This window comes from Edaphocola flava (assembly GCF_004118155.1).
Classification (GTDB): domain Bacteria; phylum Bacteroidota; class Bacteroidia; order Chitinophagales; family Chitinophagaceae; genus Edaphocola; species Edaphocola flava.
Genome location: NZ_SAIQ01000001.1, coordinates 345,257 through 402,927 on the forward strand (window position 1 = coordinate 345,257; position 57,671 = coordinate 402,927).

At 44.0% G+C, this 57,671-nt stretch carries 56 protein-coding genes and 2 tRNA genes (2 of these 58 running past the window's edge); 23 read left to right on the plus strand and 35 right to left on the minus strand.

Features of this window, described 5'->3' with window-relative positions; genetic code table 11:
- From rho to EMP01_RS01635, 6 genes are all read left to right on the plus strand, one after another.
- Nucleotides 1-774, plus strand: the 3' end of a protein-coding gene (gene rho / locus EMP01_RS01610; protein WP_237559442.1) for a transcription termination factor Rho. The gene continues 924 nt to the left of window position 1, outside the view; the window shows 774 of its 1,698 coding nt (coding positions 925-1,698); its start codon lies beyond the left edge, outside the window; its stop codon occupies nucleotides 772-774.
- Nucleotides 775-894: 120 nt separating this feature from the next.
- Nucleotides 895-1,521, plus strand: a complete 627-nt coding sequence (locus EMP01_RS01615; RefSeq protein WP_129019751.1) for a hypothetical protein — start codon at nucleotides 895-897, stop codon at nucleotides 1,519-1,521.
- A gap of 46 nt (nucleotides 1,522-1,567) precedes the next feature.
- The gene (locus tag EMP01_RS01620) at nucleotides 1,568-2,119 is read left to right on the plus strand and encodes a DNA-3-methyladenine glycosylase I (protein ID WP_129019752.1); all 552 of its coding nucleotides are present in this window, start codon (nucleotides 1,568-1,570) and stop codon (nucleotides 2,117-2,119) included.
- A 19-nt stretch (nucleotides 2,120-2,138) separates the two neighbouring features.
- The gene (locus EMP01_RS01625; protein ID WP_129019753.1) at nucleotides 2,139-2,771 is read left to right on the plus strand and encodes an HD domain-containing protein; all 633 of its coding nucleotides are present in this window, start codon (nucleotides 2,139-2,141) and stop codon (nucleotides 2,769-2,771) included.
- A gap of 46 nt (nucleotides 2,772-2,817) precedes the next feature.
- Nucleotides 2,818-3,198: a cytochrome c family protein gene (locus tag EMP01_RS01630; RefSeq protein ID WP_161971188.1), complete on the plus strand. Its 381-nt coding sequence runs from the start codon at nucleotides 2,818-2,820 to the stop codon at nucleotides 3,196-3,198.
- Between the two features lie 64 nt (nucleotides 3,199-3,262).
- Nucleotides 3,263-3,994: an outer membrane beta-barrel protein gene (locus EMP01_RS01635; protein ID WP_129019755.1), complete on the plus strand. Its 732-nt coding sequence runs from the start codon at nucleotides 3,263-3,265 to the stop codon at nucleotides 3,992-3,994.
- A gap of 71 nt (nucleotides 3,995-4,065) precedes the next feature.
- On the opposite strand, the gene EMP01_RS01640 is transcribed toward EMP01_RS01635, so the two are convergent.
- The 5 genes from EMP01_RS01640 to lpxK all read right to left on the minus strand — a co-directional run bounded on the left by EMP01_RS01640 (nucleotide 4,066) and on the right by lpxK (nucleotide 8,735).
- Complete coding sequence (locus EMP01_RS01640) at nucleotides 4,066-4,959, minus strand: EamA family transporter (RefSeq protein ID WP_129019756.1); 894 nt, start codon at nucleotides 4,957-4,959, stop codon at nucleotides 4,066-4,068.
- A gap of 108 nt (nucleotides 4,960-5,067) precedes the next feature.
- Nucleotides 5,068-5,140: transfer RNA gene (locus EMP01_RS01645), tRNA-Ala, on the minus strand.
- Nucleotides 5,141-5,181: 41 nt separating this feature from the next.
- Nucleotides 5,182-7,236 (minus strand): ComEC/Rec2 family competence protein, encoded by a 2,055-nt coding sequence (locus EMP01_RS01650; RefSeq protein WP_129019757.1) that lies wholly within the window; start codon nucleotides 7,234-7,236, stop codon nucleotides 5,182-5,184.
- 87 nt (nucleotides 7,237-7,323) lie between these two features.
- On the minus strand, nucleotides 7,324-7,569 hold the full coding sequence (locus EMP01_RS01655; protein ID WP_129019758.1) for a 2TM domain-containing protein: 246 nt from the start codon (nucleotides 7,567-7,569) through the stop codon (nucleotides 7,324-7,326).
- Nucleotides 7,570-7,628: 59 nt separating this feature from the next.
- Nucleotides 7,629-8,735, minus strand: coding sequence for a tetraacyldisaccharide 4'-kinase (lpxK, locus tag EMP01_RS01660; RefSeq protein WP_129019759.1), 1,107 nt, complete (start codon nucleotides 8,733-8,735; stop codon nucleotides 7,629-7,631).
- A gap of 140 nt (nucleotides 8,736-8,875) precedes the next feature.
- Between lpxK and mgtE the strand changes: the two genes are divergently transcribed.
- Nucleotides 8,876-10,261 (plus strand): magnesium transporter, encoded by a 1,386-nt coding sequence (gene mgtE, locus EMP01_RS01665; RefSeq protein ID WP_129019760.1) that lies wholly within the window; start codon nucleotides 8,876-8,878, stop codon nucleotides 10,259-10,261.
- 24 nt (nucleotides 10,262-10,285) lie between these two features.
- On the plus strand, nucleotides 10,286-10,471 hold the full coding sequence (locus tag EMP01_RS01670; protein ID WP_129019761.1) for a hypothetical protein: 186 nt from the start codon (nucleotides 10,286-10,288) through the stop codon (nucleotides 10,469-10,471).
- 77 nt (nucleotides 10,472-10,548) lie between these two features.
- On the opposite strand, the gene EMP01_RS01675 is transcribed toward EMP01_RS01670, so the two are convergent.
- From EMP01_RS01675 to EMP01_RS01705, 7 genes are all read right to left on the minus strand, one after another.
- Nucleotides 10,549-11,145 (minus strand): hypothetical protein, encoded by a 597-nt coding sequence (locus EMP01_RS01675; protein ID WP_129019762.1) that lies wholly within the window; start codon nucleotides 11,143-11,145, stop codon nucleotides 10,549-10,551.
- A gap of 76 nt (nucleotides 11,146-11,221) precedes the next feature.
- The gene (locus EMP01_RS01680; protein ID WP_129019763.1) at nucleotides 11,222-11,548 is read right to left on the minus strand and encodes a nucleotide pyrophosphohydrolase; all 327 of its coding nucleotides are present in this window, start codon (nucleotides 11,546-11,548) and stop codon (nucleotides 11,222-11,224) included.
- A gap of 76 nt (nucleotides 11,549-11,624) precedes the next feature.
- Nucleotides 11,625-12,257, minus strand: coding sequence for a carbonic anhydrase family protein (locus EMP01_RS01685; RefSeq protein WP_129019764.1), 633 nt, complete (start codon nucleotides 12,255-12,257; stop codon nucleotides 11,625-11,627).
- 35 nt (nucleotides 12,258-12,292) lie between these two features.
- Complete coding sequence (locus tag EMP01_RS01690; protein ID WP_129019765.1) at nucleotides 12,293-13,957, minus strand: SulP family inorganic anion transporter; 1,665 nt, start codon at nucleotides 13,955-13,957, stop codon at nucleotides 12,293-12,295.
- 196 nt (nucleotides 13,958-14,153) lie between these two features.
- Nucleotides 14,154-14,456, minus strand: coding sequence for a hypothetical protein (locus tag EMP01_RS01695; protein WP_129019766.1), 303 nt, complete (start codon nucleotides 14,454-14,456; stop codon nucleotides 14,154-14,156).
- Between the two features lie 171 nt (nucleotides 14,457-14,627).
- Nucleotides 14,628-19,532, minus strand: a complete 4,905-nt coding sequence (locus EMP01_RS01700) for an Ig-like domain-containing protein (protein ID WP_129019767.1) — start codon at nucleotides 19,530-19,532, stop codon at nucleotides 14,628-14,630.
- Between the two features lie 159 nt (nucleotides 19,533-19,691).
- Entirely contained in the window at nucleotides 19,692-21,287 is a 1,596-nt protein-coding gene (locus tag EMP01_RS01705) for a DUF6029 family protein (protein WP_129019768.1), read from the minus strand.
- Nucleotides 21,288-21,444: 157 nt separating this feature from the next.
- On the opposite strand from EMP01_RS01705, the gene EMP01_RS01710 reads away from it, so the two are divergent.
- From EMP01_RS01710 to EMP01_RS01720, 3 genes are all read left to right on the plus strand, one after another.
- Nucleotides 21,445-21,945 carry a TlpA family protein disulfide reductase gene (locus EMP01_RS01710; RefSeq protein WP_129019769.1) on the plus strand — a complete coding sequence of 167 codons (501 nt, stop codon included), beginning with the start codon at nucleotides 21,445-21,447 and terminating at the stop codon, nucleotides 21,943-21,945.
- A gap of 109 nt (nucleotides 21,946-22,054) precedes the next feature.
- Entirely contained in the window at nucleotides 22,055-23,398 is a 1,344-nt protein-coding gene (locus EMP01_RS01715) for a DEAD/DEAH box helicase (RefSeq protein ID WP_129019770.1), read from the plus strand.
- A gap of 11 nt (nucleotides 23,399-23,409) precedes the next feature.
- Complete coding sequence (locus EMP01_RS01720) at nucleotides 23,410-24,171, plus strand: phosphodiester glycosidase family protein (RefSeq protein ID WP_129019771.1); 762 nt, start codon at nucleotides 23,410-23,412, stop codon at nucleotides 24,169-24,171.
- An 8-nt stretch (nucleotides 24,172-24,179) separates the two neighbouring features.
- On the opposite strand, the gene EMP01_RS01725 is transcribed toward EMP01_RS01720, so the two are convergent.
- Together EMP01_RS01725 and gcvH are read right to left on the minus strand one after the other, a co-directional pair.
- Nucleotides 24,180-24,575, minus strand: a complete 396-nt coding sequence (locus EMP01_RS01725) for a VanZ family protein (protein WP_129019772.1) — start codon at nucleotides 24,573-24,575, stop codon at nucleotides 24,180-24,182.
- 22 nt (nucleotides 24,576-24,597) lie between these two features.
- Nucleotides 24,598-24,975 carry a glycine cleavage system protein GcvH gene (gcvH, locus tag EMP01_RS01730; protein ID WP_129019773.1) on the minus strand — a complete coding sequence of 126 codons (378 nt, stop codon included), beginning with the start codon at nucleotides 24,973-24,975 and terminating at the stop codon, nucleotides 24,598-24,600.
- A 116-nt stretch (nucleotides 24,976-25,091) separates the two neighbouring features.
- Between gcvH and EMP01_RS01735 the strand changes: the two genes are divergently transcribed.
- Nucleotides 25,092-25,565 (plus strand): hypothetical protein, encoded by a 474-nt coding sequence (locus EMP01_RS01735; protein ID WP_129019774.1) that lies wholly within the window; start codon nucleotides 25,092-25,094, stop codon nucleotides 25,563-25,565.
- 10 nt (nucleotides 25,566-25,575) lie between these two features.
- Here the strand turns inward: EMP01_RS01735 and hpt are convergent, their stop codons facing one another.
- Entirely contained in the window at nucleotides 25,576-26,112 is a 537-nt protein-coding gene (gene hpt / locus EMP01_RS01740) for a hypoxanthine phosphoribosyltransferase (RefSeq protein ID WP_129019775.1), read from the minus strand.
- A gap of 39 nt (nucleotides 26,113-26,151) precedes the next feature.
- Nucleotides 26,152-27,486: a MutS-related protein gene (locus EMP01_RS01745; protein ID WP_129019776.1), complete on the minus strand. Its 1,335-nt coding sequence runs from the start codon at nucleotides 27,484-27,486 to the stop codon at nucleotides 26,152-26,154.
- A gap of 121 nt (nucleotides 27,487-27,607) precedes the next feature.
- Here EMP01_RS01745 and EMP01_RS01750 point away from each other — a divergent pair, with 121 nt between their 5' ends.
- Entirely contained in the window at nucleotides 27,608-29,068 is a 1,461-nt protein-coding gene (locus tag EMP01_RS01750) for an aminoacyl-histidine dipeptidase (RefSeq protein WP_202615970.1), read from the plus strand.
- 64 nt (nucleotides 29,069-29,132) lie between these two features.
- On the opposite strand, the gene EMP01_RS01755 is transcribed toward EMP01_RS01750, so the two are convergent.
- Nucleotides 29,133-29,645 (minus strand): hypothetical protein, encoded by a 513-nt coding sequence (locus tag EMP01_RS01755; RefSeq protein ID WP_129019777.1) that lies wholly within the window; start codon nucleotides 29,643-29,645, stop codon nucleotides 29,133-29,135.
- A gap of 43 nt (nucleotides 29,646-29,688) precedes the next feature.
- Complete coding sequence (locus EMP01_RS01760) at nucleotides 29,689-30,186, minus strand: hypothetical protein (protein WP_129019778.1); 498 nt, start codon at nucleotides 30,184-30,186, stop codon at nucleotides 29,689-29,691.
- A 242-nt stretch (nucleotides 30,187-30,428) separates the two neighbouring features.
- On the opposite strand from EMP01_RS01760, the gene EMP01_RS01765 reads away from it, so the two are divergent.
- Nucleotides 30,429-30,815, plus strand: a complete 387-nt coding sequence (locus EMP01_RS01765) for a helix-turn-helix domain-containing protein (RefSeq protein ID WP_129019779.1) — start codon at nucleotides 30,429-30,431, stop codon at nucleotides 30,813-30,815.
- Between the two features lie 58 nt (nucleotides 30,816-30,873).
- Here EMP01_RS01765 and EMP01_RS01770 read toward each other — a convergent pair whose 3' ends face one another.
- On the minus strand, nucleotides 30,874-31,815 hold the full coding sequence (locus EMP01_RS01770; protein WP_129019780.1) for an SPFH domain-containing protein: 942 nt from the start codon (nucleotides 31,813-31,815) through the stop codon (nucleotides 30,874-30,876).
- Nucleotides 31,816-31,885: 70 nt separating this feature from the next.
- Between EMP01_RS01770 and EMP01_RS01775 the strand changes: the two genes are divergently transcribed.
- Nucleotides 31,886-32,380, plus strand: coding sequence for an IPExxxVDY family protein (locus EMP01_RS01775; protein WP_161971189.1), 495 nt, complete (start codon nucleotides 31,886-31,888; stop codon nucleotides 32,378-32,380).
- Between the two features lie 60 nt (nucleotides 32,381-32,440).
- Here EMP01_RS01775 and EMP01_RS01780 read toward each other — a convergent pair whose 3' ends face one another.
- Together EMP01_RS01780 and panC are read right to left on the minus strand one after the other, a co-directional pair.
- Entirely contained in the window at nucleotides 32,441-33,226 is a 786-nt protein-coding gene (locus EMP01_RS01780) for a 3-hydroxybutyrate dehydrogenase (protein WP_129019782.1), read from the minus strand.
- Between the two features lie 5 nt (nucleotides 33,227-33,231).
- Nucleotides 33,232-34,080, minus strand: a complete 849-nt coding sequence (gene panC, locus EMP01_RS01785; protein WP_129019783.1) for a pantoate--beta-alanine ligase — start codon at nucleotides 34,078-34,080, stop codon at nucleotides 33,232-33,234.
- A gap of 235 nt (nucleotides 34,081-34,315) precedes the next feature.
- Between panC and EMP01_RS01790 the strand changes: the two genes are divergently transcribed.
- From EMP01_RS01790 to glmS, 3 genes are all read left to right on the plus strand, one after another.
- Nucleotides 34,316-35,131: a glycogen/starch synthase gene (locus tag EMP01_RS01790; RefSeq protein WP_129019784.1), complete on the plus strand. Its 816-nt coding sequence runs from the start codon at nucleotides 34,316-34,318 to the stop codon at nucleotides 35,129-35,131.
- 89 nt (nucleotides 35,132-35,220) lie between these two features.
- A complete protein-coding gene (locus tag EMP01_RS01795; protein WP_237559443.1) occupies nucleotides 35,221-36,579 on the plus strand; it encodes a DUF4270 family protein in 1,359 nt (452 codons plus the stop codon).
- A gap of 12 nt (nucleotides 36,580-36,591) precedes the next feature.
- On the plus strand, nucleotides 36,592-38,430 hold the full coding sequence (glmS, locus tag EMP01_RS01800; RefSeq protein WP_129019786.1) for a glutamine--fructose-6-phosphate transaminase (isomerizing): 1,839 nt from the start codon (nucleotides 36,592-36,594) through the stop codon (nucleotides 38,428-38,430).
- An 80-nt stretch (nucleotides 38,431-38,510) separates the two neighbouring features.
- Here glmS and EMP01_RS01805 read toward each other — a convergent pair whose 3' ends face one another.
- The 5 genes from EMP01_RS01805 to EMP01_RS01825 form a co-directional block, all read right to left on the minus strand.
- Nucleotides 38,511-39,824, minus strand: a complete 1,314-nt coding sequence (locus tag EMP01_RS01805; protein ID WP_129019787.1) for a phenylacetate--CoA ligase family protein — start codon at nucleotides 39,822-39,824, stop codon at nucleotides 38,511-38,513.
- Nucleotides 39,825-39,917: 93 nt separating this feature from the next.
- Nucleotides 39,918-40,841 (minus strand): beta-ketoacyl synthase chain length factor, encoded by a 924-nt coding sequence (locus EMP01_RS01810; RefSeq protein WP_129019788.1) that lies wholly within the window; start codon nucleotides 40,839-40,841, stop codon nucleotides 39,918-39,920.
- 71 nt (nucleotides 40,842-40,912) lie between these two features.
- On the minus strand, nucleotides 40,913-41,635 hold the full coding sequence (gene rnc, locus EMP01_RS01815) for a ribonuclease III (protein ID WP_237559444.1): 723 nt from the start codon (nucleotides 41,633-41,635) through the stop codon (nucleotides 40,913-40,915).
- Between the two features lie 12 nt (nucleotides 41,636-41,647).
- On the minus strand, nucleotides 41,648-42,907 hold the full coding sequence (fabF, locus tag EMP01_RS01820) for a beta-ketoacyl-ACP synthase II (protein WP_129019789.1): 1,260 nt from the start codon (nucleotides 42,905-42,907) through the stop codon (nucleotides 41,648-41,650).
- Nucleotides 42,908-42,964: 57 nt separating this feature from the next.
- Entirely contained in the window at nucleotides 42,965-43,201 is a 237-nt protein-coding gene (locus tag EMP01_RS01825; protein ID WP_124635397.1) for an acyl carrier protein, read from the minus strand.
- 309 nt (nucleotides 43,202-43,510) lie between these two features.
- On the opposite strand from EMP01_RS01825, the gene EMP01_RS01830 reads away from it, so the two are divergent.
- Entirely contained in the window at nucleotides 43,511-44,017 is a 507-nt protein-coding gene (locus EMP01_RS01830) for a hypothetical protein (RefSeq protein ID WP_129019790.1), read from the plus strand.
- Between the two features lie 71 nt (nucleotides 44,018-44,088).
- Here EMP01_RS01830 and fumC read toward each other — a convergent pair whose 3' ends face one another.
- From fumC to EMP01_RS01875, 9 genes are all read right to left on the minus strand, one after another.
- Nucleotides 44,089-45,510: a class II fumarate hydratase gene (gene fumC / locus EMP01_RS01835; protein ID WP_129019791.1), complete on the minus strand. Its 1,422-nt coding sequence runs from the start codon at nucleotides 45,508-45,510 to the stop codon at nucleotides 44,089-44,091.
- A gap of 44 nt (nucleotides 45,511-45,554) precedes the next feature.
- Nucleotides 45,555-45,626 (minus strand) — tRNA-Arg (locus EMP01_RS01840).
- A 47-nt stretch (nucleotides 45,627-45,673) separates the two neighbouring features.
- Nucleotides 45,674-46,273: a gliding motility lipoprotein GldD gene (gldD, locus tag EMP01_RS01845; protein WP_129019792.1), complete on the minus strand. Its 600-nt coding sequence runs from the start codon at nucleotides 46,271-46,273 to the stop codon at nucleotides 45,674-45,676.
- Nucleotides 46,274-46,912 carry a DUF4296 domain-containing protein gene (locus EMP01_RS01850; protein WP_129019793.1) on the minus strand — a complete coding sequence of 213 codons (639 nt, stop codon included), beginning with the start codon at nucleotides 46,910-46,912 and terminating at the stop codon, nucleotides 46,274-46,276. It lies immediately after the preceding gene.
- Nucleotides 46,884-47,804: a type IX secretion system protein PorD gene (gene porD / locus EMP01_RS01855; RefSeq protein ID WP_129019794.1), complete on the minus strand. Its 921-nt coding sequence runs from the start codon at nucleotides 47,802-47,804 to the stop codon at nucleotides 46,884-46,886. Before porD ends, EMP01_RS01850 begins: the two co-directional genes overlap by 29 nt.
- Nucleotides 47,801-49,003 (minus strand): bifunctional phosphopantothenoylcysteine decarboxylase/phosphopantothenate--cysteine ligase CoaBC, encoded by a 1,203-nt coding sequence (gene coaBC / locus EMP01_RS01860; RefSeq protein ID WP_129019795.1) that lies wholly within the window; start codon nucleotides 49,001-49,003, stop codon nucleotides 47,801-47,803. Before coaBC ends, porD begins: the two co-directional genes overlap by 4 nt.
- Before the next feature lie 5 nt (nucleotides 49,004-49,008).
- Nucleotides 49,009-50,331 (minus strand): DUF58 domain-containing protein, encoded by a 1,323-nt coding sequence (locus EMP01_RS01865; protein ID WP_129019796.1) that lies wholly within the window; start codon nucleotides 50,329-50,331, stop codon nucleotides 49,009-49,011.
- Between the two features lie 124 nt (nucleotides 50,332-50,455).
- Nucleotides 50,456-50,998 (minus strand): calcium-binding EGF-like domain-containing protein, encoded by a 543-nt coding sequence (locus EMP01_RS01870; protein WP_129019797.1) that lies wholly within the window; start codon nucleotides 50,996-50,998, stop codon nucleotides 50,456-50,458.
- Nucleotides 50,999-51,123: 125 nt separating this feature from the next.
- The gene (locus EMP01_RS01875; RefSeq protein WP_129019798.1) at nucleotides 51,124-51,840 is read right to left on the minus strand and encodes a DUF4290 domain-containing protein; all 717 of its coding nucleotides are present in this window, start codon (nucleotides 51,838-51,840) and stop codon (nucleotides 51,124-51,126) included.
- A 285-nt stretch (nucleotides 51,841-52,125) separates the two neighbouring features.
- Here EMP01_RS01875 and EMP01_RS01880 point away from each other — a divergent pair, with 285 nt between their 5' ends.
- The 4 genes from EMP01_RS01880 to EMP01_RS01895 form a co-directional block, all read left to right on the plus strand.
- Nucleotides 52,126-52,965 carry an alpha/beta fold hydrolase gene (locus EMP01_RS01880; RefSeq protein WP_129019799.1) on the plus strand — a complete coding sequence of 280 codons (840 nt, stop codon included), beginning with the start codon at nucleotides 52,126-52,128 and terminating at the stop codon, nucleotides 52,963-52,965.
- 6 nt (nucleotides 52,966-52,971) lie between these two features.
- Nucleotides 52,972-55,425 carry a translocation and assembly module lipoprotein TamL gene (gene tamL, locus EMP01_RS01885; protein WP_129019800.1) on the plus strand — a complete coding sequence of 818 codons (2,454 nt, stop codon included), beginning with the start codon at nucleotides 52,972-52,974 and terminating at the stop codon, nucleotides 55,423-55,425.
- 106 nt (nucleotides 55,426-55,531) lie between these two features.
- Nucleotides 55,532-57,139, plus strand: coding sequence for a sensor histidine kinase (locus EMP01_RS01890; RefSeq protein WP_129019801.1), 1,608 nt, complete (start codon nucleotides 55,532-55,534; stop codon nucleotides 57,137-57,139).
- A gap of 2 nt (nucleotides 57,140-57,141) precedes the next feature.
- Nucleotides 57,142-57,671, plus strand: partial view of a response regulator transcription factor gene (locus tag EMP01_RS01895; protein ID WP_129019802.1) — the 5' portion only. 163 nt of this gene lie beyond the right edge of the window; the window shows 530 of its 693 coding nt (coding positions 1-530); the start codon lies at nucleotides 57,142-57,144; the stop codon falls past the right edge of the window.

Below are 57,671 nucleotides of genomic sequence, written 5' to 3' on the forward strand. Positions count from 1 at the left end.
ATGGACCTGTTTACTCCGATCGGAAAAGGACAGCGTGGCCTGATCGTGGCACAGCCTAAAACAGGTAAAACCATGTTGCTGAAAGAGATTGCAAATGCTATTGCTGCGAATCATCCGGAATGTTACCTGATGATCGTACTGATCGATGAGCGTCCGGAAGAGGTGACAGATATGCAGCGCAGCGTAAATGCAGAGGTGATCGCCTCTACTTTTGACGAGCCTGCAGAGAAGCACGTTAAGGTATCGGGTATTGCTTTACAGAAGGCCAAGCGCCTGGTAGAAGTAGGTCATGATGTAGTGATCCTGCTCGACTCTATTACCCGTCTGGCCCGCGCACACAATACCGTGGCTCCGGCATCCGGTAAGGTACTGAGTGGTGGTGTGGAAGCTAATGCCATGCAGAAACCAAAACAATTCTTTGGTGCAGCACGTAAGATCGAAAACGGTGGCTCACTGACCATCCTGGCTACAGCCCTGACCGATACCGGTTCCCGTATGGATGATTACATCTTCGAGGAATTTAAAGGTACCGGTAATATGGAGCTGCAACTGGATCGTAAACTGGCCAACAAACGTATCTTCCCGGCTATCGACATTACCTCATCCTCTACCCGTCGTGACGATCTGCTGATGAGCAAGGAAGCACTGGGTAAAATGTGGGTATTGCGTAACCACCTGTCCGATATGAATACAGATGAGGCGATGAAATTCTTACTGCAGAACATGAAAGGAACCCGCAGCAATGAAGAGTTCCTGATTACAATGAACAAATAATCTGAATCATAAATTAATACAAAAGAAGCGCCGCTGAATAGCGGCGCTTCTTTTGTGTTAAGACGTTATCTTTTGCGCGCAATTCCCGTATATTTGATATTCAGCTATAAAAGCCATCTCATGAATTTCTTTCTGCGCATCAAGCACTGGCAGTTTTTCTTAATTACATTTGCCCTGCCCCTGGTATTGGAGGCTTGTTTTATCCCTTCAGTCATCTTCTCGCAAAGATTCAATCCGGATATAATAGTCATTTTCAGTATCCTGATGCTTATCGTCCTGTTCATGCAGCTGGGCTGGTCATATACGATTGGCACAAACCTGCACAAGCGCCTTCCTCCAAGTGTACCTATGCCGTTAAAGCGATTCAAATGGTTCCTGTTTATACCACTTGTATATATAGGGCTGATCCTGCTTGTATTCATGCCACTGGTCCTGAAAACTATGGATATTGAATCACCGGACAATAGTATCCCGGTTGTCATGTCTGTTGCCCTGTTACTCATCATACCGGTACACCTGTTTTCTATTTTCTGCCTCTTATACACCCTGTATTATAATGCCAAATCATTAAAAGCAGTCGAGACACAAAGACCGGTAACCTTCAGTGATTTCGCTGGTGAGTTCTTCCTGCTATGGTTCTTCCCGGTAGGTATCTGGATCATACAACCCCGGATCAATAAAATATTTTCAGAGGAGCCTTATGATCATAATTTCTCCTTTATGAACGATACGGATTATACTTCCTGATCGTTCTGCAACATTATCGCTTAAATAATTACATAATTTATATAAAATGTCCTACTGCGCTGCTATAGAAACCATGCAACCCGAGGCCCGAAAAGACCTGCACAAACGTTATCATGACCATCATTACGGCTTCCCGATTCATGATGATAATGAACTGTTCGGCCGGCTGATCATGGAGATCAACCAGGCAGGTCTGAGCTGGGAAACGATCCTCAAAAAAGAAGAATCTTTTCGCGCTGCATATAACAATTTCAACATCGCTGCCATTGCGGCTTATACAGAGGCGGACAGAGAGCGATTGCTCAACGATGCCGGCATTATCCGCAACCGCCTTAAAGTTAATGCTGCTATTGAAAATGCGAAGACCATTCAGCAGCTGCAAAAAGAATTCGGTTCTTTTGAGAAATGGCTGGAGCACCATCATCCCAAAACAAAAGAGGAGTGGGTAAAGCTGTTTAAAAAGACATTTCGCTTTACCGGTGGCGAGATCGTTGGAGAATTTCTGATGAGTATCGGCTACCTGCCCGGTGCACACACAGAAAGTTGTCTGGTGCATCAAAAAGCAGTAAAAGCAGGTGCATTGTGGGCTAAGAAATAAGACTAAAGCATAATCAGCTATGGACAACTTACAGGATTGCTTCAAAAAAATAATGCAGCGTAGCGATGATGGCCTGCATGCACAGGACCGCCTCTGGAATGATATTACCAGGGCGTATAGTGCCTGTGGTCGCCATTATCATACTTTGCAGCACCTGGATCAGATGTACAGTACTTTATCTGCTATACAGCATCAGTTACAGGACACCGAAGTAATCTGGCTGGCCCTTTGCTACCATGATATTATTTATGATGCCAGCCGTCAGGATAATGAAGAGCAAAGTGCCGCATTCGCCAAAGAAATATTGGATGCCCTGCAGCTCCCGGCTGAAAAGGTGCAACAGTGTATAGACACAATCCTGGCGACAAAAGCACATACTGTTTCTGCTGATATGGATATAAACTATTTTACCGATGCAGACCTGAGTATCCTGGGGCAGGACTGGGAGCGGTATATACAGTATGCCAAAGACATCCGTAAGGAATATACTATCTATCCCGATGAACAATATTATCCCGGAAGAGCCCGAGTCATACAGCATTTCCTGGATATGCCCCGCCTGTTCAAAACGGAGTATTTCTACGGGCAATATGAGGAGAAGGCCAGGGAAAATTTAGCAAAAGAACTACAATTTTATGAGGGCGATATATGATGATACAAACGGATCTGCTCAATGTCTGCAACCGGGTATCATCATTTTGCTGATCCCTTTATTCTATTTATTGTCCTGTAATGCAGAACAAAAGCCTTCAGCACAAATTGATGTAGCAGAGATGAAGAAGGTCAGAGCATATCAGGCATATACAAACAACTGCGTCAGTTGTCATAATCAATTCAAACCAGCCACAGGGCCAGCATTATCGGGAACCCTTATTGATTCAAGAAGTGCAGAGTGGTTGTATATATTTTTGACCAATCGGGCAGAAACCAAAAATGATCAGGGACTTAAAAAGCGGCAAAAAGAATATGCCCCTGTCAGGTGTATTACACTGGACACCATTACAACAGCGCAACAAGAAAAAATAAAATTGATCATTGCTTACTTGAAGAATTACAGCAATCCCCACGGTACTTTTTAGTCTATCATCACAGCTATACCAAAATCAAGAGTATACACGTTTATGAAATAATAACTACTATTATATGCATAAACTCCTATTACCCTGTAGCATGCTGCTCAGCGTTGCTGCCATGGCCCAGGAAGCTCCTGCAGGCCATCAATCAGCAAAGCCTTCCCGATGGCAGATCGGGCTTAATGTAAGCCCTCAGATCAATTATCGCCTGCTCCGGGCTAATCCCGGAGACCATGGTAGTGACATAATTACAGAATCCCGGAATCAGATTGAAATACCGCGGCCTCAATATACAGCCGGGGTATCTTTGGGCTATCAGCTGAATGAACATATAAGCCTGAATAGTGGCTTGCAATACAGTAATTGGGGTGGCCAAACTAATAAGCGAAGAGACCTGATTTATGCGTTCCCGAATCCCGCACTTCCCACCCAAGTCAGTATGTTGTATAATATTAATTATCTGATCCTTCCGGCAACAGTCAATGTAACCTTTGGACACAAACGACTGAAATTCACTGCAGGAGCGGGATTAAATGCTATGTATCTGCTCCGTGAACAAACCAAGCAAAGCCTCTTCTATGCAAGCGGTGAAACAGAGACAGAAACAGCAAGCGCGTCTTATTACCGAAAATTCAATCTCGCGGCACAACTCAGCGCCGGTGTTGATTATGCCTTAAATGAAAAAGTGCACCTTAAACTGGAACCCATTTTCCGGTTTGCTGTGATCAAAAGTAATGATGCTCCGGTAAAAGAAAATCTATACAATTATGGCCTTAATATAGCTGCATACTGGAAAATATAAATGAAGTATCCTGACATCAAAAGCCGCGCTTAGCGCGGCTTTTGATGTCAGGATTACTCACAGATTACGATCTAATCAATTTTTGCTTTTCGTTTGGCGAGCAGGCCGCGCACCTGTTTTTCCATCAGGTTAAAGACAAGACCCGCCATCACAAATACAGATGCCGTAATCTTCCAGGGCAGTAAATCCTCATTCAAAATCAATGCCGAACTTAGGAACCCTACAACGGGCACCAGCAAGGTAAATGGTACTACTGTTGCGGTAGGATATGATTTTAATAAATAACCCCAGGCACCATAGCCCACATGGGTAGAGACATATACAATATAGATGACTGCAGCAATTGTCTCTGCAGAAACATGCTGAAATGAATTTCCTATCATTTCAGGCCCCTCTAAAAGCAATGAAGTCACTGCCATAAAAGGGAAAGCAACCAGATTTCCCCATACGACAAGCGCCAGCGGTGATGCGGCATCTACTTTTTTGGTAAACATATTTCCGATCGACCAGGATAAAGCTGCCAGCAAGGTGAGGATAAGGCCTATCAATGAAGTACTGCCATCTGCATGACTGGCCACAATACCAATACCTATAAATGAGATCAGCGAACCAACAATCTTCCATGCGCTGGGACGATCTTTAAAAAAGAGTGCAGCAAGCCCCATAGAGAAAAACATCTGCACCTGCAATACAAGTGATGCCAGACCTGCCGACAATCCCAGATGAATACCGCTAAAGAGCAATCCGAATTGTAAGGCAAAAGTAAACACACCATAGCCCAGAATGAGTTTCAGCGGGGCTTTGGGTCTGGGCAGGAAAAATATCCAGGGAAAGGCACTAAGCCCGAAACGAATCGTACTGAGTAAAAACGGAGGAAATACTTCCAGTCCTATATGAATGGCGATAAAATTCACTCCCCAGACAAGGGCAATGAGTAGTGCTACTAAAAGATGTTTTGTTTTCATGACATGGAACAGGATGATTACTGTATTTGCGAAAGGTAGACGCAAAGATCAAAAGCAAATAACCGGAACGCTAATGAGTAGTATTCCGGTTATTTGCTTTATGTTTTGTGGAGAATACCGGAATCGAACCGGTCACCTCTTGCATGCCATGCAAGCGCTCTACCAAATGAGCTAATTCCCCATGGGATTGCAAATATAAGCGCTTTTTTCTTTTCGCCAAAACTATTCAAAAAAAATCCAGGCACCCTGTTCAGCCACTGTATAGACCTCATATCCCGCTGTAAATAACTGTGTTTTCAATCGCTGTATTCCGTTACGGGTATTACCTCCGGCCAGTATAATTTGAGCAGGATGCAGCCTGATGATCTGCTCCGGATCGGCCTTCCCGGACAGGATCAGGACATCCATTTCCGGCGCTAATTGATGCAATGCTGTAGCATCTGCCCAGGCAATCCGTTTAGCAGAAAGATTCATGGTTCCATAAGTCAAAGGGGCTGCTTGTTGCTGGCAGATCCGGTAACCCAGGTGTGCCGGCCTTAGTATATATTCCTGCGCTGAGATACTTATGGGCTGTATACTATACGTACGTACCACACGACCGGATATGTGCTCTATCAGGGTTTCTTTACCTGCGGCATAGACTACTATTCCGTTCTGGCGTGTGGCCATAAAATCCTGTACCATCAGGTTCAGCACAAACAAGAGCAACAGACCTATACCTGCTGGTAGTGCCGGATAATATCGCCTCAGGAAATAAACGGCCAAAACGATAATACTGATCATCAGCAAGACATAATCCCAGGTATCAAGCGGTAGCCAACTGGCTGCATCTGGCGTATAGCGATCCAGGAAGCCCAGCAGGGAATGAAAGGCCTGCGTACAGGCAACCAGTACATTACCACATATAAGGGCAATTACGGGCAGCTGTATAGCCGAAAATAAAATAATCACCAATGACATCATCATCAGTAGTGTACTGAATACCGCTGCCAGTACATTGGCCGGAAGAAACCATACGGGAAACTGATGAAAGTAATAGATGATCAGTGGTGCTACCAATACCTGTACTGCCAGGCTCATCGCTATGGTCTCCCACAATAGTTGTAATGGCCGGAACGAAGATGAAAACCAGTTACGAATGGGTCTATAAAATAGTATAATGGATAAAACTGCCAGCAGAGACAATTGCACACCGATATGATATAACCAGGCCGGGTTAATGCACAGTAATGCCAACGCCGTTATAGCCCAGAGTTGCAGAGGTTCTGCCCTGCGCCTGCTGCACAAGGCAAGCGTGATCACAGAGAAACTGATGGCTGCCCGGATTGCAGATGGCGGATAATCGCATAGGGCAATGTAAGACCACACGAAAGGCAGTACCAGTATATACTTGATCCATTGTCTACGTGGATCGCGCATTCGGTAAAAAGGCAGTACCAGTAGCATAAACAGCAGGTTGACATGCATGCCAGAAATGGCAATAATGTGCATGATACCGGTATGCGTATACATATCTTTCAGCACGCTCATCTCATCCGTTACTTCGTTGAGGAGGGTGGCTTGAGCCAGGGCGGAGGTCAGCGTATCGGGTATATACTGCTTCAGTGCATATAGTATAACAGATCGTGCCTGATCACTTGTCTGGGTTTCGGAGGCTTTGCTAAGAATGTGTATATCATCAGGGGCAATGAACTGCTGGTGATAAAACCCGTTACGCTGTTGTTGCCTTATAAAATCTACCGCAAAGGGATTATGATTTTGTTTCAGCAACTGCAATTCATTAGGCACACGATATATCGCTCCCCTACCCTGTAATCGGACAGTATCGTTTTTATAGACGTACAACCTTACCTTACCCGATAAGGTATGCCAGCCGGTATGATCTCTGCCGGCCATTACAGATACCGGAATATAATAGGTAGCATTCTTTTCACGGGGTGTCTCCAGCACCTGGACCTGAAATTCGCGGTAGTTCTGATAGCGTGCACCTATCCAATCGGGCGACTGCCTTGTATCCTGGTAGGCATATAATACCCAGGCAGTAAGGGTAATCACAGAGAAAGCCGTCGCATTGCTGCAGTACGAACCCCATTTGTACCTGGACCTTAAAACGAAAGCGGAAAGTGCCATGATGCAGAGCAAGGCCCAGCAGCACAGTATTAAAGTACGGGAGCAGTGTATGCCCCAAAGGTCGTAGCTGATGATACCCGCAACAAATGCAGCCAGCACATAAAGCATGGGGGCTTTGCTACCGGCAAGAGCAGCAGAATAAAACATAGTATGTAGATTATAGGTAGGGGCAAGATACAAAAATCCCCCGGACAAATGTCCGGGGGATTCAATTATATTAAACTAAAGTAAATATTAGTTTTGGAGCTGTTTTTTAAATGTATCCATACCGCGGTCTTCATAGTTAGCCCAGATGGTGCAGGCATGTCCTACAACCAACAGTCCCCATGCTGCAGTAACCCAGGCTGGCCAAGGGTATACCCATTCTGTTTTTCCCGCATATGTTATGTACCACATAGCTACATTCGCAATTGCAAAAACGACTAAGTGTAACAGGAACATTGAAACTTGCTTACCGGTATGTTTAATTCTTTTTGGCATGACTCTTGTTTTTTCGGGTACAAAGATAGTACCTTATCGTGTATTATTTAAAATATTTCTTAAAAATTTTCCATGGCTGCGTAGAAAGACATGCGTGTATCTACAATATACTCCAGTACAATCTGGTCAAACTGCTCTTTGCCTTCTATAAAATCGATTTCTATAGGCAATACCCAGACCGGTACACCCCAGGCCTGCAATGTATCGCGGTGCAGGGCCAGTCTTGTGGCATCCTTTTCTGTAGTAATGATAACCGGTTGTTTAGCCTCCCAGTTTTTACAGGTTTGTTTTATTTCCTCAAGATTAGCAGTAGTAAAATAATGATGATCGGGATAACGCAGCAAGTGTACATCGGCTACCTTTTCTCTCAGGTGATGCAGCATTGGCTCCGGGCGGGCGATACCACTGACCAGGATAATATGCTGCTCTTTCTGTAGTGATACGGGATTGCCGGTAAAGAAGTCAAAGCAGGTACCGTAACGGATATGGGTAAAAAATACTTTCTGATGCGGCAATGGATTGATGCGTGCGGTGATGGCCTTGCGCTCAGCTTCCGGCAAATCAGCAGGACATTTGGATACGATAATCACATGGGCTCTTTTAGCGGCCCTGCGCCCCTCTCTCAGGTTACCGAAGGGCAATACATAATCGGTATAGAACGGACGGGAATAATCTGTAATCAGGATATTAAGACCTGCCTTTACAGAGCGGTGCTGGTAAGCATCGTCCAGTAAGATGACTTCTGTTTCGGGACGTTCTGCCAGCAAAGCGGGTATACCGGTCATCCGTTCTTCACAGACACTTACAGACATTTCCGGAAACTTGAGTTTAAATTGCATTGGTTCATCTCCTATCTCATAGGCAGTAGTTGACTCATCGGCCAGCTTAAACCCGCGACTGCGGCGCTTATACCCGCGGCTTTGTGTAGCCACCAGGTATTCATAACGCAACAGGCGCATCAGGTATTCTATATGCGGGGTCTTGCCCGTACCACCGGTAGACAGGTTGCCTACGCTGATCACCGGTACACTAAATTGTACAGAGGAGTAAATGCCTGTATCATAAAGGCGGTTGCGCAGCCACATAATCGCACCATACAGCAGCGAAAACGGGTACAGCAGCAGCTTCAGCACCGATACAAAAATCATTAACGGATTCAGGTTCATAAGCAGCGAAATTATGATTTCTCCCCCGAATAAGGGTTAAAATTAAATTTCTGTAATTTGATCTGATCTTAAATAAAATAGCCGAATTTCGCAGCCTATCCTGAAAAATTTTTCACTAACCTTTCTAAAATTGAGGCATTATGGAACAACAGCTGCAATCCATAATTGAAAAAACGGAGCACCTGATCGAGTATGGTACCGACAGGGACCTTCTGCACTTTTTAGAGGATCAGAATATCTCTGATGTAAAGGAGCTGGTAGATGAACTACCGGACCATGCCCCGCGTTTCTTTGAAGTGCTGCCCATCGGACGCTCGGTACATGTATTCAGGATCCTGGACTTTCCTACCCAGGCCCGTATCCTTAAAAAGCTATCTGGCCATAAGATTTCCGAGCTGATCAATGAGCTGCCACCGGATGACCTTACTTCGCTCTTCAGCGAACTGAGCGGCGATGCGGTAAAAAAACTCATCATCCTGCTGCCGGAAGAGGAACGTAAAGAAGCCCTGAAACTGCTGGGATATAAAGAAGACAGCGTAGGCCGTCTGATGACCCCTGATTATGTAGCAGTTAAAAAGCACTGGAAAATAAGCCGTGTACTGGATCATATACGCAGGTATGGTGTAAACTCCGAAACGATCAATGTAATCTATGTCATTGATGAAAAAGGTGTCTTGCTGGACGACCTGCAGATCCGTAAAGTATTACTGGCCGATCCGGATACTTTTGTTGAAGACATTGTAGACAACCGCCTGGTATCACTCAATGCCAATACCAACCAGGAAGAAGCGGTACAGGTATTCCGTATGAATAATCGTGTGGCCCTGCCCGTGACAGATGATAAAAACATTCTGCTGGGTATCGTTACTGTAGATGATATCCTGTGGGTGGCCAACGAAGAGTTTACAGAAGACATTCAGAAAATCGGGGGTACCGAAGCCCTGGATGAACCTTACCTGGATACGCCTATATTCAGCTTGTTTAAAAAGCGTGTGGGATGGCTTGCTGTCCTGATGCTGGGTGAGATGCTTACGGCTACGGCTATGGGCTTCTTTGAAGACCAGATCCAGAAAGCGGTGGTACTGTCCCTGTTCATTCCGCTGATTATCTCCTGCGGGGGTAACAGTGGTTCACAGGCCTCAACCCTGATCATTCAGGCAATGGCACTCGGAGAGGTTACCCTTAAGGACTGGTGGCGTGTTATGCGCCGTGAGATTGTCTCCGGTTTATTGCTGGGTACAAGCCTTGCGGTAATCGGCTTTGCGCGTATTTATATCTGGCACCTGGTCGATCCTACAATATACGGTGATCACTGGCTGCTTTTATCTATGGCCATCAGTACCTCGCTCATATTTGTAGTACTCTGGGGTTCTTTTGCGGGGTCTATGCTCCCTATGCTGCTCAAACGTTTGGGGGCCGATCCAGCTACCTCTTCTGCGCCATTTGTCGCTACCCTGGTGGATGTTACAGGACTGATTATTTACTTCTCCTGTGCCGTATTATTCCTAAGAGGTGTATTATTGTAAGTATTATTATAAAAATTATTGATTATGCAGACTGTAGATATTTTAAAGATTGTTGTACTGGCCCTACTGGCGGTAGTTGCATCCATCCGCTGGATCCGCTTTTTCAAAGCTAAAAAGAGAGGAGATGAACACCAGTTTACCCGTTTTGAAAGCATTAGTGTACTCGTACTCATGCTCATATTCCTGTACCTGACTTTCTGGTATAAATAGCACCAGGTTTCATTATAAAATGAGTAAGGGATAAGACGGAGCGTCTTATCCCTTACTCATTTTATATTAATGCTTCATTAGAAATATTTCTTCGCAAAAGACTTTCCGGCCATTGCATAACTTTCTTCCAGGCGGGCGCCGGTATCGTAATCATAGCCTCCGAAAGTACGGCCTGGCGCATCACTCATCTGCACTTTGGCAATAACATTAGCCTGATTAGCCGTTTCCACAATCCAGAACTCGCCGTCGATAGAGGCATTTTTACGCATGACATGCACATTAAAGCCCGGTTCGGTAAAGGTTGTTTTGAATATGAGTGTATATTTTGCAGATGGAAAATTACCCACCTTGGTTTTGGCAGAATGTTTGTTGAACAGGTCTTCGAATGCCGGTTCAAAACGCTTGCTGCGATCTGCTTTCCAGGCCTTGGCCCAGGCATCTCCCCTGCCCGCTTCCTTCTCATTATAATCCGCCTTTTTCTTTCGGATATAATCGGCTTCATCATCAAATTTACCTACACCCATTTTGCTGTAATCATATACAACGTTCAGTTGGGTTTCGTTCTTAACGGCATCCATATTGCCTTCCAGTACTTTAAACTTAATGGCTATAGCCTGTACAGACAGCATACTTGCGCCTGCAACCATCATTACGGTAGCATACAACTTGTTCATAATAATTGCTTTTGTATTAGGTGATTAATCTAAGATATAACAATTATAACAAATATGCAGCTAAATACCATATGAATTATAGCTTATCATTTTCTTTATGACGCTGTGCATCCCGTTTGGTTTTCTTAGCCATATTACGCTCAAAGGCTTCAGTAAGATCCACCCCGGTCTGATTGGCCAGGCAGAGCAATACCCATAATACATCGGCCATTTCATCAGATAGGTCTTTGCCCTTATCACTTTCTTTAAAAGACTGCTCACCATAATGCCGCACCATAATGCGGGACAGCTCACCAACCTCTTCCATTAAGATGCCTAAGTTAGTCAGCTCGTTGAAATAGCGGACACCAATCGTTTTGATCCATTCGTCTACCTGTCCCTGTGCCTCTTTCAGTGTTATCATGTTGTGTTATTTTGGGTAAAAATATAAAGGGACAAAGTACGTTACTTTGTCCCTTTATAACAATATTCAATTCAGATTAGTTTTGCTCGCCCAGGAGTTCAACCGTACCTTTTGATACGTTGTACACTGCACCTACCAGGCTGATCTTACCTTCTTCTGTCAGTTTCTTGATCACCTCGCTTTGCTGCAGAATGCTGTTGATAGAGTTCTGGATATTCAGGCGGGTTACATCTTCTACGAATGCATCGTTCTTGCTGTTCTTCTCGCCATCTCCTGCATTACCCGCTGATACCGCAGGCTGGATCTTATTGAGTAGACCGGTCAGGTTACCGAATTCTACGTGATCACAAGCGCCTTTTACCGCACCACAATTGGTATGACCCATGACCATGATCAGTTTAGATCCGCTTACACCTACTGCGTATTCCAGCGATCCCAGTACATTTTCAGACACTACATTACCTGCAATACGTACACTGAATACATCGCCGATACCCTGGTCAAACAGGATCTCTACCGGAGCACGGGAATCCATACAGCTAAGGATCGCAGCAAATGGTCTCTGCTGAGTGCCGGTCTCTTCTACCTTGCTTAAAAAGTTTTTGTTCTTGCTTATTCCGTTTACGAAACGGGTATTGCCATCCATTAAGATCGTTAATGCGTCGTTCGGGGTTAATTCTTCTAAATTGTTGTTATAAGACTGTAACATGATTTTAATAATTTTTTGATTTTGATTGTGTTTGTTTACTCTTTGTCGCCATTCAGCTCCTTCAATAGTTTTTTGTGCTTACCAGACCATTTCCGTGCATGCTCATCCTGCTCCAGTTCGGTCATCAGGTAGTGCACATTGGCACCTTCCGGAATTTTATAATCATTCTTAAATCCTACCAGGGATACTGTAATACCACGACTCGGCGCCTGTACAGTATAAAACTCCCTGATCTCTTCCAGCACATCATAGTCAATATATTCAGCTTTACTTGCATCAATAATTACCGTACTGCCTTCTGCAAAACTGTTCAGGGTTGTCTTGATACTTCCCTTGTTGAGGAACGACACTTCCTGAGCCAGTTCCAGGGTGGTTACATCTTTCTCTTCAGACTGCACACGACGGTAATAATACGGGATACGCATATTGCTGCGCAGCAGGTAGAAGATGCTGATGAGCATACCCAATCCTACACCTTTTAATAATCCCAGGAATGGCAGGGCTACAGCCACAGCGGTAACCGCAAAAGGAATAAACTCTGTAGGGCCCACTTTATACATATGTATGAAGGTTGCAGGCTTGGCCAGGCGATAACCGGTAAATATAAGGATCGCTGCCAGCGCAGATTTCGGGATCATATTCAGGATAGCCGGAATCGTAGCCACACAGACCAGCAGTAACATACCGTGTATAATAGCCGACAGCTTGGACTTGGCACCGGCATTGATATTGGCACTGGAACGGACAATTACCGAAGTAATAGGCAAACCTCCGATCAGACCACTGATAATATTACCGATACCCTGTGCTTTCAGCTCGGCATTACCGGAAGTGTTGCGCTTCAGCGGATCGAGTTTATCTGTTGCTTCAATACAAAGCAGTGTCTCGATAGAGGCTACCACCGCAATCATTACTGCATATTGCCATACTTTGGGATTTTTTAAACCTGAAAAATCCGGCATTTTAAACTGCTTAAAAAATGCTTCGGCAGAATCCGGAACATTCAGCTGTACCAGGTAATCGGCCCCCAGGTGCAATGCCCCACCGGTAGAGTGGAATAAGGAGTTGAGCAAAGTGCCGACAACCACTACCACGACACCGGCCGGAATCATCTGTATTCTGCGGAACGGCTTGGTTTGCCACAGGATTAATATAGCCAGACATACCAGTGTGATGGCAACAGCACCAAAGTGAATGTTTTCGGTAATACCGGTCAGGATATCGGTATTCATCCCCCGCTCTCCGTCTCTCATACCGACCAGCTTATCCGGGCCGCTGAAACCTACGGCATCGGGCAATTGCTTAAAGATAATGGTAAGACCGATACCGGCCAGCATACCTTCAATAACGCTGGAGGGAAAGAAGTTGGCAAAAGTACCCGCTTTGGCAAAGCCGAGAGCGATCTGAAATACCCCGGACAGCAAAACCGCACAGAGGAAAATTTCGAAAACGCCCAGGTCGGCAATGGCACCCACCACCAGGGATACGAGACCTGCGGCAGGGCCACTTACACTAAAGTTACTTTTGCTCAGAGAGCCTATGACAATACCACCAACTACACCGGCTACAATACCGGAAAATAATGGTGCACCTGAAGCCTGGGCGATACCAAGGCACAGGGGTAAGGCGATCAGGAATACGATCAGCCCCGCTAAGATGTCATGCTTAGCATATGCAAATAATGATTTATTTTTTGACATGATGTTTTGTTACGCTTGTTTGTTCTGAAAGATATAGTAGGATGGCCGGTACCCAACAGGCAACATAAGCCTGTAATGATTCTGCTGAATATTACACGCATAGCCGCACAAGGATTCGCATGCAATTGCAGGAATCGGTAAGGCACCAAAAGCCAGGCTGACAGATCGAAACCGGTCAGCTAATCATAAAAGGTAACTAAACTAAATTGGGAGGTTGTGTGGGGACTTCAAGATGATGAACCTTAAACAAAGCTTCATCCATGATGATGTAAGTGATCTTCTCTCCGGAGCCGACCGCTTCCGAAAGCAGGCCATAATGCAGGTACCAGAACTTCTTTAAATCAGAATCTTTTTCTGTATCAATATAGCTATGGTTATTATGAACTTCTTCTTCCGATACAACCCTTTGTTTGGACAAAATATCGCTCACTACCTTTGCCGGTACTAATTGTACCGCCAGTAGCAGGAACAGAAATATGGCCAGAAAAGGTCTTTTCATCGTTGCGAAGATACAAAATGATGTGATACATATTTTTTACGGTTAAGTTAATGTTTTAAGAAAGATCATTTTTTGTGCATAAATATGCCTATACTCATCCTTTAAGCGCATAAAAAATAGAGGAACCTTTTCAGGCTCCTCTATTTTTTATTTAGTAACAGTATTATGCTCTTATCGGATCACTTGTATTTTACGTACAACCATTCCTTTATTGGTATGGATATGCACGATATAAGTTCCGGCTGCGAGATCATTTGTGGTAATGAATTGTTTCGTCTGGCCATCTGCGTTTACCTGCAGCATGACCTGGCCTAGCATATTGATCAGCTGGATATTTTCCATTTTCACCCCTGTAGCAGCATTTTCAATAGTCAATGTACCCTGTTGTACCGGATTAGGATACAGTTTGATATTGGCCAGTTCTGGATTTACTTTCTTAACAGAAGTCGCCAGCAGATCTACTTCAATAACCAGGCTGGTATCCATAGTACCGCAGTGATTAGAGGCGGTTAAGGTTACATTATACAAACCGGATGTTGCATACACATGAGACGGATTAGCCTGTGTAGATGGAGCAGAACCATCTCCGAAATCCCAGCTGTAGTTAGTTACAAACTGAGGATTCAATGGCTGAAACTGTATCATACCCAGTTGTTGGTTAAACATCGGAATGAAGTTAAAGCCATCTATTGTAGGATCATCGAAGAAAGAAACCAGTGCCGTATCGCGACCTTTACAGCTATAACTGTTTGTCACTTCAACAGAGTAGGTTCCGGTTGCAATCGGGTTAATGGTTTGGGTTGCCGCACCGGTATTCCAGGAATAGCTTGCTCCTGCATTACCCGCATCCAGCACATAAGTCGCATAATTACATACGATAGTATCCGGTCCGAGGTTAACCACCGGTAAAGCTCTCATGGTTACGGTAGTACCGGTAGTAGTACGGCTACAACCAATCGCATTGGTGATGGTTACACTATAAGTACCGCCGCTGTTGACATTGATTGATTGTGTCGTTGCACCGGTATTCCATAAATAAGTGGCACCGGTATTAGCTGCATTCAGCGTAGTGCTGCTGCCCTGACACAGATCAAGCGCAGCCGGCAACACATTGGTTGGTGTTGGTTTAAGGGTTACAATAATCGTATCACGTTTAACACAGGTATTGCTGCCTGTTACCACCACACGGTATGAACCAGCTGCATTGACTGTAATAGTTGGTGTAGTGGCACCGGTATTCCAGGCATAGCTTGCACCGGCATTTGTCGCATTAAGTGTCAGAGATGCTGTTGCACAAATAGAGGTATCATTACCCAGGTTTACAACCGGAGCAGGTATTGTGGTTACCACAGTACCCGGTGTAGTAATAGAACAGCCCTGGGTATTTTTAATGGTTACGCTATAAGTGCCCGCAGCAGTTACATTAAGTGTTTGTGTCGTTGCACCGCCATTCCAGATATAAGTGCTGCCTGCATTGCCTGCATTTAAGGTGATGTTACTACCCTGACACAGATTAGCAGTCGCGGGCAGTGGGTTGGTAGGATTAGTACCGGCACTGATCACGATAGTATCTCTCTTCACACAACTATTCGTTCCCGTTACGGCTACATGGTACGTACCGGTAGTAGTTACTGCAATCGTTGCGGTAGTAGCACCGGTGCTCCACAGGTAAGTAGCGCCGGTTGTCGTTGCATTCAGGTTAATGGTTGCAGACGGACACAGGAAGGTATCATTACCCAGGTTAACAGCAGGAGCGGCATTCACCGTTGCAATTACAGGTGTACGGGTCGCAGTTACACAACCTGATGCTGTTGCACCGATGGCAGCCTCTACATAGTAAGTTGTTGTTGTAGCAATAGAAGGTGTTACAAATGTACCACCGGTGCCCAGTGCAGTACCACCAGTTGACGCAGCATACCATTTAATGGTATTGCCCGGACGGGCAGTCGCACTCAGACTCACCGTACCCGTACCGCAACGGGCGGCAGGTGTGGTGCTCAGAATGGCTACTGTATCCAGTCGGATGCATTTTACCGGGCTGAAACAGTTGGTGCCGCCGGTAATAATTTTCACTCTGTAACAACGCGAAGCAGCAAGACCAGTGGCGGTATACGAAGTCGTATTTGCTGCGGTAATATCATTCCAGGTTGCACCATTATCTGCCGAAACCTGCCATTGCAGCGCATTTGCAGCATAGCCTGTTGCTGGTGATAATTGCATGGTTGCGGTACCGCTCGCACAGATTGTATCAGCAGTAGAAGAGATCGTAAAGTTTGCAGGAGTTACAGTTGCATTTAAAGTATCATTTGTCGGATCAGAATCTGTAGTACCATTAGGAACAGTAGTCCACACCACCAGACTGTTTGCACCGGCAGGGAAAGTACCGGTACCGATTACTACAGTATCTGTATTAGCACCTGTTGCAGAGGTAGCAGGAACCAGCGTTCCGGTCCATGCATATGGTGTTTGTGTTACCCCGTTTATTTTCCAGTTGATCTGTACCGAAGTGATTGCATTGGCACCAGAGTTTTTCACCACTACTTTTACGGCCTGGCTACCCGGACAGAAGTTACCTGTCGGTGTAATTAATGCTGGTAAAGAAGCGTTATTCGCACCGGTTACCACTTCAAAGGCACCGATAGTAGGCGGATTATTACGCAGGGTTCCGTTAATATCTGAAGTAACAGAAGCAGTAAGGTTTACACCGGCACCAACCAAAGCTGTATTTGCAGGGGTAAAGTTGCCGGCATTAGGAGCAACAAACTGCGGATCTACAGCAGGCGAGCCTGGCTCAAATGCAGGATATGCTGTCTGGAAGGCAGACTGCGTTGCGTAAGCTGCAGTATAGTACCCGTAGTTCTGTGTACCTGTTTGTGTAGAATTGACATAAATATTATTCTTCAAGGCAGAAGAGATACTGGCTGCAGTACTGTAGTAGAAGCCATACTTCGTACCTAAAGTACCTCCGGTAATACTTATGATATTGTTCTTCACCTCAGAGCCGGTATTGGTACCGGTCAGATAGATACCATAGTTGGCAGAAGTACCGGTCTGTATTTTACTTATGTCGATGGTATTATGGTAATACATACAATATTGCGCAGAGCTGATGTGGTAAACACCATAGATAAAACCACCCTGGTTAATGTTGTATATTACATTGTTATAGATCTGAGCAGGACTGGTGCTGGTACCTCCATATCCGGTATTATAGATGGCATATACAGAGTTTGTATTTGCCACTGTACCGCCATAAGGAGAGTGAATGCGATTGTTGCGCACGATACCACCAACAGTTGACGATCCCAGATAAATACCGTAAAAAGTACTGGTCGTGGTTTTCGTTGCCCTTTGCACCTCGTTGTTTTCAATAATATTATTCAGACCGGCGCCGGTAATATATATTCCATATAAATAAAAGTTTTCAACCTTATTACCGCGAATAATATTGTTATTGTTTACACCGGTCATGGTTAAGGTATAATAAGGACCTCCGCTACCGGTAGTACCCTTAATATAGTTACCGAAGATGAAACAGTTAGTAGCATTGGTACCGGAGGTAATTGAAGAAGTATTAGACCCCGACATAGCAATACCACTACTATTCGCTGATAAGGTGCTTGTAATTGCTGTCAGGTCAAATGTACAACGGGTTATGGAGTCAAATACGCAGTTGCTGGTCAGTAAGGCACCCCAGCCATAATCGGTAGCCAGCGCTTTAAAGGTAAGGCTGTCAATACGTGTATACTGCGTGCCCGATAGGGTCAGCAACTGACGCTGTGTAGCTGTGTTGGTAAATTGAACAGTAGCACCACCACCATTTATACGCAAGGTATTGGTAGCGCTTGATCCTGGTACATTACCCAGACTAAATATCTCGTTATAAGGACCAGATCCAGAAACAACATTAACCACTACAGGTCCGCACATACCATAGGTCATTAAGGTATTGCTTAATGCGGTAAAGCTGGCAAAGTTGCTGCCACCCGTAGGTAGTGCACTGTTGATGGTATAAGTACCCGATAAGGAAGCCTGTAGTGTTGCACCCAAAGTATCATTAGCCACAAAACCATCCGAACCACCGTTAGGCAATGTGGTCCATGATTTGAAGGTTACGGCTGCTCCGGTAAAGGTATAAGCACCCAGGGTAACCTCGCGCTCATTAAGCCCTGTACCGCCAGCGGTATCTAATGGTAAGGTAAGACTGTACGGTGTTTGTGCCACCCCATTCAGCTGCCATTGCACCTGCAGGTTATTGATTACGTTATTACCGTAGTTTTTAACTTTCACTTTTACCTGGTTGCTACCCTGGCAGAAATATAAGGGAGCAGTTAACTGAGATACTCCGGCATCATTAGTAGTCACGATTTCGGCACTTGCCGCAAACACATTGATTACTGATGTGGATGAACTCGTATTATCTTTGTTGATCTGTACGCTAGCGACCAGCTTACTCTGGTTGGCAGGTAAGACTGCAATGGTGATCTGATATAATCTCGGGTCAGAAGTATTCGCTTCCAGCGCATCTGAAGAACGGTTGATACGGCCAAAACCCAGCAAGGCAACGGGTTGTGCTGTACTACCAAACCAATCCGGAATGATGGTCGCTGTAGAGATGGGCTGATTGGTACCATCTGTAAAGTTGATCTGTCCGGTAAAGTAGCTGGTACCACTACCTGAAGTCATCAATAGAAATATATTCTTAGCCGCCACGTTATTGGAAAACACCATAGTGGCAGAAGTCCCGTTGGTCGGGATGCGCACACTGTTATTGCTGCTGTAGGAGGCCAGGTTGAAATACAGGCCTGGCGTGGCCGCAACAGTACTGTTCACTACCCCTGATGCCGGTAAGCCCCAGGCAAGGGGCGTACTGCTTGCCGTCTGCTGCCAGCCCTGCGCCACAAAAGCGTAGCTGACGCCGTCCACATCTGAAGTGGTTGTAGCCAGTCCGGTCCCCACTCCGTTGACCACAACATCCGCGTTATACCCACTGGTTAGGGTAAACGGAACATACGCTGCGTAAATACTTTGTACATACGCAATTAAAGCGAATGCAAGTAAAAGTCTCTTCCTCATAGTTAATCAAATTATACTTTTGTTCATATAGTTGCGGTGTAAATATATAAATGCAAATGCACAATTTTTAACATTTACTACAGAAAAAATATATTAATAAAAAAAGGTTGGCTTGCGCCAACCTTTCGATTTTCTATGATGTCTTTTATTACTTTTTTACTAAAAACTGGAGGTAATCATCAGTTTAAAACCGTTGAATGCCGGTTCATAACGACATACCCCGCCGGTACAGTTAATACCCTCTACCTGTTTTACCCAGGCTGCAGAGAAACGGTGTGCTCCTTTTGTATAAGCCACAAACGCATTGTAATAATGCTCTTTTTTCGCTGTTGCAGTTGATGGTTTGATGTTGTACATATCGGAGAGTGCAAAAGACCATTTTGGAGCTAAAGCATACTCTACCTGCAGGAAAGCCCAGCTACCAAAATCCTGCTTTGTATCCATGTACTGCGCCTGCACAGTGATCGATCTTTTAGGAGACAGCTTGTACGCAAATTCGGCAAACGGTGTAAGCGCTTTTACCATCGGATGTCCAGGTTTGAACTGGTAGTATTCCTGATTGTAATTCATGTAGTGCAAACCTAATTGCAAACGTACATTTTTAATACTGCGTATATTGGTCTCGAAATAGGCCTCACGGTACAATTTCAGTTTCTCTATTGTATTGATATGAGTATAGCTTACGTTGAAATCATATTCATCATTAGGAGAATACAGGATATTACCACCCAGTGCAAGCTCGCTCCAGTCAAGCGATTGCGGTGTATAACGCGCAATAAGACGCTGCGGACGGATCTGCGCTACAATCGGCTGCCAGTTAACCATACCGAAGTTTGCAGATTCAGAAGGTGAGGTACGCATTACAAAGTTCTGCGTTCTCTTTGCGGTAACATTCGCTGCAAGCCCTTTAACGGCATAGCTCATATTGGTATAGAACAGACTACCGTCATTTACCTGGATACCGCCATTATAATCATTAAATGCTTCCTGGCTCTTATACGCTCCTTCTACATACCAGGAGAAGTTGCCGGCAGACAGCATATTGTATGCCGTAAGCGCATACATATTGTATTTAGGTTCTTTACGCTCTTCTAAAGGCAAGGCATTAATACGGGTAATAACCGCATCCATACTGCTTTTATCCATAGTACGGTTCACTGCACCAATACCAGGGTTGAAAAATACTTTATCTTTTATGGAGAAGCTACCTTCAAAGTTGATCCCTTTTATGATCGGTGCATAACGGTCAAACAGGTTCTTCTGTTGTCCGGTAAAGGCTTTAACGGAGATATTATCGGTCAGATCATACTTTAATCTTAAGCCCACCAGTGCATTATCGATCAGCAGACCACGATCTTCGTACGCACGGAAGATAATACCGCTACCAATCTGGTCGTAGATATAACCGCCGGTGATGCTCAACTTCTGAAATTCTTTACTGATGCTCCATGCACCAATACCAAAACCGGTTGTCGGCTGGGTAGGGAAACGCAGGTTAGAGTTATGGAAGGCATCCATTCTCAGGTAACCGGTAAACCCATAATTAGAATAACGAAGGCTCAGCCAGCTTTCTCCACCACTCAGCAGGTTGTCATACAAAGGGTTGCCCGAAGCGTTGATCGCAGTGTCTCTGTTAAAGAAGTTGACATTGGTCATCAGATCACCGGAAAAAACACCACTGTTCTGATTCTGTGCAGTAGCTGCGGTACCCGCCAGGAGCAGCGAGCTTAAAAGTATAGGTAATTTCTGACCCATTGCTTGGTACTTATTTTTTAAATTAGGTTAAACTTTATCGCTTTTAATCCATCTTATAATAGTTAATAAAATGAAAAAACGAAAACGATAGGCTAAAGTAGTGCATTTTTACTATATTTGAAATCCTAAATTAAATAACCATTAATTATTCTTTTAAATGAAAAAGATACTTGCGCTTGTAGCGGCTATTACACTTGCTTTTCAGGTAAATGCTCAGGAAGGTTCTTCCCTGCCTGACACGAAAGTTAAAGACATGAACGGCAAAGCAGTAGCGTTCAACACTACAGTAGAAAAAGGAAAAGTTACCCTGATCAGCTTCTGGGCTACCTGGTGTATTCCTTGTAAAAAGGAAATCAAAAACATCAGAGGTAAAATGGCTGGCTGGAAGACAGAAACTCCTGACTTCAACTATATGACCGTTTCGGTTGATGATGCCCGTGCAATGGCTCAGGTACGCAGTTACGCAAAATCTCAGGGCTGGGACTTCCCGGTATACCTGGATCCTAACTCTGATCTGAAACGTTCTTTAAACTTCCAGAATGTACCATTCTCTGTTATCGTTGATAAAGACGGTAAAGTTGCCTATATGCAGACTGGATTTGAAGAAGGTGGTGAAGATGTACTGTACGAAAAGGTAAAAGAAATCGCAGGAAAATAAGCGATGCAATAATATTAAAAAAGAGGCTTTCCATACCGGGAAGCCTCTTTTTTAGCTTATCCGGGCTGAATCAGTTAGTTTTGCAACAATTAATTGAATTCAGACATTTATGGCACAATATACTTTCAATCTCGCAGACGTCCTCACAGCAATGGAATTTGATAACCTGAATCCTATGCAGGAAGCAGCTATTGCTGCCACTCAGGAGAAGGATCATGTAGTACTGCTTTCCGCAACCGGTTCCGGCAAGACCCTTGCCTTCCTGTTGCCGATCCTGCAAAGACTGGATACTTCGGTACAGCAAACACAAGCGCTGATCGTAGTACCGTCCCGTGAACTGGCTATGCAGATCGAGAAGGTATTTAAACAAATGCGTACCGGTCTGAAAATTACCTGTTGCTATGGCGGGCACAAAAGAGAAATCGAAGAGAATAACCTGATCGAAGCACCTTATCTTATTGTAGGTACACCGGGCAGACTCTGCGACCACATCCGTCGTGGTAATTTCAAAACAGAAAACATTAAGCACCTGGTGCTGGATGAATTTGACAAAACACTGGAACTAGGCTTCCAGGAAGAAGTAGAGTTTATCATCGACAGCCTGCCTAATGTACAGCATAAAATGCTCACCTCCGCAACCAGCTCTATGGAGATTCCTGAATATGCAGGCCTGGTTGATCCGCAGGAATTAAACTTCCTCAGCGAGGATAATAAACCGGAGGCCCTGGCGATCAAACAGGTACTCAGTACGGACAGAGATAAGCTGAATACTATTTTCGATCTGATCTGCCATCTTGGTAACAGACCGACCATCATCTTCTGTAATCACCGCGAATCGGTTGAACGCACCAGTCAGCTGTTATGGCAGAAAGGTATCATCAATGAGTTTTACCATGGTGCTATGGAGCAGAGAGACCGCGATGCGGCCCTGTGCAAATTCCGTAATGGCAGTACCAGCCTGCTGGTAACAACTGACCTTGCTGCACGTGGACTGGATATCCCGTTCATCCGTTATATCATCCACTACCATCTACCGCTTACAGAAGACAGCTACACACACCGTAATGGCCGTACAGCACGTATGGAAGCCAGTGGTACCGCTATTTTAGTCCTGAGCCAGGATGAGAAATTACCGGCATACATTACCGAAGAGGTTGAAACGATTGAATTAAACCCTCCTTACGAACTGCCTGAAAAACCAAAATGGGTAACCGTTTATGTTCCCCTGGGCAAGAAAGATAAAGTCAATAAAATAGATATTGTTGGCTTCCTTTCTAATGTAGGTCAGTTGAAAAAAGAAGATATCGGTCTGATAGAAGTGAAAGATTTCAGTGCTTTTGTGGCCATCCGTAAAAGCAAGGCTGCCCATACCTATACGCTGATCAAAGATGCGCGTATCAAAGGCAAAAAAGCCAAACCAGAGATCATTAAGCAACAGTTCCTGAACCGCTAATACCGACTGCTATGAGGTCTTACATCTGCATTATCTCCAGCCTGCTGTTACTCTTTACCTCCTGCGGACAGGTAACGGAACAGGATGTAAAAGAACTGAAGAAAACGGTTAAGAAAAAGATTGCTGAATCTACAGCAGACGAGTCTTTTATCCTGGACTTTACGACCGAACCGAAAATGGTACAGATGTATTGGAGAGATGAGCAGAAGCATACCTTCAAAAGCTTCGATAGCCTGGACCAATGGTTGCAGGGCGATGGTAAATCCCTGCGCTTTGCAATGAACGGCGGTATGTACATGGAGGACAATAGTCCGCTGGGACTTTATATAGAAAACGGAAAGACTTTAAGAAAATTAAACACCCGCAGCGGTAAGGGCAATTTCTATCTGAAACCGAATGGTGTGTTTTATACCACCCGTTCGGGGAAAGCCGGGATCGTGCTTACCGAAAAATTTAAAGCATCGGCCGACATACGCTTTGCAACGCAATCCGGGCCTATGCTGGTCATTGATGGTAAGATTCACCCTGCATTTGACCAGGCCTCGCAGAATGTCAATATCCGTAACGGAGTGGGCATTCTGCCGGATGGCAAGGTACTGTTTGCCATGTCCAAATCGCTCATTACGTTTTACGATTTTGCACGCTATTTTCAGGAAAAAGGATGTAAGTATGCTTTATACCTGGATGGTGGCATCAGCAAAACATATCTGCCCGAGCAGGAATATAAAGATAAAACGGGAGACTTCGGAGTGATTATAGGAGTTACTAAATAAAAAGTAGCTTACTTTTCTGCGCACAGTTTCCGGAACAAATGGAATACCAATATACCGATCAGCGCACCTATACTATCTGCCAGCGCATCATACAGATCACAGCTGCGACCCTCAACCAGCCCGCTTCCCTGCAGTAATTCTACCGCATAACCATAAGCCGTACAGATCAGCAATACTTTAAGGCTATTCTTTACAGTGCCGGGGTGTTTATACACCGCAACGCACAGAAAGGCCAGGACGGCAAATATGCCGAAGTGTACCAGCTTATCATATTGGAAAATAGTCAGGCTGGGTACATCTTTGCCGGGCAGCAAACAGCCTGCAAATATAAAAGCAGCCCATCCGACACTCAGACAGGCTGCTCTTATTTTATTCCGTACCAACCAATGAAATACAGGACGCATTCTGGTGGTCGTATTTATGTTATTAACCGATCAGGTTTTGGTAAGCTTCAGCATCTAACAGTGCCTCAACATCAGCAATGCTATCTACTTTTACTTTTACCATCCATCCGTTACCGTATGGATCGCTGTTTACCGCTTCAGGCTCAGCAGCCAGGTCAGCGTTTAATTCCAGTATGGTACCTGCAACCGGCAAGTACAGATCAGATACGGTTTTTACCGCTTCTACAGTACCGAAAACTTCTTGAGCGCCTAATTGCTGTCCTACAGTTTCAACTTCTACGAATACGATATCACCTAATTCTTTCTGAGCGAAGTCAGTAATACCGATAGTAGCGATATCCCCATCTAAAGAAATCCATTCGTGTTCTTTAGTGTACTTTAAATTAGCAGGAATGTTCATACCTATTTATGTTTTTAATATTTGCTGCGAAAATACAATTTTTAAATTTCCTTGGAAACAAATTTATAAATATATAATTTCATTATTAAACTCTTGGATTATATAACCCCCACCCCATGATCCGATACCTGTTCTATAGTATCATTTTGTGCATTGCCCATTGCGCTGTAGCACAGCAATCCGTACCTGTCCGGATATTCCGGGACTCTGTACTGCTGCCGGACAATATCATCATCCTGGGGCCCGAACTCCGGGATACAGCACAGTTTACCATCACATTAGAAGCACACCTGCCTGCAGCGGCCAAAAATGCGAACCAATACACCATTCCCTTGCAGTTTTATTGCAGCAATCAAACCGGAAAATCGCTGCTGTACTACACTGAAGCGGTTTTCTACCATGACTCCAGGCTGACGTATGATCGTAGGGAGGTAATACGCTTACAGGCGAAAGAACAAAAAGTAATGCAACTCATCTTATACAGGGCATCCTCTCCCTCGTTCTCCAAGACAGACTTGCTGCAATGGCAGGTAGTGGGAGGAGGCATGTTGTATATTCCTGTCGCCTTCCGGCTGGTCTATGAGCAATAAAAAAGCCGGCTTATTCTGCCAGCTGATAAATACTTGGTATGTTACGGCCTAAACCATCATAATCTAGTCCGTAGCCCACTACAAACTTATCCGGGATCTCAAAGCCCAGGTAATCGGGTTGTATATCGAACTGGCGGGCAGATGGCTTGGTCAGCAGGGTTGCGATCTTCAGTGATGCGGGACCTTGCTGTTGCAGTTCCGGCATAAAATTAAATAAGGTACGACCAGTATCCAGTATATCCTCCAGCAGGATGATATGGCGGTCTTTCAGGCGCTCATCAAGACCTATAGCAGTAATAACTTTGCCAGTAGAGGTAGTGCCTTTATAAGAGGCCAGTTTGATGAAAGAAATCTCCGCTTCAATATTCAATTTACGAAACAGATCGGCTGCAAATAAAAACGAACCGTTGAGAATAGCAATAAACAAAGGTTTTTTGCCGGCATAATCGGCACTGATCTGTGCTGCGATCTGTGCACAGGCTGCATCAATCTCCGCAGCAGAAATATAGGGTACGAACTGTTTATCGTGTACTGTAATCTTATCCATTATTGATGAACTATATATGCCTGCAAAGGTACAGCCTTTTTATACAGAGCCTGCGTTATCTTTTTTATAAGTCAACAGATCCAGCACCCCTTCATTCTTCAATACAATAAAGCCGATCTTGTCGTTGGAGACTCCCTCTTTCAAAGCATAAGTAAAACGGTAATTGCCTGTTGGATCAATAACGGTTTCACAATAACGGAACAATATACCCGGCTCATGCTTCAGCTCCTCATACAATTCGTACAGATGGGTAGACAAAGCCAACAGGTTACTTTTGTGCAGGAGCAGGTGTTGAATTACTGCCTTACTGCATTCATAGGCATCATGTACATTGGTGCCTTTAAACAACTCATCCATCAGCACCAGGTGGCGGTTGCTCTGCTGTATTTTCTGTGCAGTCAGTTTCATACGCTGTACTTCGGCAAAGAAGTAACTTTCGCCAAGAAAGATATTATCTTCTACCTGCATATTAGTGATGATGCCATCCAGGAAGCTGATAGCATATGCTTTTGCGGGCACACCCATACCGATATGTGCCAGCAGTGCACTCAGCCCCAGACTGCGCAGCAGCGTGCTCTTCCCCGACATATTAGCCCCGGTCAGGAATAACATATACTGCTCCTGCCCCAGCCCGATATCATAGCTTACCGGTTGCTGCAACAATGGATGAAACAGTTGTCTGGCCTGAAGTTTAATATCCTGTTCATTACTGATCTCCGGCATTACAAAGCCCAGATCAAGTGTAGCCTTAGCCATACCAAACCAGGCATCCATATGGGCAAACTGGTCAAATACCGTAGTCATATATTTTTTCAACCCACGGCGGGCGTTATAACCGGCGTGCATCAGTTTACGCAAAGCGGTATGCTCATTCATATCCAGCATTTCGCGGCATATAGGTTCTCTCAGCAAATGAGCAAATGTCTCCTGCGCCTGCAGGACCAGTGCAGGTGTATGCTCATCTTCAATCGCATTAAAAGCAGCCAGCCCCTTGACCAGGTCTATCAGGTGCATTACCGAAAACTGCAATAGAGAATAGGCATTTTTATTGAAGATTTTCTGGATCGTAGCATCTAATGAAAACAGCCATGAGCTTGGCTTATAATGCAAACCATCATTCGATTCAAAAAATTCGCGCAGCATCACCATAGTACCATTAGAAATAACCTCCGGCCACACATCCTGGTGCCTCATCCAGTATTGCACCGCCTCCTGCTGCTGTATAAGTACTTCATACTGCCTGGTGGGATGTGTGAGAAAGTGACGCAACTGCCGTGTACCCAAATGGGTAGTACTGCGGTTAATCAGGTCAAAAACATTGACCTGTCCGGTAAATACAGAGAGATCTTTTAAGGTTATATTATCAATGTGCACTTAGGATATGATTTGGTCTGCTACAAAGACGAAAATACTTGATTTTTTCCCAAAAATTCCTGAAGGCCGCCAGAGACCACAATTTCTTCATCCGGTGTATACTCCAAACCTTTACCTTTGTATGCAATCATTAATCATAACTGTCATGCCATTAAGCAATATTGAACCACAGATTATCTGGAAGAATTTTTCCAAGCTGAATGCTATTCCCCGTCCTTCTAAAAAAGAGGCACGTGTTATTGAATTTATCAAACAATTCGGTACTGATTTAGGTTTGCCGACATCAGTAGATGAGGTAGGTAATGTGATCATCAAAAAGCCGGCAACAGCGGGCATGGAAGACCGCAAAGCGGTGATCCTGCAATCGCACCTGGATATGGTATGCCAGAAAAATAATGATACCGTTTTTGACTTTGACAATGAGGGTATCCGCATGAAAGTGGATGGTGACTGGGTAAAAGCGGAAGGTACCACTTTAGGGGCCGATAACGGATTGGGCGTTGCTTCCATCATGAGCATACTGGAATCAAACGACATTCCGCATCCCGCACTGGAAGCGCTGTTTACGATAGATGAAGAAACGGGTATGACCGGTGCACTGGGCTTGCAGCCTGGTCAGCTGGAAGGCGACATTTTACTGAACCTGGATACGGAAGAAGATGATGCTTTCAGCATTGGCTGCGCCGGTGGTGTAGATGTTACAGCTACGCAACATTACGACCTTACAGAAGGTGATGGCGATGCGGTAAGCATAACTATTTCAGGTCTGCAAGGAGGTCACTCTGGCATGGATATTCATAAAGGTCTGGGTAATGCCAATGTATTACTGGGCCGTTTTCTGCACCTTGAGATCGACGATATTCAACTGATCGGTATTGATGGCGGAGGGCTGCGTAACGCGATTCCGCGCGAAGCTAATGCCAGCTTTTATTGTGGCGATTTCGCCGATTACAGTGCTGCGTTTGAAGCCTTAAAGGCAGAGGTGATGGAAGAGTTCCAGTCGCTGGAGCCAGGCTTAACCATTAGCCTGAAACAAATTGACGGTGATGCAGAAGCCTTATCCAAAGAGGATTCCAACACGATCGTGTATGTACTGAAATCATTACATAATGGCGTATACCGCATGAGCCCTGATATTGCAGGACTGGTAGAAGCGTCTAACAATATTGCCCGCGTAGAACTGAAAGAAGGTGCTTTGTCTATCCAATGCCTGACACGCTCTTCCGTTACGTCGACCAAAGTACAGGTAGCAGAGCAGTTACAATCGGTATTCGAACTGGCTGAGATGAGTGTATCTACCTCTGGTGATTATCCGGGCTGGAAACCAAACCCGGACTCTTCTATTCTGAAAGTAATGGAGCAGCGTTATGAAGCATTATTCAGCAGCAAGCCTCATGTAGAAGCCTGTCACGCCGGACTGGAATGTGGTATCATCGGAGCGCATTATCCTAACATGGAAATGATCTCTTTCGGTCCTACCATTAAAGGAGCACACTCTCCTGAAGAGCGCGCCAACATAAGCTCTACACAGAAATTCTGGTCTTTCCTGAAAGATGTACTGAGCAATATTCCAAAGAAATAAAAACCCTTTTAATAAAGTAAAAAGGCGGCCATTGGCCGCCTTTTTACATCTATAAAATATAAGACTACTTCATTTTAAATGCTTTCAGAAAAGCCTTTAGCTGATCCTGTTCTTCATCACTGTAGAATACGGAAACAGTTTTAGTACAGTCGGGGCCACATTCTTTGGCGCAAATCCATTGTCCATCCATCATTCCGGGTATAGTACACACCCGGGGCTTGCCCTGACAAATGACCATTCCTTTTTCCAGGGAGGCACTGGTAAACTGTATTTTCTTCCCTGAAACAAATAGCTGTATCGCCATCCTGAGATGCCCGTCTTTACTCACCCCAAGCAATATCCAAAAGGGTTTACCGGTTTGCTCATCTTTCTGCTCCAGTACCCGATACTCCTCTATGGTGTATTCCAGGTGCTGATCTTTACAGACAGATTTCCAGAATTGTTTTATGGGTTCAATATTGCGTATGTCTTGCAACTGCTCTGTTGAAGAGATTGTAACGGCCTTTTTTTGTTTTGCAAAGGAACTATTACAGGCAAAAGCCAGCACAATAATCCAGAATAGTACGAACTTGCTCACGAAAGTAAAATTAAGATTAATCATTCTTGCTTAAACAGCATGATTAATAGTGATCAATAAATGATTGAACAGGATCTGGTTGGCTAGGCCCCTCCGTAAACATTGGCACTGTTTCTGTCTTCGAACAAGATGTGCAAGGATATTCACATGCCCATAAACTTTTCGTTTTTCTGGGAGTACAGCCAACAGTACAGCCGGAACAAGTTACGGTTCCTCCTGATAAGGATGCTGAAGTTAAATAAATAATCCCACCTTCATTGAAAACCTGGAATGCAATTTTAAAATCATTGTTTTTACTAGCTCCAATGAGCAAGTAATTTACAGAGCCGGATTCATTTTCCTTTACTATATTAATAGAATAAGAGGTTAATTCATAATTGAATCTATTTTCTCGCATATATTCTTTCCAATAGTTTTTCACTTTAGAAATGTCCGATAATTGAAATTGTTGTTCGATTAAGACTCCGACTTTAAGTTTTGTCTGAGCTAAAATTGGCAAACTAAACAAAGCCAAAAGGATTGTAATAATTGATTTTCTCATTTTACAAAACTTTTAATAAATAAAAAATAAAATCCCGATCATCATTATGGCCACTTATGATAAATCAAGATTATTTAGTCAAAAATGCGCAATTAAAATTTATACCTCTAATCCTTTTCTGCTTAAAAAGTTTCCAAATTTGCCACCTCCGAGATATGTTAACGAATTGAAATTCTCAGACCAAATAGAATGTGAAAATTGTTTTAATATTATAATTGCACTACTAAATCTACCCTGTGTTTATGAATATTTCATCCTTGCATACCAACTTGAAGAAATTCAGGCTGGAACGTCGTTTTACTCAAATAGAGATGGGAGAATTGCTGAATATTTCAGCCAGTCAATATTCCAAAATAGAGAATGGAAGATGCCATATTAATCTTTATCATATTGAGGCACTTGCCCATAACCTAAGCATAGAGTTTTCAGTTTTATACTACAAATTAAAAGAGACTGAAATACCCTTTTCTCTTATAAATGATGATGCTGAATCTATTAGCTCCTCTCATAAAATACGTACAAATTCATTTGAAAGCGCCATTAATACATTAAGAGAATATTGCATTCGAAATGGTCATATAATTACTGTTGATTTTAATGGAGACGTCGCTATAAAATACAACAAATAAAAATGCTATCCTTAAACTAAGGATAGCATTTTTAATCTATAATTGCTTGTGATTACATCTACCCTTTAGGCTTAGCCTGAGACAGGATAGAAGAGCCCTGTGCAATAGACATCATTTCTTTCAGTGTACGCTGCATATTATCGGCATTACCATCCAGGAAGATGGTATTGCCTTTACCGTTTTCTGCAAAATGTTTGATCGCATCAGTCCACATAGAGAACAGGATAAATGAGGCATCCAGATTGGCCTGCTCCATTTCTTTCGCAGCTGCTGCCATACCATGTGCTACCTCTTCGCGGAACAATGCCACACCCTGACCTCTTAACTGTGCTGCCTGGCGCTCTGCTTCTGCCTGAATCTTGATGGCATTACCTTCTGCTTCTGCACCTTTCGTTTTGGTGATGAGCAAGGCCTGGCCTTCATTTTCGGCGGCGGCTTTCAGGTTATTAGATGCTACTACCTGCGCCATAGATTTCATGATCACTTCATCGAATGTAATGTCATTGATCTGCAGATCGATCAGGTGATACCCCCAGTCTTCCAGAGATTTGTCCAGTTGCTCTTTTACGTGCAGGATGATCTCTGTACGCAATGCCAGGATCTCACTTTGTTTTTTGGTGGCTACGAATGCTCTTACCGAACCTTCTACAGAACGCACCAGGGCCTGCATCAGGCTGCGCTCATCCATAAATTTGAAGGCCACGCTTTTTACCGTTTCTTCTTCCTGGTTGAACACGGCATACAGCAGCATGGCAGAGAAGTTTACATTAGCCTGATCCTGTGTAATGGCCTGGAATTTCAGTTCGATCGATCTGTTCTGAATGGAAATACGTTTAAAAATCTGCTCGATGAGGGGAATACGAAAGTTAAGCCCCGGGCGTAATACGCGACGAAACTTACCGAATACGGTAACCACGGCTACTGTTCCCTGACGTACGGTAACGAAGCAGGTAAACAGGACAACTACGATGACAATGAGAATGATGTAAGTAGGAGACATAATTGAATATTTTTGTGTTAATGCAGCTAAAATAAGTAATTTTAGCCAGCATATTATAAGAAGGCATACCGTGGAGCTCCTAACCCTTGATTTAGACAAAATAGAAGATGATTTTTTTGACAACTGTCAGCTGCTGGGCCTGCAAACCAATGCTAGTCCCACGCGTTTATGCTGGCTGCTGGAAACCTATCTGGGTCTGTGTTTTCAGCGAAGGATGACAGACGATATAGATGTGCGCCGTATTTATGATGTACCCCAGGCACCGCAACTGAACGGAACCTTGTTCGATCACATCGACACTCCGGATGAGCCGGTTCACTTTCTCGTATACCGTCATGTATTTCACTACACCGATCTGGGTATACTGTTATATACCAATCACCGCAATGGTTATTATCTGCTGCCGGAATCCAAGAGTCAGAATTATCTGTTACTGATACAGGATGAAGACTTCCGGATACGGGATAAGGAACTGGCAGAGTGGTTGCAGGAATTGCCCACTATAGAAGGGGTATCGGTCTTACCACTAGATCAGCTGAAACATAAGTCTAACCTGATTATATAAAAAGTGTTGCGCGGGCCGGGGCCCGCGCAACACTTTTTATATACAATTATGGAGAAGCTATTAGTGTGCTGTCCAGCCGGCATCAACCGACAGGGCAATACCTGTTGTCACCGATGCTGCTGCACTTTCTGTCAGGAACAATACTGATTCGGCAATCGCCTCAACAGTGATAAATTCTTTTACGGCATGCTCTTTCAGGAATACTTTTTCGATCACTTCTTCACGGGTCATGTTATGGGCTTTCATCTGGTCCGGAATCTGGTTCTCTACAATCGGGGTGAATACATAGCCCGGACATACTGCGTTCGCCGTAATACCGAACTCTCCGCCTTCAAGGGCCATTGTTTTGGTAAAACCGACGATACCGAACTTAGAAGAAACATAAGCACTCTTGAACGGTGACGCGATAAGACCGTGTGCAGAAGCGATATTGATGATACGACCGAATTTCTGCGCTTTCATTGCCGGCCATAAAGCTTTGGTCATATGAAAGGCTGCATTCAGGTTGATGTCGATAATCGCATCCCATTTTGCATCAGGAAAATCCTCAACAGGAGACACGAACTGTATGCCGGCATTATTGATCAGGATATCTACTACACCAAAGCGCTCCAAACTATGAGCAGCCATGTCGCTGATCTGCGCCGGATCGGCCATATTAGCCGGGAAGAACAGATGATCAATTCCGAATTCGGCAGCAATACCTGCAGCGATTTCCACACCGTTTGGTTCCAGTCCGTTGAAGATAATATTATACCCTTTCTGGGCATACATTCTGGCAATAGCCATACCTATACCGCTGGTACTTCCGGTAATCAGTACGGTTCTTTTTGTTGCGCTTGACATGAGTATTATTTTTTTAAGGGTAAATTATCGATCAGTCTTATGTCACCGATAAATGCCGCAATAAGCGCAATCATGTTACGGGAAGGACTATAGTCTTCCAGTATCTCAAGGGTGTCGGCATCGGCAAGTGTTACATAGTCGGGCCTAAAACCTTTATGCTCCAGCAAATCCAGGCATTCTTTCTTTACGATGTCAAATGGTTTAGTCCCATTCTGCGCTTCTACAGATATCAGGCATTGATAGAGCAAACCCGCCAGTGCCCGCTGTCCTTCTGTAAGTCTGCGGTTACGTGAACTCATAGCCAGACCATCCGGTTCGCGCATGGTTGGTACAAAGTGCATCTTTGTATTATCCTTACGCAGGCTTAAGAGCTGCTTTACGACCATGCATTGCTGGTAATCTTTCTGCCCCATATACAGGTTATCGGCCTGTACGGCATCCAGTAAGCGGCTCATGACCTGTGCCACACCCTGAAAATGTCCCGGGCGTGCAGCGCCATCCAGCACAGTTTCTACATATCCTAGATCGTAAGACTCAAGACTGACAATACCTTCAGGATACATTTCCGTGACCGGAGGCAGGAAAAGTATATCACAACCGGCATCCGTGAGCATGGCAATATCCTGCTCTATCGTAACCGGATAGTGTTCAAAATCTTTTGGATCATTAAACTGAGTGGGGTTGACAAATATGCTGCAGACAGTAGTATCAGCATTTTGTTTAGCGTTTTTGATCAGGCTGATATGCCCTTCATGTAAGGCGCCCATAGTGGGAATAAAGCCGATCTTTGCTTGTCCGGACCGGTAAGATTGCAGTGCTGCCTTAAGATCCGCTTTTGATTTAACTATTTTCATTCTGAAAATACGTGACTTCTATGTAAATTATTGGTAAAAGGTACTCAGATTAGGGATAAATTCATATAATATTCGTACCTTTGCCGTCAAACCTACCATAAAAAATGGTTAAAAACAAAAAAACATGAAATTTATAACATTTTACGCTGTGCATACATACGCTATCCCTTAGTGTACCGTGATTCCGATTGGTGATTGTATGTTATAAATATTTGTAATTTAAAAAAGTGCTTGAATGTCTAAGAAAAGAGTTTTGATCATTACCAGTGAGCTTTCCCCATACCTGGAATCTTCGGATTTCGCAGAATTACTAAACAAATTATCGGTTAAGACCTTTGACTCGGGAATGGAGATCCGGGTTATTATGCCGCGCTTTGGCACAATAAATGAGCGTCGTCATCGTTTACATGAAGTAGTACGCTTATCCGGGATCAATGTTGTTGTAGATAAAGAAGATCATCCTTTACTGATTAAAGTAGCTTCTTTGCCTAATGCAAGACTGCAAGTATATTTCATGGATAACGAAGATTTCTTCAAAAGAAAATTCGTGTACCGTGATGCCGATGAACAATTCTACAATGATAATACAGAACGTATGATCTTCTTCGCGAAGAGTTCTCTGGAGATTGTAAAAAAATTCGGATGGCCACCGGACATTATTCACTGTCATGGCTGGATGACCGCATTAGTACCGATGTTCCTGAAAACGGCTTACAAAAAAGAGCCTGTTTTCGCACAGTCTAAAACGGTATTTACAGCACAACAGAAACAATTTGAAGAAAAGTTGTCGGAGGATATGTTTAAAATGGTCCTGAATAGCGTTCCTATTAAAGACAAAGATCTGGAACCTTACGGAAATGACTATGATGGTCTGAACTACGGTGCCTGTAAATATGCAGATGTAGTGATTCATGGTCAGAGTAGCCTGAGCGACGATATCATCAACGATTTTAAATCGACCAAAAGCAAAAAAGTTGTACCTTACAACACTGAATGGTCAGAGGATATCAGCAGCTTATTTGAAGTGTACCAGACTTTGGCAGTAGATTAAAAGTAAAATTTAAACGTATTTATCTCTTGGTTACTAAAATCAATAAAAACATTATAAAAGCCTTGGCTGTTTGCACAGGCTTTTTTTCTTTGGCATCATGCCGGGAACACTCGGTAACACCTACTTCTGGGCTGGTACCGGAAGTGGATAACATTCATACCTTCGCGATGAATACAGGCGACTTTACCATTCAATTGCACAATCGCCTGTCCGACTCTATCATTACCAGTACTTATTATCTGACCGGCAGCACCAACGTGTCTGCGATCGGTTTAGGTACTTATGTAGATCCATTCTTCGGACGTACGACTGCATCTGCTTACCTGCAGGTAACTCCTTATAAGTCCGGCTTTGCTTTCCCAAGTGGTAGCATTATGGATTCTGCCGTGCTGGTACTCCCTTACCTGAGTGGCACTACAGGTGCCAAAAGCTATGGAGATACGACCAAAGCATTGCACCTGAATGTATACCGTACTACCTCCAAAGTTGAGGTATCCGGTACGTATTACAGCAGCTCTGTATTGCCGACAGAAGCGACTCCTATAGGGTCCGGAACTATTCCGTTTACCAATTATAAGAGCAGCAGCAAAATAGCTACTGCTACAAAAGATACGCTTACTGCCCAGCTGAGACTGAAGCTGAACAATAGTTTTGCTCAGGAAATCAGAAATGCAGATACGGCTAATTTTCTTAATACTACAGCTTTCCAGGAATACCTGAAAGGCTTATACATTACCCCCGATCTTACCCAAGCCGGCGGATTACTCAGCTACTTCCTGATACCGAGTGTAAGCTCCGGAGATCAGAAGAACCTGGCTGCTGCGCGCCTGGAGTTCTACTACCATACTGCTGATACCGTTTTAATGAGCAGCTTCCCGCTGAAGACTGATGTATGTGGTTATTTCACTAATTACAATCGTAATTATACCGGATACCCTGCAGCGAATTACCTGAATAAAAATTCTGATTCTGTACTGATTCAGAGTGAGCCAGGGTTTGCCACAGAAGTTACGATTACCGGCCTGATGAATATTCCACCAGCGGTAATCAATAAAGCGGAGATGGTGTTCACTGCGGTGAACCTGGCCAGCCCGGACAATATCTTTACCCCGATCGATGTACTGACACCGGTACTGATGGAGAACGGCCAGGAAATGCCGCTATATGAGGTGGTAGATAATAACGGTAATACGAACAGCAGTGGTTCTTTATTTGTGAATCCATATGCTCAGAAAAGAACAATCGCGGGTATAGAATATACTCAATACCGCATCAATATTCCAAGAACATTGCAGCATGCGCGCATTGAAGGAAAAAATGCAGTGACCATCCGTCTTCGCGGGTCGAAAAACTACCCTGGTATGTTCCGTGTACTGGCACCGGGTATCGGCGCGGGCGGAGAGACCAATTTTCAATTTAATCTCATTTATACTAAACAACAACAATAACTTTCATCATCTATGTGCGGAATCGTAGCATACATTGGAAAAAGACAGGCTTACCCTATTTTAATCAAAGGTCTTCAGAGATTGGAATACAGAGGCTATGACAGTGCGGGCGTCGCACTGTTAAACGGAGATCTGCATGTGTACAAAAAAGCAGGAAAGGTATCTGACCTTCAGAAATTTGCAGAAGGACAGGATGTTGAAGGTACAATTGGTATCGGACATACCCGCTGGGCGACCCACGGAGAACCGAATGACCGTAATGCGCACCCTCACGTATCTAACTCCGGCAATTTTGCATTGGTACACAACGGTATTATTGAAAACTATGCTGCTTTAAAAGAGCAACTGACCAACAGTGGATATACCTTTAAATCAGACACCGATACGGAAGTACTGGTAAACCTGATCGAAGAAGTCAAGAAACAGGAAGATGTATCACTCGAAGATGCTGTGCGCATTGCCCTGAACGAAGTGGTAGGTGCTTATGCTATTGTTGTGATTGATCGCACTAATGAAGATAGCCTGATCGTAGCCCGTAAAGGCAGCCCGCTGGTATTGGGTATCGGAGACCAGGAGTTCTTTGTAGCATCTGATGCTTCTCCGATTATTGAATACACTAAAAACGTAGTATACCTGGATGATCAGGAATATGCGGTTGTAGACAGAGCAGGTAAATTCACGATTAAGACACTGGGTAATATCGAAATTACTCCATTCATACAAAAATTACAGATGGACCTGGAGTCTATCGAGAAAGGTGGATTTGAGCATTTCATGCTGAAAGAAATCTACGAACAACCACGTGTAATCGCGGATGCTGTAAGAGGCCGTATGAGTGCTTCTGAAGGCTGGATCAAACTGGGAGGTGTAAATGAATTTGCAAACCGTATCAATAAAGCTAAAAGATTTATTGTAACAGCTTGTGGTACTTCATGGCACTCTGGTCTGATCGGTGAATACCTGATCGAGACACTGGCACGTGTACCGGTTGAGGTGGAATATGCTTCTGAATTCCGTTACCGTAACCCGATCATCCATGAAAGTGATATCATCCTTGCGATCTCTCAATCAGGAGAGACTGCAGATACACTGGCTGCAATCGAGGTTGCAAAAGAGCGTCAGGCGCTGGTTTATGGTATCTGTAATGTAATCGGTTCCTCTATCGCCCGCGTATCTCATGCCGGTTCTTATACCCATGCGGGTCCGGAAATCGGTGTGGCTTCTACCAAAGCATTTTCTACACAGGTAGTAATCCTGACGCTGATGGCTTTGCAGATCGCTCAACAGAAAGGTACTATTTCCAATTCTTACCTGCGTCAGGTATTGTATGAACTGGAAAACCTGCCTAAGAAAATTGAGAAGACACTGGAGCTGGATGCACAGATCAAAGTAATAGCTGAGCAGCTTAAGGATGCACAAAACTTCCTGTATCTGGGTCGTGGCTATAACTTCCCTGTGGCACTTGAAGGCGCACTGAAACTGAAAGAAATCTCTTATATTCATGCAGAAGGTTATCCTGCTGCGGAAATGAAACATGGTCCTATTGCACTGATCGATGAGCAAATGCCGGTAGTGGTATTGGCTACGAATGAAAGTGCCTATGAGAAAATTGTTTCTAACGTACAGGAGGTTAAAGCCCGTAAAGGTATTGTTATCGCTGTAGTGAACGAAGGTGACAAACAAATCAAATCGATGGCGGATTATGTGATCGAAATCCCGCAAACGGAAGAGATACTGACGCCATTACTGACGGTTATACCATTGCAATTATTATCGTACCACATTGCAGTAATGCGTGGTGCCAATGTAGACCAGCCGCGTAACCTGGCTAAGTCTGTTACTGTAGAGTAATCACATTTTAATATAGAAAGAGGAAGGCTCCTGCATATGTGCAGGAGCCTTCCTCTTTCTATAACTTATTGTACAATTGTTTATCGTATAATCCGGTTGAGCTTTCCGGCTTCGCATTTTGGTAATGAATCCTGGTCGTACAGGCATACATTGGTGGTAATCCCTACCCTTTTCTTTATTTCGGCCGATACTCTTTCTGCATAATCGGCTTTCAGTGCCCTGTGTTCTACGGTTTCCTTCCCTATCTTCAATTCTTCCAGCACATGATCATCCAGCTCGACATCAATATCCAAGGATACGATCATCTGCTCCTTTACAACAGGCTTCAGGTAGTAATTGGGCAGTAAGCCGCTGATATGTCCGAAGACTTCTTCGATCTGGCTGGGGTATACATTTACACCACGCACAATCAGCATATCATCTGTACGGCCAGCGATAGGGGCCATTTTGACCATGTTTATCTTTGAGTCATTATCATAATACAGACGGGTGATATCGTTGGTCCAGTAGCGCAGCAAGGGCATCCCTTCTTTGGTCAGTGTGGTGATGACCAGTACACCTTCTTCGCCTGGTGGCACCGGCTCTTTGGTAACCGGATCGAGGATCTCGGGATAGAAATGATCTTCCCAGATATAACTACCTCCCTTTTCCTCAAAATCTTCCATAGCAACCCCTGGCCCAATAATTTCGCTTAAGCCGTAAATATTGGTCGCTATGACGCCTAAACGCGATTCTACGTGTTGCCGCACCATTTCAGTCCAGGGCTCAGATCCCAGTACAGCATATTGCAGGCTGATATCCTGCGGGGTGATGCCTCTGCGGGCAAATTCGTCGGCTATCGTTAAGGCATAAGACGGAGAGCAGCAGATCACCTCCGGCTTGAAGTCCATAATCAGGTCTACCTGCCTGGTGGTCATACCACCGGATATAGGCAAAACAGTCATGCCCAGCTTTTCGGCACCATAGTGCAAGCCCAGCCCTCCGGTGAAGATACCGTAACCATATGCATTATGTAAAAGCATGCCAGGTCTGGCTCCGGCTGCTTTAAGGGAGCGCGCCACGACTTCGGTAAACAGATCAAGGTCTGCCTGAGTATACCCCACAACAGTAGGTTTACCGGTGGTACCACTGGAGCAATGTATACGGGTAAGTTCAGAACGGGGTACGGTAAGTAAACCGAAGGGATAGTTATCTCTTAAGTCTTGCTTGTATGTAATAGGTAATTTGTGGATATCTTCAATACTCCTGATATCCGCAGCAGTAATGCCGGCTTCCAGCATTCTGCTTCTGTAAAAAGGGGACTTTTCCTCCAGGCGGGACAGCAGCTTAAGTAAGCGCTCTGACTGTAAGGCACGCAGCTCCGAAAGAGACAAAGTCTCTATCTCTGTATTCATTTTTAAATCTGTTTGAGTTGTTCTACTAAGCTACAAATGATTGAATGAATAAGCAAGAAAAAGCCTGTATGTGCTGTTAAAATAATGCTATAACTACGCGGTAACCGGCAGCAGCTCAAACACAGACCAGAAGGCCCTGCAGGAGTTGACCACAATAACCGGCATATTCATTTGCTGCAGGTATTTTATGCCCAGAATCAGTGCCATTGAAGAACCGGTAGGATTGTATCCGATCACTTCATGTACATCCACTTGTTCAGGAGTATGTTCTAGCGTGATGGCTTCTGAATAGTTCTTCACTAATAAGAAGGGCTGATGGGTATACTGCTGTATAATCGCCTGCACCTTTTCAGCAGCAACAGATTTATTATTGGTCTTAAACTGTGTATAGGCTTTTAATGCTGCAATAGATTTATCCGGTGTGTTACCGGCTACCATAAACGAGGCGCCCTCTCCTACCTGTATATCTTTGCGCAGGCCTTTCAACAGCCACTCCAGTGTGTCATTTTTCTCGTCCACACCACCAATCACGACCTTTTGCTGCGGATACTGCAAAAGCTTTAATTCTGCATCCAGCAAAGCGCTCTCGAAGGATTGTGCTTTATGCACGAAGGTCATGTTATGTACATTACACTGAATAGATAAGGCTATCGCTCCGGCAATGGTATTGTGTGTGCTTTGAATAAAGGCCGTCGGGTTCAGCATCGATTCATTCTGCCGCACCATATTACCCAGGAAAGATTCTGAATCCTTAAGCATACCATATGCGGTACCTACTGTAATCGCAGAAAGATCTGCAGCGGTAACACCTGCATCATTGATCGCTGACTTGGCAGCAGTCAGCCCCATGCGCAGTCCTTTACTCATACGGCGCAGTTGCATCGGCGGAATCCATTGTGCATAAGCTGGTTCCTGTGCGTCAAGGCTTGGAGGACAGTTATCCAGATCAGGAAGCGGGCTATGGGTATCAATCATGCCCAAGGCATTGATACTGCATATACTGTGTATATACATCATAAGGTCATAAATCTTTGAAAAAAACCTGCAATACGCAGGTATGGCCAGCAAATATAAGTAAAGATTTCAGCTTATTCTACTACCTCACCCAATTGTTCCAGGGCCTTTTGCGCAGCAGTCTGCCCGGCTTGTTTTTTGTTGTAGCCGGTAGCTTTAATAAAGAGTTCGCCATCAACTTCGATTCCTACAGTAAATACCCTTCTTCCGGCTTCATTGGACTCGCCGAGGGTAATGAAATCGACTACTTTATTGTTGACCTGTGCCCAGTTATACAACTTGTTTTTAAAGTTGAAATCAGTGGCTTCAAGATCGTCAATATCGACGTAATTGTAGAGTAAGTTTTTGAGAATGAATTGCTCCGTTTTATCGAAACCACGATCGAGGTATATGGCACCTACAAGGGCCTCCAGAGAGTTTCCGAATATATTGCTCCGGCGCAGCATTTTATCGTGCTTATTGAAGCGGATCAGCTTTTGTATACCCATCTTCAGTGCAATCTCATTAAGAGACTGACGGCTAACAATTTTCGAACGCATTTCGGTAAGAAAGCCTTCGTCCTTATTAGGGTATTTTTTAAACAGATAAGCGCCTACAATACTGCCGATGAAAGCATCTCCAAGAAATTCCAGCCTTTCATTATTGGACTCCAGCTGCTCATTAGATGAACGGTGTGTGAAGGCAATGATATAAAAGGGCAAATGTTTAGGAGCAAAGCCCAGAAGATTTTTCAGTGCTTTTTTCAACTCTTTGTCATCACTTGACGAGTTCCTGAAAATATGCGTTCCGATGGCCAATAGTAAAGGGTTCTATTCTTCGAATTTTTTGAACACTACAGATGCATTATGCCCGCCGAAACCGAATGTATTACTTACTGCAGCACGGATCTCTCTTTTCTGAGCCTTGTTCAGGGTAAGATTAATTTTCGGATCGATAGCAGGGTCTGCAGTCGAGTGGTTGATGGTTGGAGGTACAACGCCATTCACCATAGCCAGAATCGTTGCTACTGCCTCAATCGCGCCGGCAGCACCTAACAGGTGACCCGTCATAGATTTGGTAGAGCTGATATTCAGCTTGTAGGTATGCTCACCGAATACTTTTTTGATTGCGGTCAGCTCAGCGATGTCTCCTAATGGAGTTGAAGTTCCGTGTACATTGATGTAATCAATGTCTTCCGGTTTCAGGTTTGCGTCATTCAGCACTTCATTCATTACATTGATTACGCCTAATCCTTCCGGATGAGGTGCAGTCAGGTGGTAAGCATCGGCAGACATACCGCCTCCTACCATTTCACAAATGATGTTGGCTCCTCTTGCTTTGGCATGCTCCAGCTCTTCAAGAATAATACCTGCACCACCTTCGCCCAGTACGAAACCATCACGGTTCAGATCAAATGGACGGCTGGCTGTTTTAGGATCATCATTTCTTTCAGAAAGGGCTTTCATTGCATTGAACCCTCCGATACCGGATTGGGTTACCACAGCTTCAGAACCACCTACTACAAATGCATTAGCCTTACCTAAACGGATATAGTTAAACGCGTCGATAAGTGCATTGGTAGAAGAAGCGCAGGCACTAACAGTAGCATAGTTAGGTCCGCGGAAACCATACTTCATAGAGATATGCCCTGCGGCAATATCCAGAATCAGTTTGGGAATAAAGAAAGGATTGAAACGGGGAGTTCCATCTCCTGAATTAAAATTGGTCATCTCTTCGATAAAGGTGATCATACCACCGATACCAGATGTCCAGATAACGCCTACTCTGTCTTTGTTAATTGTGTCTGCATCCAGGCCTGCATCTTTAACCGCCTGCTCTGCCGCTACCATAGCGATCTGAGAGAAACGATCCAGTTTGCGGGCTTCCTTACGATCCATGAATTGTTCAGGATTAAAGTCTTTCAGTTCGCAGGCAAATTTAGTTTTGAATTTTTCGGCATCAAACTGTTTAATGAAATCAGCGCCCGATACTCCATTAACCAATGCGTTCCAGTATTCGGTTACATTATTGCCAATTGGGGTCAGGGCGCCGAGGCCCGTTACTACTACTCGTTTTAACGGATAATTCATTAAATGTGTTTTTGTCTAAAAATAATTAAACTCTGGTTTCGCTTTTTTGTGTGAAGCTTACTTTGCGTGCTCTTCCAGGTAAGAGATAGCCTGACCTACTGAAGTGATGTTCTCAGCTTGATCATCCGGAATAGAGATATTAAACTCTTTTTCAAACTCCATCATTAACTCTACTGTATCCAGAGAATCCGCACCTAAGTCGTTAGTAAAACTAGCTTCTGGTGTAACTTCTGATTCGTCAACGCCTAATTTGTCAACGATGATTTTTTTTACGCGGTTTGCAACTTCTGACATGTTAGTTGAAATTTTAAGATTTTGTGCAAAAATACTTTTTTATTTAAAATTACCAATTTTCGTTTCAACTTTTTTAAACCTTTTTATTTTAGGGACAGCAGTCGTTTATGCTGTTATTACGCTGTTTTTAGCCTTTTTTTATCCTATAGTATATGGTATGTTAAAGCGTGAAAAGGTATGTTTCTGCCGCAGGAAAGCATTACCGGAAGCAAGAACACTAAAGTTAAGAACAATTAAGCTTACATATTCTTTTTCCACCATATTTAATAGTAACTTCGACCTATATTTCACCTACTAAACATTATTATCATGCGTCTCAGACTATTCACCCTGCTCGCTATGCTCTTCCTGGGTACCGGTACCCTATCGGCTCAAAAGAGCAAGATTACGACTCCCCTTGAGCTTAACAATTATTATGCTGATGTAACGGACTCTCTCTATACAATGGGACAGACCTGGGGCAAACTTTTCAACAAATCTTATACAGCAAAAGACTTTGCTCCGCTGGTCAGCCAACATAAAGCCATGATTGCTTTTGTAGAGCGTAAACAGAGGGAAGTGATGGCACAAAAAGATTTCGCCGGATCGGAAAACCTGCGCCTGGCCATGCTGGACTTTCTCTCTTATGAAAAACGCCTGATGACCGAGGGATTCATTCCTTTTGAAAAGCTGAAGGCCAATGCTACAGAAGAGCAGATCAAGACCTGCATATCCAAGCTGGAGGAACTGGCCAAATCGGAAAGTGAAGAACTAGGTAAAGTACAGAATGCACAAATGGAATTTGCCGAAAAGAATGGCTTTACAATTGAAGAATAATAAACTTGACTATAAAAGATAAAGGATCGCGTAATGCGATCCTTTATCTTTTTATAAATATATCAGTTCAATTAACCGATCTCACCACACATGCTTGCCGGAACAACCCACTCATCGAATTGTGCCTCAGTCATATGTTCAAAATCCAGGTCTTTCAGTTTATATTCAATTGCAGCCTGCTTCAGGGTAATGCCACGTTTGTGTGCATCCTGTGCGATACCAGCAGCGTTGTAATAGCCGATTTTGGTATTTAATGCAGTAACCAGCATCAGCGAGTTGTTTACGTGTGCGTCGATGTTTTTCTGAATCGGCTCGATACCCTGAGCACATTTCACATCAAAGCTTACACATCCTTCTCCGATCAGTCTTGCAGAGTGCAGGAAGTTATAGATCATCATCGGTTTGAATACATTCAGTTCGAAATGACCATTAGATCCACCTACGTTGATCGCTACATCATTACCCATTACCTGTGCTGCGATCATGGTCAGGGCCTCACACTGAGTAGGATTTACCTTACCCGGCATGATAGAAGAACCTGGCTCATTGTCCGGGATATGCAGTTCTCCGATACCCGCACGCGGACCGGAACTCAGCAGACGTACATCGTTTGCGATCTTCATCAGGCTTACTGCAACTGTTTTTAAGGCACCATGTGCAAATACTACTGCATCATGTGCTGCCAGACTTTCAAATTTGTTAGGAGCTGTTACAAATGGCAGGCCGGTTAATTCTGCGATTTTCTTAGCTACAGCCACATCATAACCTTTAGGAGCATTCAGACCGGTACCTACAGCAGTACCACCCAGAGCCAGTTCGCTCAGGTGCGGCAGGGTGCTTTCGATCGCCTGGATGCCATAGTTCAGCTGTGCTACATAGCCACTGATTTCCTGGCCCAGGGTCAGCGGAGTCGCATCCATCAGGTGGGTACGACCGATTTTCACCACGTGCATATAAGCTTTCGCTTTTGCATCCAGGGTATCTCTCAATTGTTTGATGCCTGGGATAGTGGTTTCTACCAGCATTTTGTATGCAGCGATGTGCATTGCGGTAGGGAAAGTATCGTTAGAAGATTGTGATTTATTTACATCATCGTTCGGATGCAGTGCTTTTTCTTTATCGGTCAGCTGGCCACCTTGCAGTACGTGTCCGCGATAAGCGACTACTTCGTTTACGTTCATGTTAGATTGGGTACCGGAACCGGTTTGCCAAACTACCAGGGGAAATTCATTATCTAATTTTCCTTCCAGGATTTCGTCACATACGGTGCCGATCAGTTGAGACTTTTCAGCAGGCAGTACACCCAGGTCAGTGTTAGTCAACGCGGCAGCTTTTTTCAGGTATGCAAATGCCTTAATGATCTCTGTCGGCATTTTATTAATATCCTGAGCAATTTTAAAATTGTCTACCGAACGTTGGGTTTGCGCTCCGTAATATGCACTAACAGGGACTTGTACTTCCCCCATAGTGTCCTTTTCAATACGAAATTCCATTGTTTGAAAATTTTAATCTTTGAGAATGAACATAAATTGTGAAGTGGTCTCACCAAGAATCGAACTTGGATCTAAAGTTTAGGAAACTTCTATTCTATCCATTGAACTATGAGACCGTCCTGATTTCAATATTTCAGGAATTGCGCTGCGAATTTAAAAACTTTTATCTGAATTGCAGCGTCTCAATTAAATGTTCTATGTCCTTTTTCAGGAAAGTGGCCGCCGGTGCTATAGAATCGGCATTCGGCGCACTGTTAAAATAGAGGGAACCGCGGATAAAATGTTTGGTTTTATCGGTAACGTAGAATTGGTATACAGATGCTGCATTGCCGCCAACTGTATAAAATACACCTTCCATACCGCTTTTGGTGGTAAAAGCAGGGGCGTCAATAAAGTCGGCCTTTTTATTATGGGCATTGGTCAGTTTGTAACTCTCTCTTACCAGGTCGTTCAGATCTGCTCCCGGTTCAATCGCTTTATAGCTCAGGTATATCATTGCATTGATACCGGGAAAGTTTACATTGATCCAATAGGGCTGATGCTCTTCTTTGATCAGGTTTAAATCCTGTACTACTTTTCCGTACACAGGGTATTCGAACCGGAAAGGGAAACCGGCGCTGTCAAAGGTTTTATAGGCATGTGTTTCCGGCAGGTCTATCTTGAAATATCCTCTGGGCTTGGGCATAGAAGGCTCCGGCTTGCAGGAGGTTACAAATATAAAGGAACTCACTACCAGGGTAATTACTGCGTAAATATGCTTCATCTATTGTGCTTGCTTTTTAACTTTATCAAGGGTTTCTTTAATGTCTTTGTTTTTGCGGCGTATATCTTTCAACTCCTCGTCTTCGGTACGGTCTACCGGCTCTACAGAGGTCCGTTCCGGACGATCTATCTGAGGGGTTGCTACGGGCGTTGTAGCTTCTGGCTGCTGGATAGTATCCGTACCGGCAACAGCAGTACTATCCTCCGCCAGAGGAGCGACTTTGGGCATATCTGTCCCTTTGTATTTATTCGCCTTATCCAGCACCTTACGGTATACGCTGTCCATAACTGCAGGATGTGCATAATACCAGTCCAGAGCGGTCTGCAATTTATCCAGCGATAAATTATGGTGCTTCAATACCATAGCATAATAATAGGCCAGCGTATCGGTGTTTTTTTCTGAGCCATGTGGTATGGTATCCGCAAATTTACCAATGCTGTAATCCTCCGCAACCTGCAGGTCAAAGAGGATATTGCCCATTTCTGTTACGGGAATAGGAGGCTCCTGTTCTCTATCGCAGGAGGTAAGTGTCAGGGAATAAACGACTATACTTAAAATAATGCCTAACCCTATCCGGAATCGGCTCAATTGTACACATTTCATTACTGGACTATCGGGCATCATTATATTTTGCAGCATTTGTAATATCTAATGCGGCCAGTTTAGGGGCATACTTTTTACGCTCTACTTCAGTCATCGATTTCAGCATACCTATGTATTCTGTACTTTTGGCATTGAAGAAGAACTGGAGTAAAACAGAAGAAGGGTTTTGCTGATTAAGGGTCACCAGACTTTCCAGACCATCCATGATCACTCTGCGGCTTTCTTCCGGTTTTTCCCACATCATATCCATCCCAAAGCGATGGTATGCATATAGGTAAGGACGAAACGCTTCAAAGCGCGGATTCATAATCTGATCTATAAGCCAGTAGCGGTTCTTATTACTTCCTTCACTTGATTTCCATCCGACAATAGTCTTTCCCTCTTCCGGCGCATTCAGTACAATATACTGTGCCTTCTTGAAAAATTCAGTGCCACCACCCTGCTGAAATGAATCATAGGTAAAACCAAGTATAATATTGATATAATAAGCAATTGTTGCGGTAAGGTTAGCCGCTACGGGATCGCTGCCGGCAACACGCTGTTCATCAAACAGTACGACTTGTCCCTGCTCATATTTAAAAGAAAGATCCCGGTCCTGAAAATTGACCAGCGGAGAGGTATATGTTGAGTTGAATACCGGGCGGGATGCCTGTACCGTAAGCGTTCCGCTGAATATACTCCCGCTTTTCTTGGTTAGGTTCAACAGGAAACTGGCTTCTATTTTCTCAATATTCTTATAGGTGTCATTGGTCCATTTGGTATTATTCAGCAATTGGTTCAGGGAGTTCTCCAGGTTTTCCATCAACTTGGGATCTACCCCTTGCAGGCGCTCATAACGCACCGTTACCTTGCCGTTAAACTCCTGGGCAAGAACTGCTGTATTCACCAACAGCATGCAAACAATAACAACGATAAAGCGTCTGATCATGATCTGGAAATATAATTAATAATCTCCCGGGCTACATCGGCCTTGGACTGCAAAGGTAGCTCATACGGAGGTTTGTTTGTACTGATGATGGTCACCTTATTGGTATCTGTACCAAAGCCTGCACCTTTATCATTCAGGGAGTTCAGTACAATAAAATCGGCATTCTTCTTTACCAGCTTGGCCTGGGCATGCTCCAGCTCATTATTGGTTTCTAAAGCAAAGCCGACAATGACTTGTTTTGTCTTTTTCTGCCCCAGGGTAGCGAGGATATCCGGATTCTTGACCAGTTCTAAAGTCATATGATCCGAGTTTTCTTTCTTTTTAATCTTTTCTTTTGCCTGTTCTGCCGGTCTGAAATCGGCTACTGCCGCACTCATAATAACCAGGTCCATCTCTTCAAAAACAGCTTCGCATTGTGCGTACATCTGCTGTGCGCTTTCTACCTTAACGACCGTAATACCCGGCATTGATACCGTCTCTTTGGTCGGCCCCAGGACGAGGGTTACTGCTACACCCTGTTGTGCCAGGTTTTGCGCCAGGGCTATGCCCATTTTGCCTGAAGAATAATTACCTATAAAACGCACCGGGTCCAGTTTTTCGTATGTTGGTCCGGCCGTGATCAATGCCTTCTTATAAATGGATAAAGCGTGTTTTTCAGCCTTTTGCGCCAGGAAACCGGCTACAAATTGTACAATACGTTCCGGGTCGGCCATACGTCCTGCACCAATGATGCCACTGGCCAGCTCTCCGTGTTCCGGCTCAATGATCGTATTACCGTATGACTGTATTTTCTGTACATTGGCCTGGGTAGAAGGATGTATCCACATATCCTCATCCATAGCCGGCGCAACCAGCACCGGACAGGTAGCAGAAAGGTATACTGCCTGTACAATATTATCGCAAAGACCATGTGCCATTTTAGCCAGACTATTGGCACTGCATGGAGCCACCAGCATCACATCGGCCCAGCGGCCCAGGTGCACATGATTATGCCACTGATCATTATCACTCACACTACTATATACACTATTCTTAGACACGGTAGACAGGGACAAGGGACTTACAAAGTCTGCCGCAGCAAGGGTCATTAATACCTGCACCTCTGCACCCTGCTTTACCAGCTGGCGTACCAGTTCCGGTGTTTTATAAGCAGCAATGCTGCCGGTTACCGCAAGAATAATTTTCTTATTGGTCAACATAAATCTTAAATAGATTGTCTTGATTTCAGTTCTAAATAATTATTGACTACATCTACAGTCAACTTTTCCGGTGTTGTCAATACTGCTATAATACCATAGCGGCGCAGCTCTTTGACCATTTGCTTTTTTTCATAGTCAAAGCGATCTACTATTGTCCGGGTGTAAATACCTTCTGTGGTATCGGGTTGTGCATCTTTCAGTTCTTTGATCGTCGTATTTTCAAAAAACACCACACAAAGCAGGTGTCTCTTGGCCAGTCCTCTCAGGAAAGGCATCTGCCGCTCCAGTGAAGTCAGTGACTCAAAATTGGTATACAGCATCAGGAAGGATCGCTGGCTGAGCTTATGACGGGTTACGGTAACCAGTCTTTCAAAGTCGGCATCCAGGAAGTCGGTATGCTGATGGTATAAGGTTTCCAGGATTTTATTCATCTGTCCCGGACTGGCCTCTGCCGGAATAATATCCTGCACCGAAGAGGAAAAGGTAATCAGGCCCACTTTATCATGACGATGCAGCGCAACGTTCATAAAAGTGAGTGCGGATTTAATAGAGTGATCCATTAAGGTCATTCCCTCAAAAGGCATTTTCATAGAACGGCCTTTATCAATCACACAATAGATCATCTGCGCCCTTACATCGGTAAAGGTATTGACCATCATATTGTTCTTACGGGCAGTGGCTTTCCAGTTGATAGTACGGATATCGTCTCCGTTGACATATTCCTTGATCTGTTCAAATTCAAGACTATGGCCCAGGCGGCGGATCTTTTTGGTACCGGCCATCTGATTGCGATCGCTGGTGGCCATCAGCTGGTAGTTTTTAAGATAGCGGGTGGTAGGATATACTTTTACCTCTGCAGGTTCATCCATCACAATTCTTCTCTTCAACAACCCTAAAGGGCTGGTCACAAAAGCAATGATATGTTCAAACCGGTACAGCCCGCGGCTGAGGGGTTTCAATTCATATGAGATAAGGTCTTCCTGTCCTGCACTCAGCTGCTTATACAATACGAAATCGCGTATCTGAAACTGTACAGGCACTTCGTCTATACATTCAACCTTAATGGCATATCCAAACCGGTTTTTCAATTGCAGTCTTACGGGATTATCTTCGGCCAGGTGCCAGCGATCCGGCACAATGCGATGCATCTCAAGCGTTCTGTTACGCCCAAACAGCAGTAGGATATCAATTACGGTAAGTGCTGCAAAAGTGAATAGTAAGATTATGGCTGCATACCAGAGCACGGGCATAAAGAAAGCAGCAAAAAACAGTACGGCATTTATGGCCAGTACTATAAACCAACGATAGTGTATAAAAACATTTTTCATGGATACCTGCTAAACTGTACAGCAATTTGCCGATCAGAAGTTCAAAAATAATAAATAAAAGCGAGGCTACCGGAATAAAGATAGCCTCGCTTTTTCTTTTCGCAAGAAGAATTGCGGGATGAAATTATTTAGTCCACAGGGACGGAGAACCTACTCCCTGGTATCCGAAGTTATCAATGATACCATCAGAAGAGGTTACACGATAGTATAATTTCAGCTCGCCGTGTCCTTTATAGAATTTTTCCGGGGTAATGGCACCATAACCTACAACGGTTTTGGTCAGTGTACCTACGGTATACGTCTGTGTTGGGATAAAGATAGAATCTTTAACAATGTTTGCAACCAGTACCGCATTGTTCTGGTTATTGAAGTTGCGGATCTGTATGCTGGTCAGTGTAGAGTTATTTTCTACTGATACTGTATAGCGCGCGATGCTGCTTACGGTACCATCTTCAGTAACTGTCCAGGCGCCTTTATAACGGTCACGGGTAATCGTTTCACAACGATCTCCTTCATAGCCAGCAGGACAGGTACATGATCCGTCAGTCTCACAAGTTCCTCCGTTTGCACAAACGATAGCCTTACACTTATCCACTTCACAAGATGATATTGTAAACGTAGTAATTGCTGCTATTGCGCTAAAAGATGCCAATAAAAAACGCTTCATAATTATAATATCTTACAGAATGATTGAAAGGGATTACTTAATTTTAATGCCTAAAAATAATCAAAGAAATCGGAAAAGCAAACTTTTGCTAAAAAAACAATTCAATGCAGGACCGGTTATACGGCTTAATTGCGCTTTTTGTTTTTAGAATAATGCCCGCTATTGCTATTATTGTTGCTATTACTATTGCTGTTGCGGTTGTTTTTATTACCTCCGCCTCCGCTACCGCCATTTTTATTGCGGTTTTGGTTATTATTATTGTTACCGCTATTACTCTGCGCGTGTTTTTTAAAGTTGCTGTTGTTAAAGCGAACCTTTACATCTCCCGGCACATAATCCAGCGCACCATTACTCAATACCCTCAGTTCTTCTTTGATGATATCGTCCTGCACCTGCTCTTTATGCCAGTTAGCATAAGATAGTTTCATGTAATAGGCTACTGATTGCGTAAACCCTTTACGTTTCTCCTCATCATCGGTTTGAATCGCACGGTCTATAATCTGGGTAATATTGTGCCCGATATGTTTATTCTTGCGGTTACGTTTTGGATATGGTAATGGTTCCGGCCTTTTAGCCATTTCCTCTCTTGTCGGAACGGGATACGGGGAATCGATCTTCAGCTCAAAATCAGAGATACGAAAGATATGGTCCCACAGCTTATGCCTGAAGTCTTCTACATTTTTCAGATGCGGATTCAGGATACCCATCAGCTCTATTATGGACTGTGCATTTTTCTGGCGTTTTTCCGGATCTTCTATGGTGAGAATATAATCCACCATTTTCTGAATGTGCCGTCCATATTCCGGCATGATTAATTTATTACGGGAAGTATTATACTGCATTAAAAAAGGATCAAAATAATTGAAAGTGAAGTAGCTCTCTCAATGGCATTTAAGGATGTATGCCATGAGCAAACTGTATAAACAGGAGATTACTGTTACTGCAAATATATAATATTTTAATTTAAAAACACTTTTTGTTCCTTTGGGCCTAAATGCAGGCTTCTGTTTAAATAATCGGAAGCGTTCGTAAAATTCCTGTAATTTTGCCACCTTCTGTATATTTTATTTTTAGTGATGCTATGTAGTAGAGGAGTACGATATGGCTTTACAATAAATTATTAATTGATGCAAAATCATTTCATCGAAAGCAACGGTCTTAAGCAGCATTACCTGGAGTTTTATGCCGGGCCGGACAAGCCTCACCTGATCATGGTACATGGCATTACAGCCAATGCTCATGCATTTGACGGTGTTATTCATGCCGGGCTGCTGGGACAATATAATATTTACTGCCCTGACTTAAGGGGAAGAGGTTTAAGTGCAAAACCTGCATTTGCCTACTCCCTGCAGGACCATGCCATGGATATACTCGGACTGCTGGACCATTTAGGAATTGAAGAGGCCAATATAGCGGGGCACTCTTACGGTGGGCTGCTCTCTGCCTATCTCTGTGCAAATTACCCGGACCGCATCCGTAAAATTGTGTTTATAGATTCCGCGGCGGAGCTGAATCCTAATTCAGGGGCTATGCTGGCACCGGTATTTGAGCGATTATCGAAGGTATATGATTCTTACGATGCATTTATTGACAGCATGAAAAACGCTCCTCAGATTACTTTCTGGGATGATTTTATGGAAAGCTATTATTGTGCGGATATACAGATGCGTGCAGATGGCAGAGTGGACACTATTCCCAACCTGGCTAATATGACTTCTGTTGCACTCAATGTCATAAACCAGAACTGGAAAAGTACCTTTGAGAAAATAATGATACCTTGTATACTCATCAACGGTACAGATGATTATAACCTGGATGAGCCCTTACTGCCCCGGTATAAGGCTAAAGAAACCGTTGCGATCATGAAGGACTGTACCCTGTATTCTGTAAAGGGCAATCACCAGACCATGTTATACGGCGCGCATGCCCGCGATATTGCACATATTATTTCGGATTTTATCCAGTAATCGTATATGAAATTTAAGGCGAAGACTACATATCGGAAATCGGGGTACCATGGCTGCTTTGCGGCATTATGGTTAGTCCTGTTCCTGTACTCCTGCAGCCCTACAAAGCACTTCAAACAAAATGAATACCTGCTGCGTAAAAACACCGTCAACCTGCGTACCGATCAGACCTATGCAGATAAAGGGGCTTTAAAAGATGCCCTGAAAAGTGTAATTGTTCAGCAGAACAATACTTATTTCCTAAGTGCATTTCCCTTCAAAATATGGCTGTATAACTTACGTTATAAAAAGTTCCAGAAGGATACTGCCAACTTCCAGATTCGCTCCCGCATTGCGGAAAAACCAGTTATTTTTAATGAAAGTACGATCAGTACTTCCAAGAAGCAAATGCAAAGCCTGTTGCGCAACCAGGGATATTTTAATGCTGTGGTGACGGCTACTCATACTACCAAGGATAAGGAGGTTGTTGTACAGTATGATGTCAATACGCACCATGGATTCCTGATTGATACATTGGACTACAATGTTGATAGCTCTGATCTGGCACAGACCATGCTGCCCATATGGAAAAAGAAATCATTGCTGCAGCAATCAATGCCCTACTCTAATGGTTTGCTGTCTGCTGAGCGCAGCCAGATGGTAAACCTTGCGAAGAACGAAGGCTTCTACAAATTCAACACCGATAATATTTCTTTTGAGCTGGACACCTCCGGTACCAAAACCTTACGCTCTAAAAAAAGTATAGTAGAAAACGCTGCCAATATTCTGGTGGGAAAAATCAAAAATAGCCGGCCTACTGTTTCTGTTACAGCTACGGTAAAAGAGGAAGAAAACTATACCGCATTCAACCGGTACCAGTACCAGCATATCTATGTATACCCGGAGTATAAGGACAATGAGAACTTCCGTAAAAGTTACCAGTACGAACAGGTGATTGACGGCATTACTTTCCGGTACAAAAACAAAAAACCACTTGTTCGTAACGGGGTTATTAAATCTAAGATCTTTCTGCAACCAAAGGGCTTATACCGCCAGCAGGACTATGACAATACATTGCTGCAGCTGAATGACCTGGGTATCTACAACTATGCCCGCATCTTCCTACTCGATGGTAAAGACTCTGCGGGCAGCCTTGAGCAATTAAATGCGCACATTATTCTGAGCCCTGCCAAACCATATGAGTTCTCTACCAACTTTGAATTATCAGGAGGGGATCTTTATATTGCCGGTAGTGCGGTGAATGCATCCGTTACCAATCGTAATATGTTCCGCGGGGCAAACCAGTTCTCCGTTTCCGGCACCTACGGGTTTGAGCTGAACCAGTATAAGAATACCGATCAGCCATTCTTCCAGCGGTTCTACCTGCTGTCTCAGAATTTCGGTTTAAACATGAAGCTGATTTCGCCCAAATTCATTTTACCGTTTTCCATCAACAATAACCGCTCTGCCAGTCCCAAAACGGTGTTTACGATTGGGGTCAACTACCTGGACCGCCCGGCCTACTTCAGACTGCGCAATATCAACAGTAGTTTTGGTTATGTATGGAAAAGCAATAACTGGACCACATGGCAGATCAATCCTGTGTTTATCAATACCCTGCACCTGAGCAATATTTCTGATTCTTTCCGCGTGCGTATGAATCAGGTTCAGGCCATTCGTAACAGTTACCAGGAGAACTTCATTGAAGGTGAGAATGTAGAATTTATTCATAACACAGAAGGCCGGTTACCGCACCGTCATACATACCTGCGACTGGGCCTGGAAGAGGCCGGTACGCTTATGCGGGGTGTCAATGCTATCGCTAAAGCAGCAAATGATAAAGGTTTATCCTTTAACTATGCTAATTATGTACGGCTTGATTTTGATGCACGCCAGTATTTCAAAAGTAATAATGCAACATTCGTGCTGCGCATGTATGGTGGTGTTGGTATCCCGTATGGCAATTCCCGTACGCTACCTTACATCAAACAGTACTTTGTCGGCGGAGCCTATAGTATCCGGGGCTGGGCACCACGCCTGCTGGGCCCGGGCAGTTATTACAATCCTGCAGCCCAAAACAGCCAGGACCGCATTTTCATTGACCAGAGCGGAGATATTAAACTGGAATGGAATGCAGAATATCGTTTTAAAATGATCCAGCTATTTGCAGGTGCAATAGGCCTGAATGGCGCTGTATTTGCCGATGCTGGTAATATTTGGCTGGCACAGCAGGACCCTAATCTTCCGGGGGCATCTTTCCGCTTCAATGCACTGTGGCAGGACATCGCACTGAGTACCGGTGCTGGCCTGCGCGCTGATATTGGTGGCTTTCTGATCTTAAGAGCGGACTGGGCTTTCCCATTGAAAAAACCTTACGTACCTTATAACAGCGGCTGGGTAATAGAAGGCATCGACTTTGGCAGTAAGGAATGGCGTCACCAGAATATCAACCTCAATATCGGTATCGGTATGCCCTTCTAATACCTAAGGGCTGATGCTATCTTAACTACTTATTAGTAAGTTAATTAATGTTAATGCACTCCTGCGATTGGAATAAGTCATTAATATTGTTTCTTATTTGTAAGTAATGCGCAGTAAAAGACAATTACGGTATATTACGGTGCTGATGGTATTGAGTCTGGCGCTTATTGGCCTTTTTCTGGGCATCTGGATCGACAGTAGTTATGAGACAGAAAAACGGAATCTGAATAAGGCGCTGAATGTATTATATAACGAACTTACCCAGGAGCAGTTTACCGAATATATTACAGGCGAAATGAGCCGGTATGTGCTGCAGCAGCAATTGGCTTCCGGCATGCTTTCGCTCAACCAGATATCTGCACTTAAATCATCTGCTACGGTTCAGTCATTAGGCACACCTCATCTGACTGCACCGCAAACTAATGATACAACAGCTTCTCATCCCAAAAGGCAACCGGAATCGCTTCTGGAACAAATGCCCACAATGCAATCCTATAATTCTATTGAAGATGCCCCGGATAGCATTAAGAAACTCCTGGTAAACCAGATTCAGTCCATCGCATCTACTCCGGAGGGATTGACGATCATCGCTCAACCTGATTCTGTGATCGCATCTAAAGATACACCGGAAAAGGTGTCTGCCAAAGGAACAGCAGGCTCCCCTAACGCCAATGCAAAGAAAAGTGCAAACCTGGACGAAATGATAGAGCAGGTAATGGGCATGATTAACGGGGCTAATGTGATCAAAAGTATGGATACGGCAAGGCTGTTTACCAGCTTCTCTTCGATGGTTACAGAACGGTACAAGGGACTTAAAGTATCAAAAAAGCAGCGCTACAATGATGATTTCTTAATGGATAATGAGAAGTCCGTTGCATCCTTACTCGGCATGGAAGTATATGTCTATAATTACAGGCCATACCTCTGGACCGGATTATATACCCAGCTTATGCTCTCACTGGTGGTGTTTGTGATCTGCACCCTTACTTTTTATTTTTCTTACCGCACGCTCGTGCAGCAGCAGCAGTTAACCACCCAGAAGAATGATTTCATCAGCAATACCGCTCATGAATTGAAAACCCCCATTACTACTTCCCTGCTGGCCCTGGAGGCCTTCAATCACTTCGAGATTAAAGACCATATCGAACAGACCAAAGAGTACATCAGTATTGCCAACAGTGAGCTTAAACGCCTGGAGGCTTTTGTGCTGAATATCTTAAACCAGTTATCGGTAGATCAGGGTACCATACAGTTTCATAAAAGTGAATTCCGCTTCCCGCAGTTATTGCAGAATGTAATTACAAAATACAAGGCGACTATTATTATGCAAGAAAGGGTACTGGAAATACTGGGCACTATCCCTAACGGAGTCATAGAAGGAGATCCTTTCCATCTGGAGAGTGCGATCGGCAATGTGCTGGATAATGCGATTAAATATGGCAGGGAGCGGATATGTATTGCTACTCATGCAGCTGATGGATATGTGCGTATTGAAATAGAAGATGACGGCACTGGTATTGCACCGAAAGAGAGCAAAAGAGTATTTGAAAAATTTTATCGCGTACACAGTGAAAAGGGACATATCGTAAAGGGCCATGGGCTTGGGCTCGCCTATACGCAATATGTGATTAAAGCGCATAATGGCACGATTCGTATTGATAACTCTTCTTTAGGAGGAGCAAAATTTATTATAAAAATTCCGATTAAGTATTAGTTATGGAGGGTAAAAAAATTCTGTATATTGAGGATGAACAGGCACTGGCCAGGATTGTGACGGATATGCTGCGACTGAAGGGGTACCAGGTATTGCACAAGGAAGATGGTCAGAATATCCTATCCGTTTTAAATAATTTCCAACCCGATCTCTGCATTTTCGACATTATGCTACCGCATATAAACGGATTGAGTATTGCACAGATTGTTCGCGGGATCGATACTAAGCTGCCAATCATTTTTCTCAGTGCCAAAGGACAGGGGCAGGATGTTATAGATGGCTTCAGTGCCGGTGCGAATGATTATATACGCAAGCCCTTTAGCATCGATGAGCTTATGGTACGTGTGCAATACCAGCTCAAGCAGAAAGAAAAGCCTGCTGAGCTACAATCAGGTACTCATGAGCGTGTATTTGGAGATTGCGCTTTCAACCCCCAACAGTATACCTTAAAGGTAGGCTCAGAGCTATATACTTTATCTCAAAGGGAATCGGAGATCCTTTCTATGCTTTTCCTGGATCCTGATGCCATCAT

Coding starts and splice junctions, on each gene's coding strand:
- EMP01_RS01760 (WP_129019778.1), bottom strand. CDS start 30,186: ATGAGAAAATCAATTATTACAATCCTTTTGGCTTTGTTTAGTTTGCCA.
- gldD (WP_129019792.1), bottom strand. CDS start 46,273: ATGAAGCATATTTACGCAGTAATTACCCTGGTAGTGAGTTCCTTTATA.
- EMP01_RS01700 (WP_129019767.1), bottom strand. CDS start 19,532: ATGAGGAAGAGACTTTTACTTGCATTCGCTTTAATTGCGTATGTACAA.
- EMP01_RS01615 (WP_129019751.1), top strand. CDS start 895: ATGAATTTCTTTCTGCGCATCAAGCACTGGCAGTTTTTCTTAATTACA.
- EMP01_RS01675 (WP_129019762.1), bottom strand. CDS start 11,145: ATGAACAAGTTGTATGCTACCGTAATGATGGTTGCAGGCGCAAGTATG.
- EMP01_RS01875 (WP_129019798.1), bottom strand. CDS start 51,840: ATGCAGTATAATACTTCCCGTAATAAATTAATCATGCCGGAATATGGA.
- EMP01_RS01725 (WP_129019772.1), bottom strand. CDS start 24,575: ATGCGTCCTGTATTTCATTGGTTGGTACGGAATAAAATAAGAGCAGCC.
- EMP01_RS01870 (WP_129019797.1), bottom strand. CDS start 50,998: ATGAAGCGTTTTTTATTGGCATCTTTTAGCGCAATAGCAGCAATTACT.
- EMP01_RS01720 (WP_129019771.1), top strand. CDS start 23,410: ATGAGGTCTTACATCTGCATTATCTCCAGCCTGCTGTTACTCTTTACC.
- EMP01_RS01865 (WP_129019796.1), bottom strand. CDS start 50,331: ATGAAAAATGTTTTTATACACTATCGTTGGTTTATAGTACTGGCCATA.
- EMP01_RS01880 (WP_129019799.1), top strand. CDS start 52,126: ATGCAAAATCATTTCATCGAAAGCAACGGTCTTAAGCAGCATTACCTG.
- EMP01_RS01680 (WP_129019763.1), bottom strand. CDS start 11,548: ATGATAACACTGAAAGAGGCACAGGGACAGGTAGACGAATGGATCAAA.
- EMP01_RS01765 (WP_129019779.1), top strand. CDS start 30,429: ATGAATATTTCATCCTTGCATACCAACTTGAAGAAATTCAGGCTGGAA.
- EMP01_RS01655 (WP_129019758.1), bottom strand. CDS start 7,569: ATGCCAAAAAGAATTAAACATACCGGTAAGCAAGTTTCAATGTTCCTG.
- EMP01_RS01825 (WP_124635397.1), bottom strand. CDS start 43,201: ATGTCAGAAGTTGCAAACCGCGTAAAAAAAATCATCGTTGACAAATTA.
- EMP01_RS01770 (WP_129019780.1), bottom strand. CDS start 31,815: ATGTCTCCTACTTACATCATTCTCATTGTCATCGTAGTTGTCCTGTTT.
- EMP01_RS01850 (WP_129019793.1), bottom strand. CDS start 46,912: ATGCTGCAAAATATAATGATGCCCGATAGTCCAGTAATGAAATGTGTA.
- EMP01_RS01830 (WP_129019790.1), top strand. CDS start 43,511: ATGCGTCTCAGACTATTCACCCTGCTCGCTATGCTCTTCCTGGGTACC.
- EMP01_RS01625 (WP_129019753.1), top strand. CDS start 2,139: ATGGACAACTTACAGGATTGCTTCAAAAAAATAATGCAGCGTAGCGAT.
- tamL (WP_129019800.1), top strand. CDS start 52,972: ATGAAATTTAAGGCGAAGACTACATATCGGAAATCGGGGTACCATGGC.
- EMP01_RS01695 (WP_129019766.1), bottom strand. CDS start 14,456: ATGAAAAGACCTTTTCTGGCCATATTTCTGTTCCTGCTACTGGCGGTA.
- panC (WP_129019783.1), bottom strand. CDS start 34,080: ATGAAAATAGTTAAATCAAAAGCGGATCTTAAGGCAGCACTGCAATCT.
- fumC (WP_129019791.1), bottom strand. CDS start 45,510: ATGGAATTTCGTATTGAAAAGGACACTATGGGGGAAGTACAAGTCCCT.
- EMP01_RS01690 (WP_129019765.1), bottom strand. CDS start 13,957: ATGTCAAAAAATAAATCATTATTTGCATATGCTAAGCATGACATCTTA.
- EMP01_RS01685 (WP_129019764.1), bottom strand. CDS start 12,257: ATGTTACAGTCTTATAACAACAATTTAGAAGAATTAACCCCGAACGAC.
- EMP01_RS01790 (WP_129019784.1), top strand. CDS start 34,316: ATGTCTAAGAAAAGAGTTTTGATCATTACCAGTGAGCTTTCCCCATAC.
- EMP01_RS01780 (WP_129019782.1), bottom strand. CDS start 33,226: ATGTCAAGCGCAACAAAAAGAACCGTACTGATTACCGGAAGTACCAGC.
- EMP01_RS01735 (WP_129019774.1), top strand. CDS start 25,092: ATGATCCGATACCTGTTCTATAGTATCATTTTGTGCATTGCCCATTGC.
- lpxK (WP_129019759.1), bottom strand. CDS start 8,735: ATGAACCTGAATCCGTTAATGATTTTTGTATCGGTGCTGAAGCTGCTG.
- EMP01_RS01670 (WP_129019761.1), top strand. CDS start 10,286: ATGCAGACTGTAGATATTTTAAAGATTGTTGTACTGGCCCTACTGGCG.
- gcvH (WP_129019773.1), bottom strand. CDS start 24,975: ATGAACATTCCTGCTAATTTAAAGTACACTAAAGAACACGAATGGATT.
- EMP01_RS01805 (WP_129019787.1), bottom strand. CDS start 39,824: ATGAATACAGAGATAGAGACTTTGTCTCTTTCGGAGCTGCGTGCCTTA.
- glmS (WP_129019786.1), top strand. CDS start 36,592: ATGTGCGGAATCGTAGCATACATTGGAAAAAGACAGGCTTACCCTATT.
- hpt (WP_129019775.1), bottom strand. CDS start 26,112: ATGGATAAGATTACAGTACACGATAAACAGTTCGTACCCTATATTTCT.
- EMP01_RS01620 (WP_129019752.1), top strand. CDS start 1,568: ATGTCCTACTGCGCTGCTATAGAAACCATGCAACCCGAGGCCCGAAAA.
- EMP01_RS01640 (WP_129019756.1), bottom strand. CDS start 4,959: ATGAAAACAAAACATCTTTTAGTAGCACTACTCATTGCCCTTGTCTGG.
- EMP01_RS01810 (WP_129019788.1), bottom strand. CDS start 40,841: ATGATGTATATACACAGTATATGCAGTATCAATGCCTTGGGCATGATT.
- EMP01_RS01890 (WP_129019801.1), top strand. CDS start 55,532: ATGCGCAGTAAAAGACAATTACGGTATATTACGGTGCTGATGGTATTG.
- porD (WP_129019794.1), bottom strand. CDS start 47,804: ATGATCAGACGCTTTATCGTTGTTATTGTTTGCATGCTGTTGGTGAAT.
- EMP01_RS01715 (WP_129019770.1), top strand. CDS start 22,055: ATGGCACAATATACTTTCAATCTCGCAGACGTCCTCACAGCAATGGAA.
- fabF (WP_129019789.1), bottom strand. CDS start 42,907: ATGAATTATCCGTTAAAACGAGTAGTAGTAACGGGCCTCGGCGCCCTG.
- coaBC (WP_129019795.1), bottom strand. CDS start 49,003: ATGTTGACCAATAAGAAAATTATTCTTGCGGTAACCGGCAGCATTGCT.
- EMP01_RS01635 (WP_129019755.1), top strand. CDS start 3,263: ATGCATAAACTCCTATTACCCTGTAGCATGCTGCTCAGCGTTGCTGCC.
- EMP01_RS01710 (WP_129019769.1), top strand. CDS start 21,445: ATGAAAAAGATACTTGCGCTTGTAGCGGCTATTACACTTGCTTTTCAG.
- EMP01_RS01650 (WP_129019757.1), bottom strand. CDS start 7,236: ATGTTTTATTCTGCTGCTCTTGCCGGTAGCAAAGCCCCCATGCTTTAT.
- EMP01_RS01750 (WP_202615970.1), top strand. CDS start 27,608: ATGCAATCATTAATCATAACTGTCATGCCATTAAGCAATATTGAACCA.
- EMP01_RS01705 (WP_129019768.1), bottom strand. CDS start 21,287: ATGGGTCAGAAATTACCTATACTTTTAAGCTCGCTGCTCCTGGCGGGT.
- mgtE (WP_129019760.1), top strand. CDS start 8,876: ATGGAACAACAGCTGCAATCCATAATTGAAAAAACGGAGCACCTGATC.